The organism is Spirillospora sp. NPDC047279 (genome assembly GCF_040643285.1).
GTDB lineage: Bacteria > Actinomycetota > Actinomycetes > Streptosporangiales > Streptosporangiaceae > Spirillospora.
This window is the reverse complement of the sequence record NZ_JBEYUA010000005.1, coordinates 359,401-417,071: the sequence shown is the minus strand read 5'-3', so window position 1 is coordinate 417,071 and position 57,671 is coordinate 359,401. Positions and strand designations below refer to the sequence as shown.

The window sequence follows — 57,671 nt, the reverse complement described above, 5'->3', positions numbered from 1 at the left end:
TGTTCGAACCTTCGGCCGCGCGAAGCGCGGGTTTGCCGCGACCTCGGGTGGCGGCTCACCTGCCGCCCTTTCACCTGGCCAGACCTCCGGAGTCCTGGGACCTCAGCCAGCGTGACAGCAACACTCAGGTGGGCGGAGGCTTGTGCGCGGTGGGTCAGTTCGGCTCCGCTCAGCCATCCACCACCGGCTTACACTCCGACTCATCCGTCCGCATTTGCGCTCGACGTAGGACGAACAAATACCTGTCACCGCTGATGAATTGATGGCCATATACGGTCACCGGGAAGCTTGTAATCGATCACACACGGCGAGTTAATGGCGGTAAAATGATGGCATGAGTTCACTCGTGGCGGACCTCGGCTCCGCTTCCACCGCTGAATTGGTGGAAGCGGCAGCCGCGATCGTCACCGAACTCGCCCGACGTCCCGCCCCCGACTCCGGGCCCGCCTGCATGGAACTGGCTGAAATGCTGGCAACCGCAACCGACCAGGCTGAGTACGCGCTCGCTGGAATGGTCGCGGTGGTGGACCGGACGGGTGTGGTGAAGGAGTGGGGATTGCCGTCCACGCAGGCGTGGCTGCGCTGCCATCTGGGCATGCGTGAAGGCCGCGCCAAGGAACGCATCACCCTGGCCCGGCAACTGCCCCGCTTGGAGCGGGTGAGCAAGGACATGGCGTCCGGTGACCTGTCACTCGGTTACGCCGCCACCGTCGCTGACGCGGTGCAGCGGTTGAACGACGAGGATTGTGTGACCGCCGAGAACATCCTGCTGAACGCCGCCACCGATGGGTTGTCGGCGGGCAAGGTCGCGAAGTTGGGCCGCACGATCCATGATCGGGTGAACGAGGCCGACGGCACCGAGAAGGCGCCCGAGGACGTCCAGCGCGGCTACGAACGCTCCTGGCTCACGGTGAGCCGGTCGCTGGACAACGGCGCCTATGTGAACGGGTGGCTGAACGCCGAAGACGCCCAGATCCTGGAGGGTGTCCTTGGTCCGTTGGCCAAGCCTGCCGGGACTGATGACCGGCGGGATCTGGGGGAGCGCACTGCCGCTGCCCTCACGAACGTGTTGTCGCGGGGGCACAAGTCCACGCGGGTGATGGTCATCGCCAACCTCGAAACCCTGATGGGCGACAACGCGCCCGGCTGGCTGCGCGACGGTACCCACATCTCCGCCGAACAGGTACGGCGGCTGGCGCTGACGGCGGGAGTGTCGCCGCTGCTGCTCGGCCCCAACAACGTGCCGCTCTACCTCGGCCACACCGTCCGCATCGCCACCCGAGGACAACGCCAAGTCCTGGAAACCCAATACGACACCTGCGCCGTCCGAGGCTGCGAAGTCCCCGGCTTCCTCTGCGAAGTCGACCACGTCGACGGATGGGCTCTCGGCAACAGCCCCACCGATGTCAACAAGCTCGCCCTGTGCTGCGGCTGGCATAACCGGTGGAAGCACACCCACCCGAAACAAATGCAGATCATCAAGAACGAGGCCGGGCGGTATGTCTATCGGACGTTGCCGCCGGACGGGATCGCCCGATCCAGACGGGGTAGGCACGGGAGGCCACCCGGCCAGGCCGAGAACCCCTGGCACGACCACCACCTCGTGGCCTGAATCCACCGACCAACCTGCCTACGGCCCGGCGGCCACTTGACCACCGGGCCTACAGGCACGCCCGCACCCAGCCCACCCACCAAAGCGGCAGTCGAACTGACAGGCACTCGCCCCAGGCTTCTCGGATTCAGGTGGGCCAGGGGTTCGAAGAGTTCGATCGGTATGACCGCCATGCCGAGGCGTTTCCTGAGATCTGGTTCCGGGGCGACCACCAAGGGGACTGCCGGTGCTGATCAGCGATCACGCGATGACGAGGGCCGCCGCGGCGATGAAGACCAACTGCAGAGCGGTGCGCGGGCCGATCCGGTCGCCCTGGGCCACGTTCCGCCGGGCGGCCGAGACGTTCGCCGGAAACATCGCGATCAGCAACGCGATGAGACATGCCGCGGCAAGGCGGGCGGTCGCCGGGATGAGAACACCGATGGCTCCGGCGAGTTCGAGGATTCCGGTGAGCGTGACGAGGAGGCCGGGGCGGGGGAGCGTCGGCGGGACCATGGCGATGAGCTCGGCGCGGAGTCTCGGATAGAAGTGTGCGAACGCGGTGAGCAGGAACATCACGGCCAACCCGACTCGCAGCGCCGGATGCCAGCCGTCCAGTGCGTCGACGCCGGCGAGTCCAGCCAGCCGGGCGGCACCGAAGCCGATCAGAAGGGCGAGGAGTGGTTCCACTGGGGCCTCCATCTGGAACGGAAGCAACTTTCCACTGGAAAGATATGGTGGGCCTGGAATGTTGTCAACGGTAAGATTCCGGCCCATGACCGATCGGCCCTATCACCACGGAGACCTGCGGCGGGTCGCGCTCGCGGCGACCGTCGAAGCCATCGAGCAGGGCGGGCCCGTCGCGCTCAGCCTGCGCGATGTGGCCCGTCGCGCAGGGGTTTCGCACACGGCGTTCAAGTACCACTTCGGCGCCAAGGCGGGCCTGCTCACCGCGCTGGCAGCCGAGGGCTACGACCTGCTGGCCGACGCCGTGACCGCCGAAGGTGGTGACCTCATCGAGGCCGGAGTGGCCTACGTGCGGTTCGCGGTCGGGCACCCGGCGCACTTCGAGGTGATGTTCCATCCCAACCTGTACAACGCGGACGACCCGCAGTTGCTCGCCGCACAGGAACGCGCGGGCCAGGCGCTCACAGCGGCACTCTCGACATCGGCCACCGAGAACACCGAGCTGGCCGCCTGGTCGATCGTCCACGGCTTCGCCAACCTGTGGCTGAGCGGAGCACTGCCGCCCGAACTCGGCGACGACGCCGGAAACGCCGCGCGACCGGTCATCCGGCTGCTGTCATTCATTCAATGATCTGGGGCTGCCGCTCCAGGCCAGACCGCTACCAGGCCGCCGATCGCGGCGCTCAGATGCCTGCCAATCTTCACTGGCCCGCCGCGCACAACACCGCGCGGGCCGTTGCCTCGTCCGGAGATCGGCCGGATCCCCGACGGCGGTGGCCGGCGCGCCACCGGCCGCCCCGGGAGCCGCACCCAGCGGCACCGCAACGCCCGGGTCGGCTACGACTACGTGCACGCCGCCGTCGACGACCACTCCCGGCCGGCCTACGCCGAGATCCACCCCGACGAGAAAGGCGCCACCGCGGCCGGTTTCCTGCGCCGCGCGGCCGGCTACTTCGCCGGCTACTTCGCCGACCACGGCATCACCCGCATCGAACGAGTGATGACCGACAACGCCTTCGCCCTACCGCCACAGCCGTGACTTCGCCGCCGCCCTGACCGGCCTGGGCGCCCGCCACGAACTCATCCGCCCGCACCGGCAAGTGTTCACCAGCAACAACGACCGCACACCGCACTCAGCCGCCAACCACCGACCGGCCGCCTGGCACCAACGTGACGGCCGAATACATCTAGGTGCGGAGGGAGTCGAGTAGGCGGGTCAGGGCGGCGGTGGTGTCGGGGAGGGCTTGGGGGGTGCTCGCCAGCCACAGGGCGGCCTCGTTCATGGCGCCGGACAGCAGGCGGGTCAGCGGGGCGGCGGGCTGCTTCGGGATGAGTTCCTTCTCGATCAGCTCCTCGACGGCCTCGGCCAGGTGGCGTGCGGAGTTGGCCTCGTCCATCGCGCGCCATTCGTTCCATCCCAGGACGGCGGGGCCGTCGATCAGCATGATGCGCTGGACGCCGGGGGCCGTGCTGGCGGTGAGGAACGCCTGGCAGCCGGCGGTGAACTGGTCCCAGGGGTCGTCGTGGGCCGCGGCGGCGGCCGCCACGTCGTCGCCGACCTCCCGTTGCACCTGTTCGAGTGCCGCGCGGAACAGGTCGGCCTTGCTCTCGAAGTGGTGGTAGAGCGCGCCCTTGGTGACACCCGCGGCGCGCACGATCTCCGACAGGCCCACCGCGCCGTACCCCTTGGTGGCGAAGAGGTCCCTGCTCGTGGCGACGAGGGTGCGCCGGGTGTGCTCGCGCTGCTCGGCTCTGGTGGTCATCTCGCTCCATTGACATACCGATGGTAGGTCAACTAGCGTACTCGACATACCATCGGTATGTGAAGGAGGTCGTCATGAAGCTGACCAGCTTCTATCCCGTCCTCGGCTCCACCCGTATCGAGGAGTCGCGCGACTTCTACACGCGGTTGTTCGGGTTCGAGGTGACGTTCGAGACGGACTGGTACGTCAGCCTGCGGCGTCCCGGCGACCCGCCGTACGAGCTCGCCCTGCTCGACCCGGGCCATCCGACGGTGCCCGAGGCCTACCGCAGGCCGGTGCGGGGGCTCCTGCTGAACTTCGAGGTCGAGGACGTCGACGCCGAGTGGGACCGGCTGGTGGTGGGGGAGGGGCTGACGCCCGAGCTGGAGATCCGGACCGAGGAGTTCGGCCAGCGGCACTTCATCGTCGCGGATCCCAACGGCGTGCTGATCGACATGATCAAGGAGATCCCGCCCGCCGGGAGTTACGCGGACGCGTTCGTCGGCGAGGCCGGCTCCTAGGAGAGGTACAGGGCGGCGAGCCTGGGCAGGCGGGCCTTCATCTCGGCGGTGTCGTCGAAGTCGAAGTTCCAGTCTCGTTCGAGGTCGCGGTATCTGATCGTGTAGGAGTCCGGCGGGAGGTCCTCGCCGGCCGCCTTTCTGTAGGCGTCCCAGGCGATGGCCAGGGTCGCCTCGCACTCGAGCTCCTCGGCGGCCTCCTGGACGACGGGAAGGTCCGCCAGCGAGTCGGGGTCGGCGACGGCGCGTTCGTGGACCTCCTGGCCCTGGGTGATCAGCCAGCCGCGGAAGTAGTCGAAGCCGTCGTCCGAGCATCCGCCGTTGATCAGGTAGGCGGCGGCCCAGAGCGGGTTGCGGTAGGAGTCGCTCAGGAGGTCCCACAGGGTCTGCTGAGCGGCGATGATCTCGGGGAGGGGCCTGGTGGTGAGGGTCCTGGTGACCGCTGCCGCCACCGCCTCGGCCCGTTCGTACTCGTGGTCGTACGCCGGGGTCTGCGCCCGCGCCTCGTCGATCAGTGCCCAGAAGGCCGTCGTGTCCATGGTGAACGATCGTGGCAGCCGGGGCTGACATCGCCGGAGGCGGTGGTCAGGCGACCGGGGTCCTGTCCTCGGCGGGAGGCTCGGCCGGGGTGCGGCGGCGGTAGGCGAGGTAGGCGGCGATCAGGGCGAGGACGGCGGCGCCCACGGCGGCGGCGATCAGCGGGGAACGGGCGGCGATCTCGAGCCAGCCCCAGACGAGCGCGTACCCGCCCAGCATGACCATGGACGTCCAGATGATCGAGCCGAGCACGGTGGCGGCCAGGTAGCGGGGGAGCGGCATGCGCGTGCCGCCCGCGGCGATGGGGATGGCGTGCCGGAGGCCCGCGACCCAGTGGGCGGCGAAGACGGCGAGCGCGCCGCGGCGGGCGACGATCTCCTCGACCCTGCGGAGGCGTTCCTCGCCGACGCGGCGGCCGAGGCGGGAGGTGTAGATCTTCGATCCGAGGCCCCGGCCGAGCCAGTAGTACGCCTGGCCGCGGACGAAGATGATCAGGATCGCGACGGCGAGCGCCGCCCACAGCGGCAGGCCAAAGAGGTCCTTGGGCATGGTGCGGGCGGCCTCGCTTCGTCCGATGGTGGTGCGTCCACGAGCTTAGGTGAACCTAACCTCGGGTGACCAGGCGGAAGAACGCGCGGATGTCGCCGACCAGTAGGTCCGGCGCCTCCATGGCGGCGAAGTGGCCGCCGCGGTCGAACTCCGACCAGCGCACCACCTCGTGCTCGCGTTCGGCGATGCGGCGGATGCCGGAGTCGGTGGGGAAGACCGCGACGCCGTGGGGGATCTTCGACGGCGGAACGGGACGTCCCCACTCGGCCGCGCCCTCCTTGTACAGGCGGGCGGACGAGGCCGCGGTGCCGGTCAGCCAGTAGATCGTGACGTCGGTGAGCATCTGGTCGAGATCGACCGCGTCCTCGGGCAGGTCGTGCGCGGGGTCGGTCCATTCCTTGAACTTCTCGGTGATCCAGGCGAGCTGGCCGGCGGGGGAGTCGTGCAGGCCGAACGCGAGCGTCTGCGGGCGGGTGGACTGGATCATCGCGTAGCCGGTGTGGTCACTGTCGTTGTAGACGCCGTAGCGCTCCAGCTCGGCCTCGGTGAGGCCCTCGGTCTCGTCCGGGGCGAACGTGGGGAAGCCGAGGCCGCCGTTGACGTGCACGCCGACGACGCGGTCCGGTGCGACGCGGCCCAGCTCGGGGGAGATGAGCGCGCCGGTGTCGCCGCCCTGCGCGCCGTACCGGTCATAGCCGAGGCGTTCCATCAGGGTCGCCCAGGCCCGGGCGATCCGGCGGAAGGTCCAGCCGGTGTCGCGGGTGGGCCCGGAGAAGCCGAAGCCGGGGAGGGACGGCGCCACGACGTGGAACGCGTCGGCCGGGTCGCCGCCGTGGGCCCGCGGGTCGGTCAGCGGGCCGATGACCTTCATGAACTCGGCGACCGAGCCCGGCCAGCCGTGCGTGATGATCAGCGGGAGGGCGTCCGGCTCGGGGGAGCGCACGTGCAGGAAGTGCACGTTCTGCCCGTCGATCTCGGTGGTGAACTGCGGATGCTCGTTCAGCGCGGCCTCGTGCGCGCGCCAGTCGTAGCCGTCGCGCCAGTACCCGGCCAGCTTCCGGACGTAGGCGACGGGGACGCCGTACGACCAGCCGACGCCGGGCAGCTCGTCCGGCCACCGCGTGCGGCTCAGGCGGTCGTGCAGGTCCTCCAGGTCCTGCTGGGGGACGTCGATGCGGAACGGGCGGATGTCGTTGTGGCTCATGTCCTCAACGTTAGGAAGGGGTTAGGACGGTTTCGGTCCTAGGTGTAGGGCAATCTTGAAGGCATGGTGGAGACCTCGGCGCGGCTGCTCAGGCTGCTCTCACTGCTCCAGACCCACCGCGACTGGTCGGGGACGGACCTGGCCGCGCGCTTGGGCGTCACGACCCGGACCGTCCGGCGCGACGTGGACCGGCTGCGCGAGCTGGGCTACCCGGTGCACGCGACGGCGGGGCGATCCGGCTACCGGCTCGGCGCCGGGACCGACCTGCCGCCGCTGCTGCTGGACGACGACGAGGCCGTCGCGGTCGCGGTCGGCCTGCGCACGGCGGCGGGCGGCACGGTCGAGGGCATCGAGGAGACGTCCGTGCGGGCGCTGGCCAAGCTCGAACGGGTCCTGCCGTCGCGGCTCCGGCACCGCGTGCACGCGCTGCAGTCGATGACCGTTCCCATGACGGGGGCGGAACGCGGCATCGACCCGGCCGTGCTCACCGCGATCGCCGCCGCGTGCCGCGACCACGAGGGCCTGCGGTTCGACTACCGCGCGCACGACGGCACCGAGTCCGTGCGAGCGGCCGAGCCGCACCGCCTCGTGCACTCCGGGCGCCGCTGGTACCTGGTCGGCTGGGACGTGGATCGCGGCGACTGGCGCACGTACCGCGTCGACAGGCTGCGGCTCCGGACGCCGAACGGGCCGCGCTTCGTGCCCCGGGACCCGCCGGACGAGGACGTCGCGGCCTACACCTCGCGCGCGATCTCCACGTCCCCGTACCGCTACCAGGGACGGTTCACCATGCACGCGCCGGCCGGGGAGGTCGCCGCCCTGCTGCCGCCCACGATGGGCACGGTCGAGCCGGTCGACGAACGCACCTGCACGCTGCGCTGCGGCGCCAACCTCCTGAACGAGCTGGCCGTCTGGGTCGCCCTCATGGACATCGCGTTCGACGTCCACGAACCGCCGGAGCTCGTCGACCGCATCCAGGCCCTGGCCGACCGGCTCGCCGAGGCGGCCACCCCCGCGGACGCCGAGCCGGGTTAGGGGCGGCCTCCGGTGCGGAGGGCGGTCAGCTCCGCCTCGACGTCGCGGACGTCGGTGCCCAGGTCGAAGGCGCTGAGCAGGTGCAGGTCGTCGGCGGTCTCGATCTCCAGGAGGCGGGTGTGGAGCAGGAGCCGCTGCCGCTCGTCCACCCGGATCGCGGTGACCTCCGGCCACGGGACGTGCCGGTGCCGCGCGTAACCGCTGATCACCGTCACGCCCTCGGCGTCGGCGCGCAGCCGGACGGGGGCCAGCAGGTCGCGCAGGGCGAGCGCGCCGGCGCCGATCGCGGCGACCCCGGCGAGGAACACCATCTGCCGGTCGTCGAGGGAGAGCAGCGCCAGCACGACGCACACCGCCGCCACGGCGCACTTCAACGCGGTCTGCGGCGGCGGCACCCGCCACCTGCGCTCCTCGGTCACGATCGCCACGCTATCCGAGCCTCGCGACCGGATGCGCGTGGCCGCCATGTTCAAGATCATGCATGTCAGGGGGGTGATGGGCGTTTCGGGCGGGCGCGCGGGCGTGTTCCGTCCCAGTTAAGGGCGGTCCGGCGACATTTATCGGGTGCACGGTTCGGTAGCGTCGTCCACATGCGACTGGGAGTGCTTGACGTCGGCTCGAACACGGTGCACCTGCTGGTGGTGGACGCCCACCAGGGGGCGCGGCCGCTGCCGGCGTTCTCGCACAAGGCCGAGCTGAGCCTGGCGGCCCTGCTGGACGGCGACCGGCTCTCGGCCGAGGGCGAGGAGCGGCTCGCCGGGTTCGTCGACGAGGCGTTGCAGATAGCCGAGGACAAGGGCGTGGAGACGCTCGTCGCGTTCGCCACCTCGGCGGTGCGCGACGCGGCCAACGGCGAGGAGGTGCTCGACCGCATCCGGGAACGTTCTCAGGTCGACATCAAGGTGCTGGCCGGGCCGGACGAGGCCAAGCTGACGTTCCTGGCCGTGCGCCGCTGGTTCGGCTGGTCGTCGGGGCGGCTGCTGGTGGTCGACATCGGCGGCGGCTCGCTGGAGATCGCGGCGGGCATCGACGAGGACCCGGACGTGGCGATCTCGCTGCCGCTGGGCGCCGGGCGGCTCACCCGCGACTGGTTCACCTCCGACCCGCCGTCCCCGGACGAGGTGCGCAAGCTGCGCCGGCACGTACGGGCCGAGATCGCGCGCCGGGTCGGCGAGGTGGTGCGGTACGGGACGCCCGACCACGCGGTGGCCACGTCCAAGACGTTCAAGCAGCTCGCCCGGATCGCCGGCGCCGCGCCGTCGTCCGAGGGGCCGTTCGTGCGCCGCACCCTCCAGAACGAGGCGCTGACCGAATGGACCGACAAGCTCGCCCGGATCAGCACCGAGGAGCGCGCCGGGATCCCCGGCGTCTCCGAACGCCGCGCGTCCCAGCTCGTGGCGGGCGCGATCGTCGCCGACGCCGCCATGGACCTCTTCGGCCTGACCCAGCTCGAGGTGTGCCCGTGGGCGCTGCGCGAGGGCGTCATCCTGCGCCGCCTCGACGTGATCACGAGCTGACGGCTCACCCTTCGGGGTAGACGGCGCCGGGGGCGAGGGAACGGCCGGCGTACAGCTCGGAGACGGTCACGAACGTGTAGCCCTGTCGTTCCAGCCGGTCGAGGATCCGCGGCACCGCGTCCGCCGACGAACGGTGCACGTCGTGCATCCGGATCACCGATCCCGGCCCGGCGTCCGCCACGACCCGGTCGGCGACGGCGGCGGGATCGTCGCCGGCCCGCGCGCCGGCGTCCACGTCCCAGCGGATCTGAGGCATGCCGATCGACCTGGCCACCTGGGAGACTGTGGCGTTGGTGGACCCGTACGGCGGGCGCAGCAGTGTGCACGCCCTGCCGATGACGGCGCGGACGGTCTCGTCGGTGCGCTGGACGTCGGTGGTGACCTGCATCGCCGGCAGGCGGCCGAGGTCCCGGTGGTTCTGGGTCAGGTTGCCGATCTCGTGCCCTTCGGCGGCCTGGCGGCGCAGCAGCGCGGGATGGGCGCCGGCGTTGACGCCGACGACGAAGAACGTGGCGCGGGCCCGGTGCGCGGCGAGGGAGTCCAGGACGCGGCCGGTGTACGGGCCGGGCCCGTCGTCGAAGGTGAGGGCGACGCACTTGGCCTTCGCGCAGTCGGCCGGGACGGGCCGGGGCGTGGGGGCGCCCCGCACGGGGCCGGACGTCGTGGTGTCCGAACGCAGGGCGAGGTCGGGCGGGGCCGCCGCGGCGGCGTCGCGGGCGCGCCGGCCGAAATCGGAGAGGAGCCCGTCGTGGGCGGCGCGCGGCACGGCGGTCGCGACCCGGCCCGCCGAGCCCGGGGCGACCGTGTAGTCGCTGAACTCCACGACCAGGTCGCCCTGCTCGTTGAACGCGATGGAGGTGAACGCGTCCGGCGTGACCCGCGAGGGGTTGGTCTCGGTGCCCAGCCGCTGCCGCACCGCCCGGGCCAGCGCGTCCAGCCCGGCCTTGCCGTCGATCAGGGCGGCGCTGGAACGGACCTTGCCCGTCCTGCCGTCGAACCAGAGGGTCCGCCGAGTCTCGCCGCCCGACGTCCCCAGGTAGTGGTCGGTCAGCAGCCGTACGCCGACGACGTCATGGGAGGCCGCCGTGAGCGACCACCGCACGTTGAGCTCCGGCACGTTCCCGCCGGGCAGGCCGCGCGTCCGCGAGGTGGCGGCCTTGAACGGCCTGATCTGGCCGTTCACCGCTTCGGCCAGCTCCGCCGTGAGGGGTTCGGCGCCGGGAATCCGCGGATACCCCGCGAACACGCGCCGCCGCCCGTCCTCCTCGCTGAGCGTCACCGCGGTCAGCCCTGACACCGAGCCGGAGTCGACCGTCTGCACGCCGGTCACGTCCGTGATCGTGCGCATCGGATCGGCGGGCACCGGCGTGCAGCCCGCGAGCGCCACGAGCGAGGCGAGTCCCAGGCCGAACAGCCGTTCACGTCTTGCCAACAAGCATCCCCCGACGCACGTCTAACGAACGTTGACCTGATGTGCCTGGTTGGTCAGCGTATGCACTAGAAGAGGGAAAAATGTCGTATCCGTTTTCCAGGGCCGAGAGTTTTACCAGGTGCCGGAACGGGCTTGGCGTAACGTTGACCCCGCCGGGCATCTGGCCGGACGGGGTCCTCCTCTGCCATCGTGTTCCCCACGGGGTGGGGTGCCGCGCTGCGGCCCCGGGTGCGAGGGGTGATCGCCATGGCTGACCGGCCGGGCACCGGATCGTTGCGCGACTTGCGTCCCGACGATCCCACACGGGTGGGTCCGTACCAGATCGAGGCCAAGGTGGGCGAAGGCGGCATGGGCGCCGTCTACCTCGGACGCGGCCCGGGCGGGCACCTGGTCGCGGTGAAGGTCGTCCGGCCCGAGCTCGCCGAGGACCGCGCGTTCCTGTCGCGGTTCCACGACGAGATGGCCAACGCCGAACGTGTCGCCTCGTTCTGCACCGCGCAGGTCCTCGACCACGGCGAGGACCTCGGCATGGCCTACATGGTCACCGAGTACATCGACGGTCCCTCGCTGCTCCAGCACATCAACGCCAACGGCCCGCTCACGCCCGGCATGCTGCACGGCGTCTCGGTCGGCGTCGCCGCCGCGCTGGTCGCCATCCACTCCGCCGGCCTCGTCCACCGCGACCTCAAGCCGAGCAACGTCCTGCTCTCCATCTCGGGCCCCCGCGTCATCGACTTCGGCATCGCCCGCGCGCTCGACGCCGCCACGTCCCACACCAAGACCGGCCAGGTCGTCGGCACCCCCGGCTACATCGCGCCCGAGCAGATCCTCACCCAGCAGGTCACGCCCGCCGTCGACGTCTTCGCCTGGGGCTGCCTCGTCGCCTACGCCGCCAACGGCCGCAACCCGTTCGGCACCGGCTCGTTCCAGATCATGGTCGGCCGCGCCCTGCACGCCGAGCCCGAGCTCGGCGCCCTCACCGACCCGCTCGCCTCCCTGGTCCGGGCCGCCCTCGACAAGGAGCCCGAACGCCGTCCCTCAGCCCGCGACCTCCTCCTCTCCCTGGTGGGCGGCAGCGCAGGAGAGGCCGAGCTCACCACCCACCTGGGCCAGTCCTGGACCTCCCCGCCCGCGCAGGAGGCTCCGGCGGGAGGGTCGTCCCCGGCCTCCGGGTGGCCTCTGCCAAGTGCTCCCGAGGCGGGACGCGCCCCGTCCGGCCCGGGTGACGGCGCCCACACCCCAGACCCCGGCGTGGCCGAGCGTCCCGCGTCCACACCAGGAGCCGCGCCGCGCGAGCAGGGACGTGAGCAGGGACGTGAGCAGGGACGTGAGCAGGGCGTCGCGCACGAGCAGGGAGCGGCCCCGCCGCCCGCGACGGAGCACGAACGCGGTGCGCCCGCCGGCGAGCCCGAGCGCGAGCCTGAGTCCGAGCCCGCCAGGGACCGTACGCCTGGTGCTGCCGGCCCGGTGGCCGCAGGCGCGTTCCCGCCCGGTGGCGGCGTTCCCGGGCCGGGAAGCACCCCCGCAGGTACGCCGGCACCTGCTGGGCGCCCCGAGCCCGGCGGCGCGCAGGCCTACGGTGCGCCCCCGGAGGCCGGACGCGGTGCGCCCACGCCTGGAGGCGCGCCCCCTGACCAGCGCGGCACGCCATCCGAGCAGCGCGGCACTCCTGAGCAGCGCGGCACGCCACCTGAGCAGCGCGGCACTCCTGAGCAGCGCGGCGCGGGCCCTGAGCAGCGCGACGCGGCGTTCGCGGCCGGTGCCGGTGCCGGTGCCGGTGCCGCTGCCGGAGCGGGCGGCGCGGCCCCCGCGCCGCCTGACCGCGGTGCGCCCGGCCAGGGGATGGCAGGCCAGGGAATGGCCGGGCAGGGGATGGCCGGGCAGGGGATGGCCATGCCGCCCGCCGGTCCGCCCCCTGGGCCGCCTCCGGCCGCCGGTCCTCCTCCTTTCGCCGGTCCGCCGCCGCCCCCGTGGGCGGGGACGCCGCCGGAGCACGAGACCCACCCGGCGGATGAGACGGTCACCGACCCCTCGTTCAGGCCCCGCGGTGAGCCTGAGGCGCCGACGCATCCCCCGCTGCTGATCCCGCCGCCGCGGCGCGAGGAGCCGCGGCGCAGGAAGGGCGTGGTCGTGGGCGCGGCGGCGCTGACGCTGGTCGCGGTGAGCGCGGGCGGCGCGGTCGCCTGGTCGCAGATGAGCGACGACAAGCCGACCAAGGGGGCCACGGCCGCGGGCGCGAAGGGGCCGGCGCCGTTCCCCACGCAGTCGATGTACGTGCGGATCGACAGCAAGCCGGGCTGGCCCACCCGGTGCTACGGCGACATCGGCCGCTACACGCCCGCCACCAAGGAGAGGGTGACGCTGCTCAGCGGGGCGACGTGCGACATGTTGCCCGAGCGCTCGCCCGACGGCACCAAGGTCGCGTTCACGCGCAGGACCGAGAGCGGCTCCGCCGTATGGATCATGGACGCGGACGGCGGCGACGCGCGCAAGGTCGGCGACGTGTCGGGCGGCCGGGTGACCTGGTCGCGGGACGGGACCAAGCTGGCGGTCCTGCGCAAGGACGAGAACGGCACGCCGCAGGTCTACACGATGGGCCTCAACGGGGAGTCGCCGGAGAAGGCCACCGACGACCCGGCCGCCAAGGACGACCCGATGTGGTCGCCGACCGCCGACACGCTGGTGTTCTGGAGCCAGCGCGGCGGAGACCAGGCGATCTACACGTGCGACCTGTCCAACCCGACGGCCGGCTGGAAGAGGATCACGCCCAAGGGGATCGTGGCGAACGACCCCGAGTGGTCGCCGGACGGCAAGCAGATCGCGTACACCCGCGGGAAGTACCCGAAGGGCCACATCTGGGTGGTGAACGCGGACGGCACCGGCCACCGGCAGGTGACCACGGGCTCGGAGCACGAGATGGACCCGAACTGGTCTCCCGACGGCCAGTGGCTGGCGTACGTGCGCGGCCCATACTCCAAGCCGTCGCTGCGCGCCATCCGCGTCAACGGCAACGACGACCGCTCGGTGTCCGACGGCACCGACATCGCGCACCCCAACTGGTGACTCCGGCGAGAGACGGGGTGGGCGAGACCGTCTCGCCCGCCCCGGTCAGTGGAAGTCGCGGGAACGGACCTTGCCGGGGACGGGCAGGCGGCGCAGGCGGGTCGCGCGGACGCTGGTGACGCCGTCGGCCCGCTCGAGGCGGCCGTTCACCAGGAGGGCCTGCGAGTCGACGGCCAGGCCGCGGTGCCGCTGGAACACCTGCGGCGGGCAGGTCACGTTGATGATCCCGGTCTCGTCCTCCAGCGTCATGAAGACGATGCCGCCCGCCGTCGGCGGCCGCTGCCGGTGCGTGACGAGGCCCGCGACGACGACGTTGCGCTCGCCGCGCACCGTCGCCAGCCGCCCGGACGAGAGCGCGCCGAGATCGTCCAGCGCCTCCCGGACGTGCGCCATCGGATGGGTGTGCGACACCCCGCTCGCCCACAGGTCGGCGAGCGTCTCCTCGACCGGGGTCATCGCGGGCAGCGACGGCGCCGCCGCTCCGGGCGTGACCCCTTCGAGCTGCCCGGGGCCCGTCCCGGCCAGGGCGCCGGCCGCCCACAGCGCCTCCCGCCTGCCGAGCCGTCCGGCCTCCCCGTCGCGGACGGGGAGGCCCGCGAACGCGCCGGCGGTGGCCAGGGACTCCAGCGCCGCCTGCGAGAGGCCAACGCGGCGGGCGAGGTCCTCCATGCTCGTGTACGGGCGGCCCGCGGCGATCTTCTCGGCCACGTCGTCGCCGAGGTTGCGCAGGCCGGTGAGGCCCATCCGGATCGCGGGCTGCGGCGTGCCCGGGGCGTGCGGGTGGTCGCTGTCGACGGGCACCGGCTCTTCCAGGGTGGGGTGGGCGCCGCTGGCGTTGACGTCCACCGGCCGGACCACGACCCCGTGGCGCTTGGCGTCGGCGTACAGCGACTGCGTGCTGTAGAACCCCATCGGCTGGTTGCGGACCAGCGCGGCGGTGAACGCGGCCGGGTGGTGCCGCTTGAGCCACGAGCTCGCGTACACCAGGTGCGCGAAGCTCTGCGCGTGCGACTCGGGGAAGCCGAAGCCGGTGAAGCCCAGGATCTTCTCGTAGATGTCCTCGGCGATGTCGGCCGGGATGCCGCGTTCGGCCATGCCCGACAGCAGCCGGGCGCGCAGCCGTTCGACCCGTTCGGGCGCGCGCTTGGCGCCCATCGCCTGCCGCAGCAGGTCGGACTCGGCCGGGGAGAAGCCCGCGCAGTCGACCGCGAGCTGCATCATCTGCTCCTGGAACAGCGGGACGCCGAGCGTGCGGGCCAGCGCGTTCTGCATGAGCGGGTGCGGGCAGTCGGGCGGCTCGGCGCCCTTGCGGCGGCGCAGGTACGGATGCACCGAGCCGCCCTGGATCGGGCCGGGCCTGATCAGCGCGACCTCGACGACGAGGTCGTAGAACTTGCGCGGCCGCAGCCGGGGCAGCGTCGCCATCTGCGCCCGCGACTCGACCTGGAACACCCCGACCGTGTCGGCGTCGCACAACATGTCGTACACCAGGCCGTCCTCGGACGGGATCGACTGCAGGTCGTAACGCTTGCCGTGGTGCTCGGCGACGAGGTCGAAAGCGTCGTGCAGCGCGGCGAGCATGCCGAGCCCGAGCAGGTCGAACTTCACCAGCCCGGCCGCCGCGCAGTCGTCCTTGTCCCACTGCAGGACGCTGCGCTGCGGCATCGTGGCCCACTCGATCGGGCAGACCTCGCCCACCGGCCGGTCGGCGATCACCATGCCGCCGGAGTGGATGCCCAGATGCCGGGGGAGCCTGGCCATGCGCCCGGCCAGCTCGGTCACCGCCTCGGGGATCTCGGCCTCGGACCCGACCGGGTCGCGCGGGTCGATGCCCTTGGACCAGGCGTCCTGCTGGCCGGGGGAGAAGCCGAGCGCGCGCGCCGCGTCGCGGACCGCCATCCGCGGCCGGTAGCTGATGACGTTGGCGACCTGCGCGGTGCACTTGCGCCCGTACTTGTCGTAGACGTACTGGATGGCCTCCTCGCGGCGGCGGTGCTCGATGTCGAGGTCGATGTCGGGCGGCCCGTCCCGGCCGGGCGACAGGAACCGCTCGAACAGCAGACCGTGCTTGACCGCGTCCACGCCGGTGATGCCGAGCGCGTAGCAGACCGCCGAGTTGGCCGCCGAGCCGCGGCCCTGGCAGAGGATGCCGCGGTCCTCGCACGCCTGGACGATGTCATGGACGATCAGGAAGTAGCCGGGGAAGCCGAGCTGCTCGATGACGTCGAGCTCCTTGGCGATCTGCGCGTACGCGCCGGGCGTGCGCTCGCGCCCGGGCGGCCCGTACCGCTTGAGCGCGCCCTCGGCCACCAGGTGCCGCAGCCAGCTCGCCTCGGTGTGGCCGTCCGGCACCGGCCAGTCGGGCAGGGCCGGCGCGACGACCTTGAAGTCGAACACGCACGACCGCCCCAGCTCCACCGTGCGTTCCAGGACGCCGGGGAAACGCGCGAGCCGCCGCGCCATCTCGGCGCCGCTCCGCACGTGCGCCGTCCCGCCCGCCGGCAGCCAGCCGACCATGTCGTCCAGGCTGCGGCGGGCCCGCACGGACGCGAGCGCCTGCGCCAGCCGGGCGTCGTGCCCCGGCGCGGCGAAGTGCACGTTGTTGGAGGCCACCACGTCCAGGCCGGTCCGGGCCGCGAGCCCGAACAGCAGATCGTTGTGGACGTCGTCGTCGGGCTGGTCGTGATCGATGAGCTCGACGAAGACGTTGCCGCGGCCGAACCTGTCCGCGAGCCGCCGCAGCTCACGTTCGGCGGCCTCCGGCCCGCCCGCCTCCAGCGCCGCGCGCACCGCGCCCTTGCGGCATCCGGTGAGGACCGCCCAGTGGCCGTCGTGCGCGCCCGCCAGCTTGTCGACGTCGTACACCGGACGGCCCTTCCGCCCGCCGTCGAGCTGCGCCGCGGTGATCACCGAGCAGAGCCGGGCGTAGCCCTCCTTGTCGCGGGCGAGCACGAGGAGGTGTTCGCCGGCCGGGTCCGGCTCGCCGGTCTGCGGCCCCGGCAGCCCGAGGCTGAGCTCCGCGCCGAAGATCGTGCCGACGTCCAGCTCGCGGGCGGCCTGGGCGAACTGCACCACCCCGTACATCCCGTCGTGGTCGGTGATCGCCATCGCCTCGACGCCGCGCCGCGCCGCCTCCTCCGCCAGCCTGCCCGGCTCGCTGGCGCCGTCCAGGAAGCTGAACGAGGAGTGGCAGTGCAGCTCGGCCCACGGCACCTCCGGCGCGGCCCGCCGCCGGGCGGCCGGCGGGTCCGGCGGGTCCGGCGGGCGGGGGAGGTCACGCTCGTCGCCTCCCGGCCCGGGCCGCGGCGTGTCCCCGTTCGTGCTCCACGACAGCTGCTTCTCGAAGTCCCGCCAGGAGATCGGCGGGTTATGCCACCCCACGGGCCGCCTCCTCAGTCATACGTCGCCTCCACCAGCCAGCGGCCGCCCTCCACCGCGAGCAGGCGGGCCAGCCCGTCGTCGGTCACGACCTGGAACCGGGCGCGCCGCCGGGACCGCGCGGAGTCCCACCAGCGTTCGTCGACCGGCCACGGCCCCGTCCACGACGTCACCACGGCCGCCCGGCCGCCGACCGTCACCATCGCGGGCGCCGCCGACACCGCGCAGCGCGCCGACACCACGACCGGCGCGCCCGACGCGTCCACGACCTCGGCCGGCGCCATCGACGGCGGCACCGACGCGGGCGCCGGCGCCGGGACGCTCCCCGGCCACGGCCCGTCCGGTACGCCGCCGGGGACCAGATCGCCCACCGGCACCTTCGTCACCCGCTCGCCCGGCCCGCGCCCGCCGGTCAGCACCGGCCGCGTGATGCCGCGGTGCCCGAGCAGCGCCTGGATCCGGTCGGCGGCGCGCGCGATCCGGTCGGTCACCGAGGTCTGGCCCCACAACGACTGCTGCCGGCCCTCGTCGGGGACGAGCTGGTCGGGCGTCAGCTCCAGCCACGCCACCCCGCCCCACACGGCGTCGTCGCCGTCGCCGAGCTCGATGCCGTCGGCGTCCACGCCGCCCTTGGGCCGGTCCGACCGCCACGCCGACAGCTGCCAGCGCACCCGTTCGGCGATGGCCAGCGTGGACAACGCGCCGTCGTGCCGCCACAACCGTTCGAGGACGTGCCCGTCGGCGAAGCCGGCCGTCACCGTCAGCCGGACGCAGGTCAGCCCGCCCGCGCCCAGCCCCTCGTGCAGCTCGCCGGCCAGCCGCTTGGCCGCGAACACCACCTGCTCGTCCTGCGCCGCGGGCGGGTCGAACTCCTCGCGCACCGACAGGTCGACGGCCATGTGCGCGGGCGCCAGCGGCCGCGGTTCGTCGCCGCGCGCCAGCCGCTGCGCCAGCGCGCCGTCCGTCCCGAACCGCCCGGCCACGTGCCCGGACGGCAGGCTCGCGAACGCGCCCAGCGTCCGCACGCCCAGCCGCTTGAGCAGGTCGGCCAGCTCCGGCCGGTCGAGCACGGTCAGCGGGTAGGGCGCCAGGAACGCCGCCGCCCCGCCCTCCGGCACCACCGTGCCGCCGTCCTCGGTACGGGCGGCGAGCTCCGCCGCGAACAGCCCGTCGGCGATCCCGGCGCCGCAGTCGAAACCCGCTTCGACCACCGCGTCCTGCACCATCAGCCGCAGCGACTCCTCGCCGCCGTAGAAGCGGGCGGGCCCGCGGGCCGCGATCGCGCACATGCCCGGCCGCACCACCTCCACCTTCGGCGTGAGTGCCGCCACCGCCTCCACGACCGTCTCGAACAACCGTCCTTCGGCGTCGGTGTCGCGTTCCGCGACGACCAGCTCGGGGCACCGCCGCTGCGCGTCCCGCACCCGCTGCCCGCGCCGCACCCCCTCGGCCCGTGCCGCCGCCGTGCACGCCGAGATCTGCCCCTGGACGACCACCGCCCCCGCCGTGGACGCCTCCACCCCGACCGCCGTCACCGGCCAGTCAGGGCACCACACCACCAGGACCCGGCTCACGCCCGCACCTCCGGGAACGGGAGGCCCGGCCGCGGAACGAGGTGCCCGCTCACGCGATCGCCTCGCCTTCCGGCTCGGGAACGACCTCCAGCGCGGGCCGGCGCCCCCCGCCCGCCTCGTGCGGGCCGCCCGGCTCGTGCGGACCGACCTCATGCGGACCGACCTCATGCGGGCCGACCTCATGCGGACCGACTACGTGCGGGCCGACTTCGTACGGTGCGGCCTCGTAGGGGGTCACCTCACCGTCCGGGCCCGGCAGCCACAGCGTGGCCCGCCGGCCGGTGCCCGGGGTGCCGCGGCCCTCCGCCACGACCTCCGCGCGGCGGCCCCGCAGGCGGCCGTGGCCGTCACCGAGACCGACCCACTCGGCCCGCTCGACGCGCAGGCGGAGGGCGGTGCCCGGCCAGTCGTGACCGGTCACCGTGAGGACGGAACCGTGCTTGCGGGCCAGCGCGGACAGGCGCCGCACGGCGGCCGTGCCCGGCCGCTCCGGCGGCCTGAGCAGGACGAGGTCGACCGCCTCGACCAGTGCGGCCACCACGTCGGGCCAGCGGTCGCCAGGCTCGTCCACCAGGAGCAGCCGTTCGGGCGCGGCCCCCATGCCCACGGCGGCGGCGACGCCGAACTCCGGCAGACCCACCACCGCGCACCACCCGCCCGTCTCGTTCTCACCGCCGTGCCGCGAGACGCCCGCGACGAGCGCCACGCCCAGCGACGCCGACCCCGTCACGCCCACGATCGATCCCGGCCGCAGGCCCGGCACGACCGGGCGCAGCGCCGGGAGCACGGGCACGAGACCGAGGCCGGACGCCGTCTCGAGGCCGAGGCTCTCGAGCGCCGCGGAGTTCGCCAGCGTGGCCCTCGCCAACGCCGCGTCCGACACCGGTGCCTCCCTGAGCCGACCCCTCCCCAATGTCGAACACAGGTTCGAAAATGTCAAGTTGTCGCAGGTCACAGCATGACCAAAAGAGGGCCCAAGCCCTTGCGCCACAAGGGAATCCGGCGCGGCGGGAGCCTGCGGGACGAGCGTGGACGATCTTGGTGCGGGCAGCGCCTATGCTGCGGCCATGGCGAACGACGTACAGGCCGTCGCATGGAACGGCGACGGGCTCCGGCTCATCGACCAGACCCTGCTGCCCGGCCGGCTGGACCACCTGGACGTCCGCGACGTCGACGCGCTCGTGGACGCCATCCAGCGGCTGGCCGTGCGCGGCGCCCCGGCGATCGGCGTCGCGGGCGCCTTCGGCGTGGCCATCGCCATGCGGCAGGCCGAACGCGAGGGCTGGGACCGGCCGGCGCTCCTCGCGGCCGTCGACCGTGTCCGCGAGGCGCGTCCGACCGCGGTCAACCTCGCCGCGGGAGTGGACCGGGTGACCCCGTTCATGGCCAAGGGCCCGGACGCCGTGATCGCCGAGGCCCAGGCGCTGCTGGACGAGGACGTGCGCGGCAACCGCGCGATCGGGGCCCACGGCGCCGACTGGCTCCTGGGCAGGGCCGACCGCCCCCTCCGCGTCCTGACCCACTGCAACACCGGCGCGCTCGCCACCGCCGGCTGGGGAACGGCGCTCGGCATCGTCCGCGAACTGCACGCACGCGACCGGCTCGACGTCGTCCACGCCGACGAGACCCGGCCCCTGCTGCAGGGCGCGCGGCTCACCGCCTGGGAGCTCGGCCACCTGAACGTCCCCTACTACGTCCAGGCCGACGGCGCGGCGGCCGGCACGATCCTGCGCGGCCTCGTCGACGTCGCGATCATCGGTGCCGACCGGGTCGCCGCCAACGGCGACACCGCCAACAAGATCGGCTCGGTCGGGGTGGCGCTGGCCTGCGCGGACGCCGGCATCCCGTTCGTCGTCGCGGCGCCGTGGAGCACGATCGACCTCGGTACGGCCTCCGGCGACGGCATCCCCATCGAGGAACGTTCCGGCGACGAGGTCCTGCACTGGGGCGGCGTCCGCACCGCCCCGGCCGGCGCCCGCGCGTTCAACCCCGCCTTCGACGTCACGCCCGCCCGTTTGGTGACCGCGCTCGTGACCGAAACCGGTGTGATGCACATCTCGGCCGGTGAGACCCCAGGTCGGCGCTGACTCCCCCTGTCAGGTCCGCCCGGCCTGTGCCAGTCTGCGCCCATGGGACTGACGGTGGCGGTGACGGGACCGACCGGTGAGATCGGCACGGCGGCGGTGCGCGCGCTGGAGGCCGACGAACGCGTCGAACGTGTGCTGGGCATGGCGCGCAGACCGTTCGACCCGTCCTCGCGCGGCTGGAAGAAGACCGGCTACCGCCAGGGCGACATCCTCGACCGCGCCGCCGTCGACGCCCTGGTGGCCGAGGCCGACGTCGTCGTGCACCTCGCGTTCATCATCCTCGGCTCGCACGAGGAGAGCGAACGCGTCAACCTCGCCGGCACCCGCAACGTCTTCGAGGCCACCCAGCGGGCCGGACGCCCGGCCCGCCTCGTCTACACGTCCTCCGTCGCCGCCTACGGCTACCACGCCGACAACCCCTCACCGCTGACCGAGGACGTGCCGCCGCGCGGCTCGTCCTCGCACTACTACTCGGCCCAGAAGGCCGCCTGCGAGGAACTCCTCAGCGGCCTGACCGTCCCGGCCTACGTCCTGCGGCCCTGCATCGTCGCCGGCCCCGAGGCCACGGTCCTGCTGCGCTCCATGCCCTGGGAGCAGCTCGCCGCCTACGTCCCCGGCCCGCTCCGCCGCCTGCTGGGCGCCCTCCCCGGGCTGCACCCCGTCCTTCCCGACCCGGGCGTGCGCTTCCAGCTCGTCCACCACGACGACGTCGCGAGCGCGCTGGCGGCCGCCGTCGCCGCCGACGGCCCGCCCGGCATCTACAACCTGGCCGGCGACGGCGAGCTCACCATCGCCGACTTCGCCCGCGCCATCGGCGCCTACACCGTCCCGGTCCCCCCTGAGCTGGTCGACCTCACCGCCGAACTGGTCGGCGTCCTCCCGCTCATGCCCTCCCAGGCCGAGTGGATCCACGCCGTCCGCCACCCGATGCTCATGGACACCACCCGAGCCCGCCGCGACCTCGGCTGGACCCCCCGGCACACCGCCCACGAGACCCTCACCGCCATGGCCGGGGAGAGGCGCTAGGCGGACGCGCCCGGCCGATCACGACCGGACGCGAACGTCCGGGCAGGCCCGGCGCGGGCCTGCCCGGACGTCGGGCGGATCCGGGATCAGACGAGGTCGTACCGGTCGAGGTTCATCACCTTGTCCCATGCGGCGACGAAGTTATGGACGAACTCCTCCTGCGCGTCGTCGCTCGCGTAGACCTCCGCGACCGCGCGGAGCTCGGAGTTGGAGCCGAAGACGAGGTCGGCGCGGCTGGCGGTCCACCTGACCTTGCCCGAGGCGTCGCGGCCCTCGAAGGTCTCGGCGTCCTCGGACGTCGGCTTCCACACCGTGCCCATGTCGAGCAGGTTCTCGAAGAAGTCGTTGGTCAGCGCCCCGGGGGTGTCGGTGAGGACGCCCAGCGAGGTCTGGCCGTGGTTCGCGCCCAGGACGCGCAGTCCGCCGAGGAGGACCGTCATCTCGGGCGCGCTGAGGGTGAGCAGGTTCGCCCGGTCGATCATGAGGAACTCGCCCGGCAGCAGGTTGCCCTTCATGAGGTAGTTGCGGAACGCGTCGTGCGTCGGCTCCATCACCTCGAACGACTCCACGTCCGTCTCCTCCTGCGACGCGTCGGTGCGTCCCGGTGTGAAGGGCACGGTGATGTCATGGCCCGCGTTCTTCGCGGCCCGCTCGACGCCGGCGCACCCGCCGAGCACGATCAGGTCGGCGAGCGAGATCCGCTTGCCGCCGGTCTGCTCGGCGTTGAACGCCTGCTGGACCTGCTCCAGCGTGCGCAGGACCGGAGCCAGCTCGTGGGGGTTGTTGACCTCCCAGCTCCGCTGCGGCTCCAGCCGGATGCGCGCGCCGTTGGCGCCGCCGCGCTTGTCGGTGCCCCGGAACGAGGCGGCCGACGCCCAGGCGGTGGAGACCAGCTGGGAGACCGACAGGCCCGAGTCGAGGAGCCGCGCCTTGAGGGCGGCCACGTCCGCGGCGTCGACGAGCTCGTGGTCCACCGCCGGGACGGGGTCCTGCCAGATCAGCGTCTCGGTCGGGACCTCGGGGCCGAGGTAGCGCTGGATCGGCCCCATGTCGCGGTGGACCAGCTTGAACCAGGCGCGGGCGAACGCGTCGGCGAACGCCTCGGGGTCGTCCTTGAAGCGCCGCGAGATCGGCTCGTAGATCGGGTCGTAGCGCAGCGACAGGTCGGTCGTCAGCATCCCCGGCTGACGGTTCAGGGTGCCGTCCTCGGGGTCGGGCACGGTGCCGGCCCCGGCGCCGTCCTTCGGCCGCCACTGGTTGCCCCCGGAGGGGCTCTCGGTCAGCTCCCACTCGTAGCCGAAGAGGAGCTCGAAGAAGCTGTTGTCCCACTGGGTCGGGGTCGGGGTCCAGGTGACCTCGAGGCCGCTGGTGTGGGAGTCCCGGCCCTTGCCGGTGCCGTGCGTGCTCTTCCAGCCGAGGCCCTGGTCCTCCAGCGGGGCGCCTTCGGGCTCGGGGCCGATGGCGTCCGCCGGTGCCGCGCCGTGCGTCTTGCCGAACGTGTGGCCACCGGCGATCAGGGCGACGGTCTCCTCGTCGTTCATCGCCATGCGGCTGAACGTCTCGCGGATGTCACGCGCGGCGGCGAGCGGGTCCGGGTTGCCGTTGGGTCCTTCGGGGTTGACGTAGATGAGGCCCATCTGCACCGCGGCCAGGGGCTTTTCCAGGTCGCGGTCGCCGCTGTAGCGCTCGTCGTCGAGCCAGGCGGTCTCCGGGCCCCAGAAGACGTCCTCGTCGGCCTCCCACGCGTCCTCCCGGCCCCCGCCGAAACCGAAGGTCCTGAGACCCATCGACTCCAGGGCCACGTTGCCGGCCAGGATCATCAGGTCGGCCCACGAGAGCTTCCGGCCGTACTTCTTCTTGACCGGCCACAACACGCGCCGGGCCTTGTCGAGGCTGGCGTTGTCTGGCCAGCTGTTGAGGGGCGCGAACCGCTGCTGGCCCGCACCGGCGCCACCGCGTCCGTCGCTGACCCGGTAGGTGCCCGCGCTGTGCCACGCCATCCGGATGATCAGCGGCCCGTAGTGCCCGAAGTCGGCCGGCCACCAGTCCTGCGAGTCCGTGAGCACGTGCGCGATGTCCCGCTTGACGGCGGGAAGGTCGAGGCTCCTGAACGCCTCGGCGTAGTCGAAGGACGGGCCCAGGGGGTTGGCCTTGGGGTGATGCTTGGCGAGAAGCCTGAGGTTGAGCTGCTCCGGCCACCAGCCGCGGTTGCCGCCACCCTGCGTGGGATGGGAGGCACGCGTGTGCGTGACGGGACAGCCGCCCCCGCCCTCCGGGGTCGGGGCGACGGTCTCATGGTTCTCGGACATGTGTTTCCTCCACGGAACAGAGGCGAATCAGGAACAGGAAGGGCACAGGCCCCAGTAGGTGATCTCGGCCTCGTCGATCGAGAAGCCGCCGTCGTCGGACGCGGTCAGGCAGGGTGCCTCGCCCACCGTGCAGTCGACGTCGGCGACGTCTCCGCACGACCGGCACACCACGTGGTGGTGGTTGTCCCCGGTCCGCGACTCGTAACGCGCGACCGAACCGGCCGGCTGGATGCGACGCACCAGGCCCGCGGCCGTCAGCGCGTGCAGCGAGTCGTACACGGCCTGATGGGACACCTTCGGCAGCTCTCTGCGCACGGCACCGATGATCGAGTCGGTGTCGGCGTGCGGATGCGCGTGCACCGCGCTGAGCACCGCCACCCGAGGACGGGTCACGCGCAGAGCGGATCCGCGCAACATCCGCTGGAAATCCAGAGGTGCGACCACGTCCCCCAGCCTGGGGCGATATCTTGAATCAGTCAAGTATATGAATCAATCCAGTGTGTCACATCAGTCCATCACGCCGCGCCTGCCCCGCGGCCGGGCCGGTAAACCCGCCCTCCTCGTTTCGCCGCCCGCGCGCTGGGAGCGGGTCGGGACCGGAGAGCATTGTCGGGCGGGTCCGACATGATGTGGTCCATGAACCCTGCGGTGCTGGAGGCGGTTCTCGAACGGGTCACGTACGCCAACGAGGACACCGGCTACACCGTCGCGCGCGTGGCGACGGAGCGGACGGGCGGCGACCTGCTGACGGTGGTGGGGGCGCTCCTCGGCGCGCAGGTCGGCGAGAGCCTCAAGCTGACCGGGCGGTGGCGGTCGCATCCCAAGTACGGCAAGCAGTTCGAGGTCGACTCGTACACGACCGTGCTCCCGGCGACCGTGCAGGGCGTCCGGCGCTATCTGGGCAGCGGCATGATCAAGGGCATCGGCCCGGTGATGGCCGACCGCATGGTCGAGCACTTCGGCGTCGACATCCTGCGGGTGATCGAGGAGGAGCCGGAACGCCTGATCGAGGTGCGGGGGCTGGGGCGCAAGCGCACGCGGCGCATCGCGGACGCGTGGGAGGAGCAGAAGGCCATCAAGGAGGTGATGGTCTTCCTCCAGGGCGTCGGCGTCTCGACGTCGCTGGCGGTGCGCATCTACAAGAAGTACGGGGACGCCTCGATCGGCACCGTGCGGCGGGAGCCCTACCGGCTGGCGGCGGACGTGTGGGGGATCGGGTTCAAGACGGCCGACACGATCGCGCAGGCGGTCGGCATCCCGCACGACAGCCCCGAACGTATCAAGGCGGGCCTGCAGTACACGCTGTCCGAGGCGGCCGACGACGGGCACTGCTTCCTGCCCGAGCCCAACCTCGTGACGGCGGCGGAGAAGATCCTCGACGTGCCGCGCACGCTGATCGTCCCGGCGCTGGACGAGCTCGCGGCCGAGGAGGGCGTGGTGCGCGAGCGGGTGACGGTCGGGGAGGGCGACGAGGCGACGGTGCCGGCGGTCTACCTGGTGCCGTTCCACCGGGCCGAACGGTCGCTGGCGCGCGGCCTCCGCGACCTGCTGGACGCGCGGGACGACCGGCTCGGCGCGTTCGCCGGGGTCGACTGGGATCGGGCGCTCGGCTGGCTCAGGGAGCGCACCGGCACGGAGCTGGCGCCCGAGCAGGAGGAGGCGGTCAGGCTGGCGCTGACCTCCAAGGTCGCGGTCCTGACCGGCGGCCCGGGGTGCGGCAAGAGCTTCACCGTGCGCTCGATCGTGGAGCTGGCGGCGGCCAAGAAGGCCGAGATCGTGCTGGTGGCGCCGACCGGGCGGGCGGCGAAGCGGCTGGCGGAGCTGACCGGGCACGAGGCCGCGACCGTGCACCGGCTGCTCCAGCTGCAACCCGGCGGGGACGCCAGGTACGACCTCGACAGCCCGCTGGACGCCGACCTGGTGGTGGTCGACGAGAGCTCGATGGTCGACCTGATCCTGGCCAACAAGCTGGTGAAGGCGATCCCGCGCGGTGCCCACCTGCTGCTCGTCGGCGACGTCGACCAGCTGCCGTCGGTGGGCGCGGGGGAGGTGCTCGCCGACCTGCTGAACGCGGAGGCGATCCCGCGGGTCCGGCTCACGAAGATCTTCCGGCAGGCGCAGGAGTCCGGCATCGTGGTCAACGCCCATCGGGTCAACCAGGGCGACCATCCGCACACCCAGGGTTATCCGGACTTCTTCCTGTTCCCGTGCGACGAGCCCGATCAGGCGGCCGAGCTGACCGTGGAGGTGATCGCCGACCGCATCCCGCGGCGGTTCGGGCTCGATCCGCGGCGTGACGTCCAGGTCCTCACGCCGATGCACCGCGGCGCGGCCGGCGCGGGCGCGCTCAACACCATGCTCCAGGAGGCGCTCACCCCGGAGGCCGGGCGTCCCGAGAAGCGCTACGGCGGGCGGGTCTTCCGGGTCGGCGACAAGGTCACGCAGCTGCGCAACAACTACGACAAGGGGGAGGCGGGCGTCTTCAACGGCACGGTGGGCGTCGTGACGGCGCTGTCGGTGGAGGAGCACACGCTGACCGTGCGGACGGACGAGGACGAGGAGATCGAGTACGCCTTCGACGAGCTGGACGAGCTCGCCCACGCGTACGCGATCACGATCCACCGCTCGCAGGGCAGCGAGTACCCGGCCGTCGTCATCCCGCTGACGACCGGCTCGTGGATGATGTTGCGCCGCAACCTGCTCTACACCGGCATCACCCGCGCCAAGAAGCTCGTCGTCCTGGTCGGGTCGCGGCGCGCGCTCGCGGCGGCCGTGCGGACCCCCGGCGCGGGACGCCGGCACACGGCGCTGTCCTACCGGCTGTCCGAGGACGGCCGCGCCGCGTCGCCGTCCCCGGCGACGCCGTCGCGCGCGTGACGTTCGATCGCGGCGCGGGAGGGCTCGGGGCGGTGATGGCCGTCGCCGCGGTGATCGCCGTGCTGGGCGCCGTCCCGGCCCTCGCGCTCCTGGCGCCCCGTCACTCCCTGACGGTCAGGGCGGCCAGGCGCACGCCGCCGAACGCGTCGGCGGTGACGCCCTCCAGGCGTTCCGACCAGACCAGGTGATCGTGCACGGTCCACAGCGGCATCGCGGGCATGTCGCGCAGCAGCGTGGTCTCGGCCAGCCGGGCCGGGGTCACCGCCTCGTCCGGCGTCGCGGCACGTTCGGCCTGCTCGATCAGGTCGAGCGCGCCGTCGTCGCCGTAGCCGGTGCCGATCCCGGCCAGCGGGGCGATCGCGGCGATCGGGGCCGGGTAGGCGGGGGCGGAGTGCACCACGAACGGCCCGTCGACCTCGCGGGCCTCCAGCGCCCGCGCCAGCTCGGCGGCGGGCACCGGCTTGGGGCGCGCGTCGACCTGGAGCCGCTTGCGCAGCTGGTCGGCCACGGCCTTCACCCAGGCGTCGTCGCCGGCCCCCGCCGCGTACCAGAGGGACAGCGGCCCGGTGAGGCCGCCCGCGTCCTCGAACAGTGCGGTGGACGCCGCCGGGTCGTGCACGCAGGGCCGGCACTGGCCCTCGTCACGGCGGCCCGGGATCACCCCGGGCGGCACCAGCGCGCCGGCCGGGCTCGTCTGGTAGCCGAGCGCGCCCTCCGACACCGCGTTGCGGTCGATCGCCATCGACAGGGCCTGGCGCACGGAGGGGCCGCCGAGGCGTTTCTCCCACTGCGGGAACGCCAGGTAGGTCGTGTCGCGGCCGGGCACGATCCGGTGCCGGCCGCGGAAGTCGGCCTCCATCGACTCGTGCCGGTCCGGCGGGACGGCGGTGGCCAGATCGAGGTCCCCGGACTGCACGGCCGAATACTGGGCGGCGGCGTCCGGCATGGCCCGGACCACGACGCTGCGCGCCCCCTCCCGGTCGAGCACGGTCCCGCTCCGGTCGTGCGTGCGCACCCGGAACGGCCCGTTGCCGATCGGCTTCCGCCCGTACGACGTCCAGTCGCGCGAGCGCAGCACCGTGTCCGGCATCGGCAGGAACGCGGGGTCGCCGAGCAGCGCCGGGAAGCCGTTCAGCGGCCGGTCGAGGGTGACCTTGAACGTGCGCTCGTCGACGACCTCGAGGCCGGCGATCCCTTCCCGCTTCGGCTTCGCGCCCTTGACGCGCGCGACGTCGGTCAGCAGCCGCGCGCCCGACCATCCCTCGCGCACCACGGCGGTCCAGGCGCCGGCGTACGAGGCGGCGGTGACCGGCGAGCCGTCGTGGAACCGGCCGCCCGCCCTGATCCGGACGGTCCACACCCTGCGGTCGCCGCTGGTGACCGACTCGGCGCCCGCGTTCACCGGCGCGCCCGTGCGCGGGTCGTAGGCGACCAGCCCGATCCACACGGCACCGGCGATCATCCGCCCGGTGGCGTCCCGGACGTCGCCGGGCACGAGCGTGGCCGGCGGCGCGGCGCCGACGGAGACCCGCGGATCGGCCGGATCGCTGAGCGCCCTCATCGCCACGACCGGGCTCACGAGCATCACCACGGCCCCGGCGAGCAGAGCGGCGGTACGGGTGCTGCTCTTCACGCCGGTGAGCGTACGGCACCATCGGCGCGCGGGGCCACGCGCGCCGATGACGCCGCGCGCGGCACAAAGCGGCCACGGCCGGGAGAGGCCGTGACCGGGCGCCGTCCCCCCTGGTGCGGGCGTTCGGTCAGCAGCTCACATCCCGGGGCGGTATTCCTTGTGAGAGTTAGCCCCTTGATCATCTTGATCGTTCCGGTGAGACTTGCCTCGGCGACATCCGCGACCTGGAGGCACGAATGTTCCCTGAACGTCGAAGGAGACGTGCCCTCTCCGGCAGCGTCGCCGCCGCGGCGGCCGCGGTCCTGCTGGCCGCCGGGACGGCGTGGGCGTGCCCGCCCGACCCCGGCGCGTCCCAGACGAGGACGACCGGCGCGGCGACCGCGCGGACGGCGGGGGAGGGGCGCGACCTCGGCTCGCACGCCGGCCACGGCCCGGCCGAGGTGGGCAAGACCTCCGCGAACGTGTCCGACGCCGTCAAGGGCGTGGAACGCGTCGGCAACGTGCCGGACGCCAAGGAGGCCACCTCCCTGGTGTTCATGGACTACGGCAAGGGCCGGCACAAGCGCGAGATCATGTTCGTGAGCGGCCGGTTCGGGCTCAAGGCCTACGACCTGTCCGCCGACCCGCGCGTGCCCAAGCTCGTCGGCTCGTTCGACCTGCCCGGCTTCTGGCAGGGCGAGGACACCGAGGCCGACCACAAGCGCAAGATCATCTACCTGTCCCGCGACCCGCGCGCGTTCGGCGGCACCACCAACACCGGCGAGTCCGGCGTCTACGTCGTCGACGTGTCCAAGCCGGAGAGCCTCAAGCAGATCGCCTACCAGGTGCTGCCGGCCGGCCACACCACCTCGTGCGTCAACGACTGCCAGTACCTGTGGACGGGCGGCCCGGCCAAGGCCGACTGGCAGCCCGCCGACTGGGGCGGCCGGCCCGTCTGGGTGACGGACGTGCGCGACCCGCGCAAGCCGAAGGTCTTCCCGGACCCGATCGACACCGGCCGCAACGACGGCAAGACCGACTACACCCACGACATCCAGGTCGACTCGTCCGGCATCGCCTGGGCGTCGGGGCGCGGCGGCGTGCGCGGTTACCACACCTCCGGCGTGCGGTACGACCCGGTGGCCAAGAAGGTCCGCAAGGCGACGCCGTGGAACCCGGTGCCGTACGCGGGCGGCGGCATCGACGAGGCCACGATCAACTCCTCGTTCATGCACAACAGCTTCCGCGGCGTCGGCCGCACCGCGAACCAGGGCCCCGACCCGCGCAAGTGGGGCCACGGCCAGACGCTCATCATCACCGAGGAGACCTTCAACGACGGGTGCGCCAACGACGGCCTGCTGGTCATCGCCTCGCTCAAGGGCTCGTACGGCGGCCAGGGCTGGCGCTCGACGCCGGAGAACCCGTTCCGCCTCCAGACGCTCGGCACCTGGAGCGTCGCGGGCAAGGAGGGCAGCCGTCCCGACACCGACGACTGCTCGGCGCACTACTTCGACATCAAGAACGGCATCCTCGCCCAGGCGTTCTACACGCAGGGCACCCGCTTCCTCGACGTGCGCGACCCGACCGACATCAAGCAGATCGCCTACTACCGCCCGGACGACGCGCGGACCTGGGCGGCCTACTACCACGGTGACTACATCTACGTCGCCGACCACGCCCGCGGCATCGACGTCCTGAAGGCCTCCTTCTGACGCGGAGCCCGGCACGCCATGGGCAAGGCGGGCCCGCATCCCGGAATGATGGGTGCGGGCCTGCGAAAGGCGGCCCAGGCCGTCACCGATGCCAATGGAGGCAGATCGTGACCTCGCTCCCGGGCCGCACGGCCCGCTCCCTCGCCGCAACCGCCGCTCTCGCACTCCTCACCGGGGCGTTCGCCGTCCCCGCCCAGGCCGCACCGGCCGCTTCGAACGCCGTGGCGGCCCGGACCGCCGCCGCCCAGGCCGGCGTCCGGCTGCACTCCAACGCCGAGCTCGCCCGCGCGCTCCAGCGCATCGCGCGCTCCAGCGACGGCCGCGTCCGGGTCCGCAGTGTCGGCACCAGCAACGAGGGCCGGCCGCTGTGGTTCGCCACGCTGGGCACCGGGCCGAAACGGCTGATGTACGTGACGCAGCAGCACGGCGACGAGCCCCTCGGCACCGAGTCGGCGCTCCAGGCCCTCGCCACGCTCGGCGTCTCCAACGGCAAGGAGGCCCGCCGGCTGCGCTCGAAGATCACTCTCGGGATCCTGGTGCGCGCCAACCCCGACGGGCACGAACGGCAGTGGCGCTACAACTACGACCCCGACGCCGACCCCGAGTACGGCGAGCCGGGCAAGGGCTACGACATCAACCGCTACCACAACCCGGGCATGGCGCCCGCCGACAACCCGGTGCCCGAGGCCGCCGCGATCCGGCGCGCCCACGACCGCTTCCGGCCCTCGATCATGGTCGACTACCACATGCAGGGCCGGTACGCCTTCCCGCCGCCCGACGGCCGCGAGATCACCACGTCCATCCTGTGGCCGACCAACGTCACCGTCCCGGCCGCCGCGCTGGCGAGTTCCAAGCAGGTCGGCGTCCGCGTGTACAACGCGTTCACCCGGGCGGGCGCCGTCGTCTCCCAGTACCCGGGCGGCGACTACGAGGGCATCGCGCGCAACGCCTACGGCATCCTGGGCGGCGCGTCGCTGCTGGTCGAGCTGAGCAACCTGCCGCCCGAGCGGCAGCGGTTCCAGGTGTGGACCGCGTACGTGTCGATGGTCGACCTCGCGCACGCCGCCGGCTACGGGCTCCTGGACGGCATCGACCCGGCGGACGCCGACGAGATCCCGCTTCGCGGCCCCGAGATCCCCGGCACGGCCGACGCGCGTTCCGCCCACGCCCACGAGTCCTGATCTCGCTTCACCGGCGCCCGTCCCGTACGCGGGGCGGGCGCCGTCACGCGTCGTCCGCCGGACGGTTCAGCTGGAGGCCTGCTCGGGGACGGTGCGCCTGCGGGCGCGGAAGGCCGCGACGTTGGTGCGGTTGGCGCACGTCTCCGAGCAGAAGCGGCGGCGCCCCGCCTTGGAGGTGTCGGCGTAGACGTTCTCGCACCCGTCGGCGGCGCACACCCCGGTGCGCCCCAGGCCGTACTGGCAGACCAGCTCCGAGAGCTTCATGAGGGTGGCGGCCCGGAAACGTTCGACCAGCCGCGAGGACGGCGGCGCGTAGTGCATGTGCAGGCCGTGCGGCTCGTGGTTGGCGATGTGGGGATGCATCGGGATCGCGAGCATCAGGGCGTTGAGCAGGCCGGTGGCCTCGTCGAGCTCGGTGGCCTCGAAGAACGGCCGCAGCGTGCGGCCCCACTCGCGGAACACCTCCGCGTCGGCGGGCTCGAACTGCTCCCAGAAGAACTCGTTGACGCGCAGGAGCTCGCGCAGGGCGTCCTCGCCGCCGTCGCCCTCGCGCGTGGTGACCGCGTTCACCAAAGCGACCGCCGCCGCCACGGCCTTGCTCTTGTATCCGGTGATCTGCGTTGCCATTGCCCCGACTATCGCACACGACGTCATCAGTAAGTGTTATTGTACCTAAGAGTCTTACTCAACTTTAACCCTTACACGGGACACAGGGACGGGATCACGGTGGACGACGACTGCCCACGTTGCGGATGGCCGAGGGACGAGACCTACGAAGTGCTGTCCAGGCACCTGACGTCCGACGGCGTCGTCAGTTACACCCGCTGCGCCTGCGGTGACGTGCAGGTGCGCTTCCAGCCCTACGACACCGGCAAGATGATGGCCGCCGGGGACTTGTCGCGGTCGCCTAGTTGACGGATCATCCGCACAACCGATGATTCGGGGGCACGGCACCGCCTGGGAGGCGACACATGGCCGATTCCGCCCGTCCCCCCGATCCCTCCGACCCCACCGCCACCGTCGAAGCCCGTCCGCTCGGAGTCAGCCGGCCCGACCTGGCCCTCGCCGACCTTCCCACCCCGGAGGAGGTCTTCGGCGTCCGGCGGATCGGCCCGCGCGAGCTGTTCCGCTACGCGCTCGGCCCGAGCCTGATCGCGCTCGGCATCTCCATCGGCAGCGGTGAATGGCTGCTGGGCCCGCAGGCCGTCGGACAGTACGGCTTCGAGGGCGTCGGCTGGGTCATCGTCGTGTCCGCCGTCCTGCAGACGCTCTACAACATCGAGAGCGCGCGGTACGTCGTGGCGACCGGAGAGGCGCCCGTCGTCGGCTGGGGGCGGGTGCCGCCCGGCTGGAAGTTGTGGGTGCCGCTCTCCGTCTTCGTCGTCCTGTTCGCGTTCATCGCGGGCGGCTGGGCGGCCGCGGCGGGCCAGGGCATGTACGCGCTCGTGCACGGCGAGGTCCCGGCCAAGGGCGCCGAGGAGCCCCGGCTCTGGGCGATCGCTCTGCTGGTGCTGGTCTTCCTCATCACCGCCGCGGCCCGGCGCATCTCGCGGTCGCTGGAGCTGGCCAACTGGCTGATGGTCGGCACGATCCTCGCCGGCCTCCTGCTCATCGACCTGTTCATCGTCCCGTTCAGCGGCTGGTGGGAGGGCATCAAGGGGTTCGTCACCCCGGCCGCGCCGCCCGAGGGCATCACCGCCACCCAGCTCGGCGGGCTCGCGGGCTTCACGGCACTCGCCTCCGGCCTCAACTGGTACGTGATGGGCCACTACCGCGACAAGGGCTACGGGATGGGGCACCGGGCCGGATACATCTCCGGGCTCCGGGGTGAGCGCATCAAGCTGCTCGACAGCGGCGTGACCTTCCCCGACGACGAGAAGAACGCGGCGCTGTGGAAGCGCTGGTACCGGCTGCTGCGCACCGACATGTGGGGGATCTTCTTCGCCGGCGCCATGCTCGGCATGCTGCTGCCCACCATCCTGATGGCGCGGGCCGTCGAACTGTCCGGCGAGAAGCCGACGACGGCGAACGTGCCGACGTTCGTGGCGTCGGCGCTCGGAGACGAGTACGGCCAGTGGCTGTTCTACCTCGCGCTGCTGCTCGGCGTGCTGATCCTCTTCTCGACGCAGCTCGGCATCTTCGAGGCCATGGTCCGGGTGACCACGGACGCCGCGCACGCCACCAGCCCGCGGCTGCGGGCGCTCCTGGAGGGCGACCCGCGCCGCTTCTACTACCCGTTCATGCTGGTGCTGCTGGTGATCATCTCGATCATCCTGCATCTGGCGCTGCCGGTGAACCTGGTCCAGTGGTCGGCCAACATGGTCAACCTGGGCGCGCTGATCTACCCGTTCATGCTCATCTACCTCAACAGCAAGCTGCCGAAGGCGGCCCGGCCGAGGCTGTGGCACCACGTGGTGCTGGTGCTCAACTTCCTGTTCTTCGGGTTCTTCTTCGTCAACTTCGTCGCGGACTTCCTCGGCGACCCGCTGATCACGTTCTAGCGCTCAGTGCCGCCAGCGGGTGGCCGCGGTGATCTCCTCCGGGGAGGCGCCCTCGAACAGCGCGATCTCGCCGCGCCGGACGGTGACGATCGTGTCGGCGAGCGCCTCCCCGAAGGCCGCGCCGAGCACCGCGTCGTCCTCGAACGCCGTGACGGCGTCCTCGAGCGACGCGGGCAGCGCGGTGACGCCCCGCGCGCCGCGTTCGGCGGCGGTCAGCGTCGCGGGGTCCACGTCCACCGGGGCGGGCAGCGACGCCTCCGCCGCGATGCCGGCGCGGCCCGCCGCGAGCAGGCCCGCGAGGGCGAGGTACGGGTTGGCGGACAGGTCGAAGCACTTGACCTCGAGGTTGGCCGCCGACGCGCGCTCGCCCAGCGCGCCGGTGACGAAGCGCAGCGCGGCCTCGCGGTTCTCCCGCCCCCAGCAGGCGAACACCCCCGCCCAGTGGGACGGGACGAGCCGCAGGTAGCTGGCGACCGACGGCGCGCCCACGGCCAGCAGCGCGGGCAGATGGCCGAGGACGCCCGCGGCGAACGCCTCGCCCGCGGCGGCCATGCCGCACGGGCCGTCGCCGCCCGCCATCGTGTTGACCGGGCCCTCCGCCGGGTCGTCGCGCCACAGGCTCAGATGGACGTGGCCGCCGTTGCCGACCGAGTCGGGGAGCACCTTGGGGGAGAACGAGGCGGCCAGGCCGTGCTCGAACGACACCGCGCGGATCGTCTCCCGCACCAGCACGGCGGTGTCGGCCGCGCCGACCGGGTCCTCGGCCGCCACCGACAACTCCAGCTGGCCCGCGGCGTACTCGGGATGCAGCTGATCGACCGAGACCCCGGTCGCGGCGAGCGCCCTGAGCAGGTCGCGCAGGTAGCCCGACAACTCGGCGATGCGCGTCATGCCGTACGCGGGGCCGTTGCACGCCGGGGTGAAGTCGTCGTCACCCTCGCTGTCGCCGTCCGACACCGCCCACTCGATCTCGAACGCGGCACGGACCGAGTACCCGAGCTCCGCCAGGCGTGCGGTCTCGCGCCGCAGCGCCCCGCGCGCGTCCACCGGATGTTCGCCGCCCTCCTGCGTGAACCGGTCGGCGGGCGCCCACGCCCAGCCGGGCAGCGCGGCGAGCGGGACCAGCCGGCCGAGGTCGGGGTGCAGCCGCAGATCACCGGTGGGCCCGCCCACGTACCGGCCGGAGACGATCGAGTCGTCCAGCAGGAAGACGTCGAAGACCGGCGACATGCCCACGCCCCACGACGCGGCATGCTCCAGGCGCTCGACGGGAACGGTCTTGGTGCGGGTGATGCCGCCGACGTCCACCCAGGTCAGGGCCACCGCGGTGACGTCATGGCCGGCGAGCTCGGCGGCCTTCTCGGCGGCCCGTGCGCCGAGCCTGCCGCGCTCGTCCCGGTCGAGCGTCCGATCTCCGGCTGAGGTGCTTTCCACGGTGGGGCTCCCGGTCAGAGGATGGCGTGCGGGGTCGTCGGTACGGGGAAAGCGTACGGAGACGACCGGCCGTATTCACGGAAGGAGAGGTGCGGGTGCTGCAAAAGCTGGAATCGCTGCGGCTGGTCGACCACCACTGCCACGGGGTGCTCGCCCGCGACCTGTCCGGCAGGGCGGAGTTCGAGGCGATGCTCACCGAGTCGGCCACGGCGGGGGCGGAGCTGGGCGGCAGCCTGTTCGACTCGCAGATCGGGTTCGCGGTGCGGCGGTGGTGCGCGCCCGTGCTCGACCTGCCCGCGCACGCGCCCGCCGACGACTACCTCGCGCGCCGCGCCGAGCTGGGCGCCGCCGAGGTGAACGCGCGGTTCCTGGCGGCCGCCGGGCTCGACGCGCTGTGCGTCGACACCGGCTACACGCCCGAGGCGCTGACGGAGCCCGCCGAGCTGGGCAAGCTCGCCGGGGACAGGCCGGCCTTCGAGATCGTGCGCCTGGAACGGCTGGCCGAGGACGTGGCCGCCGGCGGCGTGAGCGCCGTGGGCTTCGCGGCGGAGGTGCGGTCCCGGCTGGACGCGCGCGGCCGGGAGCCGCAGGTGGTGGGCTGCAAGTCGATCGCCGCCTACCGGGCGGGCCTGGAGATGGCGGGGGAGCGGCCGTCCGACGGCGAGGTGGCGGTGGCGGCCGGACGGCTGCTGCGCGAGGCCGAGCGCGCGATGGCCGGACGGAGCGGGCCGCCGCGCGTGGAGGAGGAGGTGCTGCACCGCTTCCTGGTGTGGTGCGCCGTCGACCGCGGCCTGCCCGTGCAGTTCCACGTGGGGTACGGGGACGCCGACGCCGATCTGCGCCGGGGCGATCCGCTGCTGCTGACCGGGCTGCTGCGGGCGCTGGCGCCGACGGGCGTGCCGGTGATGTTGCTGCACAACTACCCGTTCCACCGCAACGCGGGCTACCTCGCCCAGGTCTTCCCCAACGTGTTCGTGGACGTCGGGCTCGCCACCCACAACCTGGGGCACCGGGCTCCCGCGCTGATCGCCGAACTGCTGGAGCTGGCCCCGTTCGGCAAGGTGCTCTACTCCTCCGACGCGTTCGGGCTGGCCGAGCTCTACCACCTGGGCGCACTGCTGTTCCGCCGCGGCCTGGCCGGTCACCTGGCCTCCGGTGTCGAGGAGGGCGCGTGGACCGGGGAGGACGCGGAGAGGGTGGCCGGGCTGGTCACCGCGGGCAACGCCCGCCGTGCGTACCGGCTCGGCGGCGCGTAGGATGCGCAGCAAGATTGTTTATGTTTCAACTAGAGGGGGCGCCATGTCCGTGACCGTCCGGGACAATCCCGAAGCGAACCGGTTCGAGGTCTTCGACGGCGACGACCTGGCCGGGTTCGCCGAATACCGCCTGCACGACCAGGTCATCGACTTCACCCACACCGAGGTCGACGACGCGTTCGCCGGGCGCGGGCTGGCCGGGCGGCTGGTCGGAGCGGCGCTGGACGAGGTGCGGGGGCGCGGGCTCGCCGTGCGGCCGTACTGCCCGTACGTCAACAAGTTCATCGCCAAGCACGAGGAGTACCTCGACCTCGTCGCCGCGGGAGATCGCGCCGAGTTCAAGCTCCCCGCGGCCGGGGAGGGCGCGCAGTGAGCGACCTCGACGCAGCGCCGCGGCTGGCCGAGTGCGGCGGCCGCGCCGGCGTGGCGGCCGAGCCGGTGCGCGAGCTGCTCCAGGGCCGCTCGGTGCCGCTCGGCGAGAGCACCGAGGTGCGCCGGCTGCTGCCGACGCTGGGCCGCCGCATGGTCGGCGCCTGGTGCTTCGTCGACCACTACGGCCCCGACGACATCGTCGACCGGCCCGGCATGCAGGTGCCGCCGCACCCGCACATCGGGCTGCAGACGGTGAGCTGGCTGCTCGGCGGCGAGGTGCTGCACCGCGACAGCCTCGGCAGCCTGCAGACGCTCACGCCCGGCACGCTCGGCGTGATGACGGCCGGGCACGGCATCGCGCACTCCGAGGAGTCGCCCGCCGCCCATTCCCCGCTCCTGCACGGCGCGCAACTGTGGGTCGCGCTCCCAGACGGGGCGCGGGCGACCGCGCCGGCCTGGGAGTTCCACGGCGACCTGCCCGTCCTGGAGGACGGCGGGACGCGCACGACGGTCTTCATGGGCGAGATGGCGGGCGCCCGTTCGGCGGGCACCACGTTCTCGCCGCTGGTCGGCGCCGACGTGACCCTGGCGGCGGGCGGCGGCACACGGCTGCCGCTGGAGCCCGACTTCGAGTACGCGGCGCTCACGACCCTGGGCGCGGTCAACGTCGACGGAGTCGACCTGGCCCCCGGCTCGCTGCTCTACCTGGGCTGCGGCCGGTCGGAGCTCCAGGTGAGCGCCGCCTCACCGGGCCACCTGCTGCTCCTGGGCGGCGAGCCCTTCGACGAGCAGATCGTCATGTGGTGGAACTTCGTCGCGCGCAGCGGCGAGGAGATCGGCGCCGCACGCGCCGACTGGACGAACGCCGACGCCCGCTTCGGCGAAGTCCACGGCTACGCCGGCGACCGGCTCCCCGCCCCGCCCTTCCCGTCCACCCGCCTCAAACCCCGTGGCCGCGTCCGCTGACCGTCTCAGGCGGCAGGCGGTCCCGGGCGCCCGGGGCGAACGCGCGGGGCACCGTCTCCACGTCGGCCGGGATCCGCGGCATAGGCTGGCGTGGCGGGGGGACTTGATCTTCATGGATGTGCGGGTGGCAGAGATGGGCCGGAGAACCGGGGGCGATCGTGTCGGCTGAGCGGCTGGTCGTCGTCGGGGGAGACGCGGCGGGGATGAGCGCCGCCTCGCAGGCACGGCGTCGGCGCCCGGCGTCCGAGCTGGAGATCGTCGCGTTCGAGCGCGGCCATCACACGTCCTACTCGGCCTGCGGCATCCCTTACTTCATCGGCGGTGACGTCGAGGAGATCGACGACCTCGTCGTGCGGACCCCGGCGGAGTTCCGCGAGCAGCAGGACATCGACGTGCGGATCCGGCACGAGGTGGTCGAGATCGACCTCGACCGGCGCGCCGTGCGCGTCCGTGACCTGGAGGCCGGCGGCGAGCGCTGGGAGGGCTTCGACAAGCTCGTCGTCGCGACCGGCGCGACCCCGCGCCGGCCGCCGATCGACGGCGCCGACGCCGGCGGGGTGCACGGCGTGCAGGTCCTGGACGACGGCCTCGCCATCCGCCGCGCGCTCGACGAGCACAAGCCGCGCCGTGCCGTGGTCGTCGGCGGCGGCTACATCGGGCTGGAGATGGCCGAGGCGCTCGTCAAGGAGGGGCTCGAGGTCAGCCTCGTCGACGGCGCCGCGCAGCCGATGCGGACCCTCGATCCGGACATGGGCGCGCTGATCGCCGACGCGCTGCGCGGTCTCGGCGTCACGCTCCACCTGGAGGAGACCGTCGAGGCGTTCGAGACGTCGGACGGCCGTATCCGGGCGGTCGTCACGCCGGGGCGCACGCTCGACGCCGACCTGGTCGTCCTCGGCATGGGCGTGCGGCCCAACAGCGGGCTCGCCGAGGCCGCGGGCATCGCCGTCGGGCCGACCGGCGGCATCGTCACCGACCGCCGGATGCGCACCAGGGCCGAGGGGGTGTGGGCGGCGGGCGACTGCGTCCAGACCCGGCACCTGGTGTCGGGGGAGCCGATCGCGATCGCGCTCGGCACGCACGCCAACAAGCAGGGCCGCGTCGCGGGCGTCAACGCCGGCGGCGGCTACGCGACGTTCCCCGGCGTCGTCGGCACCGCCGTGGCGAAGATCTGCCACTTCGAGGTCGCCCGCACCGGCCTGAACGAGGCCGAGGCGGCGTCCGCCGGGTTCGAGACGCTCAGCGTCACCGTCGAGTCGACCACCCGCGCGGGCTACTACCCGGGCGCCACGTCCATGAAGACCAAGCTCGTCGTCGAGAAGCGGTCCGGGCGGCTGCTCGGCGCCCAGATCGTGGGCGAGGAGAACGCGGCCAAGCGCATCGACGGGCTGGCCATCGCGTTGTGGAACGGGATGACCGCCGAGCAGATGACCGGTCTCGACCTCGGTTACGCGCCGCCGTTCTCGCCCGTCTGGGACCCGGTGCTCATCGCCGCCCGCAAGGCCGCCGAACGGGTCGAGCAGGCCGGCTGACCGATCACCTTTGAGGTCTGGCGGGACCGGCGTCGATCTCTTATATTCGTACCCGAATATACGAGCGCGAATGGAACCGCGATGCCGGCACGACGCACGAACACGAGCCCGCTGGCGCTGGCCGTGCTCTCCACGCTCATGGACCGGCCGATGCATCCGTACGAGATCGCGCAGCTGCTCAAGCACCGCGGCAAGGACCAGAGCATCAAGATCCGCTACGGCTCGCTCTACACCGTCGTCCAGAACCTGGAGGACCGGGGCCTGGTCGAGGCCGAGGGCACGGCGCGCGAGGGTCGTCGCCCCGAGCGCACCGTCTACCGGATCACCGACGCGGGCCGAGCCGAGCTCGTCGGGCGCCTGCGCGAGCTGGTCCGCGAGCCGGTCAAGGAGTACCCGCTCTTCGAGGCCGCGCTGACGCTGGTCGTCGCGCTGCCGCCGGAGGAGGTCGCCGATCTGCTCGTTCAGCGGCTGCGGGCCCTCGACAAGGAGACGACCACGGCCCGCGCCATGTTGTCGGACCTGGTGGACGGCCAGGGCATGCCCAGGCTCTTCCTGCTGGAGGCCGAGTACGCGCTCGCCATGAAGGAGGCCGAGGCCGGCTGGGTCCGCACGCTGGCCGCCGGGCTCGCCGACGGCTCGTTCGACGGCGTCGACGACTGGCGCGCCCGGCACCGCACCCGCGAGGTCCCGGACGGCACGCGCGGCACCGAACGGTCCAAGGCCGGCCGGGCGCTGTTCGGCGGCGAGACCGGAAGCGAGGCCGCCGACTGAGCGTCTGGCCGGAGTCGCGGGCGGTCCCGCGCCGGCCTCAGGGGTCGAGCGCGTCGAGGTCGGCCGGGAGCAGGCCGCAGGCGGGATCGAGGGCCGCCGCCGCGCGCAGGGCGCCGCCGAGCACGGCGGCGGCCAGCTCGACGAGGTGGGCGCGGTCGACGTCGCCGTGCGTGAGGCGGTCGACGACGATCTCGTTGAGGTAGGCCGTCCAGCCCCGCGTCGCGGTCCGCAGCACCGGCGGGACGGGCTCCTCGACGCCGAGGGCGCGCAGGACGCGCAGCGCGCCGTCCCAGCGGTACTCCTCGATGATCGCGCGGACCTCCTCGTCGGAGCCGAGCCCGGCGCTCATGACCGTCAGGTAGCCGGACGCGTTGTCGTCGATCAGCCGGATGTGGCGGTCGAGCACGTCGCGCAGCCGCTCCTGCGGGGTGGCGTCGCCGGGCGGGCTCTCGCGGATCTCCCGGAGGCGTTCGGCGGCGGCGCGGACGGTCGCGAGGTAGAGGCCGCGCTTGTTGCCGAAGTGATGCGCGATCAGCCCGTACGCGACGCCGGCGCGGCGGGCGATCTCGGTCGTGGTGACCTCGTCGTACGCACGTTCGGCGAACAGGTCGGCGGCGGCGCGGAGGAGCAGCTCGCGGCGGTCGGCGGATTGACGGGCTGGCGGCACGTGGCCTAGCGTCGCATGTTGATTGATAATCAGTCAATATGGGAGCGACGCCATGGACCTTCGGAACGCGCGGATCCTGCTCACGGGCGCGTCGAGCGGCATCGGGCGGATGCTGGCGCTCGCCCTCACCGAGCGCGGCGCCGAGGTCGCCGTCGCCGCCCGCCGCGTACCCGAGCTGAGCACGCTCGGCGCCGCGCACGTCCTCCCGGCGGACCTGTCCCGCCCCGGCGCGGGCGCCGAGCTGGCGGGCCGGGCGCTGGACGCCCTCGGCGGCGTCGACGTCCTCATCAACAACGCCGGTGTCAGCCTGGTCGGGGCCCAGCGGGCGCACGGCGACGCCGACGACGCCCGCGTCACGTTCGAGACGAACCTCTGGGCGCCGCTCGCGCTCACCGCCGCGCTCGTGCCCGAGATGCTGCGGTCGGGCCGCGGCGTCGTCGTCAACGTCACCTCGACCATGCAGGCCGTCCCGCTGCCGATGCTCGGCTACTACGGCGCGGCCAAGGCGGCGCTCGCCCAGGCCACCCGGTCGTTGCGCCACGAACTGCGCCACACGCCCGTTCGCGTGCTCGAGGTCGTGCCCGGGGCGACCGACACGGCGTTGCGCGACGTCGACCTGCTGCCGTGGCGCGGCCGGCCGCCGCGCACCCTGCCGCCCGTCCCGCCGGAAGCGGTGGCGGCCGCGACCGTGCGCGCGCTGGAGCGGGACCGGCGCCGGGTCGTGCACCCGCGCTACTCGCTGCTCCCGCTGGAGATCCCGTCGGTCGGACGGCTGGTCGCGGCCGTCGGCGCCCGGCGCATCGACACCGCCCGCGGCTGAACGAGCGCTGCCGTACGGGCACCCCGCGCGGCCGAACGGCGCCGCGCGGGCGATTGGCACCGCGCGCGGGCCGAAAACGCCTATCCGTTCCGTACCGGTCCCATCGCGGATCGTGTTCGCCCCGGTACGATGTGGGGCCTTGTCCATCTGTCGGGGCGGCCGGGTGAATCGTGCACTGGAGCGGCGAACCGGAGGCCTGCCCGCGGAGGTGACCTCCTTCGTCGGTCGTGCCGGAGAGCTCACCATGCTGCGGGAGGCGCTCCCGGGGACGCGCCTGCTCACGATCACGGGCGCGGGCGGCGTCGGCAAGACCAGGCTCGCGATCCGGGCGGCGGCCGAGGCCCGCGGCGCGTTCGGCGACGACGTGTGCTTCGTCGACCTGTCCCGGCTCGCCGACGTCGAACTGCTGGCGCACACGCTGTGCGGCGCGCTGCAACTGCCCGACCAGCCCGACGAGGACCAGGTCGAGGCGCTGCTCGGCCATCTGGCCGAGCGCCGCGCGCTGCTCGTCCTGGACGGGTGCCAGCACCTGGCGGGCGGGTGCGCCATGCTCGTCGGCCTGCTGCTGCGCACGGCGCCCGGCCTGAACGTCCTGGCGACCAGCCGCGCGGTGCTCGGCGTGGCCGGCGAGCGGGAGGTGCGGCTCGGCCCGCTGCCCGCGGGCGACACCGCCGCGTTGTTCGCCGAGCGGGCGGCCGCGGCCGCGCCGGGCTTCGAGGTCGACGGCGGCAACCGTGCGGCGGTCGGGGAGTTGTGCCGGCGGCTGGAGGGAGTGCCGCTCGCGGTCGAGCTGGCCGCCGGCCAGATGCGGGAGACGCCGCCCGAGCTGTTGCTGGACGACCTGACGGGCCTGGACGGCACGTTCACCGCGGCCGTCGAGTGGCGGCACCGGCTGTGCACGCCGGACGAGCGGCGATTGTGGGCGCGGTTGTCGGTCTTCGCCGGCGACTTCGACGTCAAGGCGGCCGAATACGTGGGAGGCCCGGCGGACGGCGACGGGCCGCGCGTCCTGCAGACGTTGTCGTGCCTGGTCGAGAAGTCCATCGTCGTGCGCGAGCCGGGCGGCGAGCGTTACCGCATGCCGGAGACGATCTCCCGGTACGGCGTCGACCGGCTGCGCGAGAGCGGCGACGAGCGGGCGGTCCGCCGCCTGCACCGCGACTGGTACTCCCGGCTGACCGACCGGTTCGCCGCCCAGATGGTCAGCGAGTCGCAGTACCACTGGGCCGACCGGCTCCGCGCCGAGCACGCCAACCTGCGACGTGCCATCGACCACTCCTACCGCACGCCCGGCCAGGAGGACCACGGGCTGCGGATGGCGGCCGAGATCTGGGTCTACTGGATCACCAACGGCATGTCCGGCGAGGGCCGGCACTGGATCGCCCGCGGTCTCGCCGCGACCCGGCCGGAGCCGAGCCGCATCCGCGCCGAGGCGCACTGGGCCCTCGCCCAGCTCACCATGGTCCGCGGCACCGACCTGGACGCCGCCCGGCACCACCTGGCCGACCTGCGCGACCTGGCCGAGATGCTCGACGCCGACGAGGTGCGCGCCTGGGCCGCCAACCTCGGCGGCCAGATCGCGCTCTTCGAGGGCGACGCCGTCACCGCCGCCGGAAGTCTCACGACGGCCGTCGCCATCCTGCGCAACCATCCGGCCGGGGGCGTCCTGCTCCAGAGTTATCCCGTGCTCGCGTCCGCGCACCTGTCCCTCGGCGAGGTCGACACCGCGATCGACGTCTGCGAGGAGGGCCGGGCGCTCGGCATCCGGCTTGGCGAACGCTGGATCAGCGCCTACTGCGTCTTCCTGCGCGGGCTGGCCCGCTGGCTGCGCGGCGACGTCGCCGCGGCCACCGCCGCCTCGCGCGAGTGCCTGCGGCTCCAGCAGGGCGCCCACGACAAGGTCGGCTGGGCCTTCATGGTCGACTCGCTCGCCTGGTACGCGATGTCGGACGGCGACGCGACGCGGGCGGTCCGCCTCCTGGGCACCGCGGGCACCGTCTGGGACGCGGTGAGCCGCCCGCACCTGGGCGTCCGCGGGTTCCTCGTCCTGCGCGAACGTTGCGAGGCCCAGGCCCGCGCCGCCCTGGGTGAGCGGAGCTTCGAGACGGCGTACGCGGAGGGCGCGGCCCGGTCCATCCACCAGGTGATCGCGGAGGAGACCACGACCCTTCGTCCATAATCCGTCGCGCTCCTCCGTCCCGGCGGCATTTGTCGTCCTCGCCCTCTACGGTGAGGCGCCATGAACGTCGATGAGGACGCGCTCGTCCTGCCCGGTTCCTGGCTCCGCAGCCTCCACCCGCGCCGGGGCGGGGCCGAGCCGCCCGAGACCAGGATCGACCCCGAGGCCGGGGAACTGCTGCGCGGCGACACGATCGCGGCGGGGGAGCACCTTCAGAAGGTGCTGGCCGACCCGGACGGTGATGAGCTGACCGCGTGCGCGCGGGCATGGCTGAGCGGTGAGGCCGACCCGCTCGGTGCCGCCGTGGTCGCCGTCGCGCTCGCCCACTACGAGCTCGGCTGGGGCGAGCGGCGGTACCTGCGGTTCGCGGACGCGTGGGCCGCCGACCACGGCCTGGAGTTCGCGGCGGCGGCGTTCGTGGAACTGGCCGGTCTCGTCGTCGACGACGGGCGCGGGATCACCACCTCGAACCGCCGCTGGACGCCCAGGTCGTTCGGGGCCCCGTTCTTCGTCAAGAAGGCGGGCCACGGCGACGGCCTCGGCCGGTGGTGGGGGGCGCGTGAGGGCGTGCGCCGTCTCCGTACGCTGCTGGCCGCGGCCGACGACGCCACCTACGCGGCGGTGACCGCGCGGCTCGCCGGCCTTCGTGACACGCCGGAGCGGATGGTCGTCGTCTCCTACCTCATTCCGACGCGGCAGGACTGGCTGGACGAGGTGCTCGCGCTCCCGCCGTCCGGGGCGGCGCTCGAATCGCTGGAGTGGATGGTGTGGTGCTCGCTCGGCGAGCCCGCACAGATCAAGCCTGGTGCCGTGCTCACCTGGTACGACAGCACCCTCGACGTCCTGGCGACGATCGCCGAGAACGCGGGCACGGCGCTGGCCCCGCTGCTCCCTCCCGTGCTGGCGGAGGAATGGGCGACGGTGAAGTACCGCAAGCTGGTGTACGGCGTTCTCGCCGTGCTCCCCGACGACGAGGCGTTCCGGCACCTCGCCGACCGGATCGACGACAAGCACGCGCGGGCCGAGCTGACGGAGGCGATGCGGCGGTTCCCGGTGCGGGCCCTCCGGGTGCTGGCCCCCGCCGCGGACGGGACGTCCAAGAACGCCGGTCTGGCACGTGAGCTGCTGCGGGCCCACGTCCTGTCCGAACGCGAGCTCGTGACCCGCGTGCTGCCCGACCTCGCCGACGACGTCCGCGCCGTCGTGACCGGCCTGCTGTCCTCGCCGGACCGGGCCGAGGACGCGGACCCCGGCGACCTGCCGGAGCTCCTGGTCACGCCGCCCTGGACGCGCAAGCGCACCAAGACCACGCCCGTGGTGCTCACCGGCCTCGCGGTCCCGGACGAGCCGGCGCTGGTGTGGGCACCGGGCGAACGGGAGGCCTGGGCGACGGCCGACACCTCGACGTGGGGTTTCCGCGACGGCACCGACTGGAAGCGGCAGCTCGAGACGTTCAAGGACGGCAGGTTCAGCCCGGGGCGGCAGCCCGGCATCTTCCTGCGCGGCCCCGACGAGCTCGTCCGGCCGCTCTTCGCCGGATGGAGGCCGGTCTCGGTGTGGGGAGCCGACACCTGGATGAAGGGGATCGTCGCCAAGTACGGGCTGGAGGCACTCCCGCACGCGCTGCACGTCGCCCGCGCCAACCCCGCGACGTTCGGCGGCGTTCTGCTGCCCTTCCTGAGCGCCGAAGTGGCCACGTCGATGGCCGATTGGCTGGGACGTCTCGCCTCGGCCCGTTCCACGGCGCTGGCCTGGCTCACGCGCCACCGCGCGCACGTCGCCCCGCTGCTCGTGCCCGCCGCCCTCGGGCCCGCCGGGCCGGAGCGCGCCAACGCCGAACGTGTCCTCCGGACGCTCGACCACGACGCGGTCCGCGAGGCGGCCCGGGCGCACGGGGACGAGGCCGTGAAGGCCGTCGAGGCGCTGCTCGCCGTCGATCCGCTCGACCTCCTCCCGGCCCGCGTCCCCAAGCCCGGCGAATGGGCGGATCCGGCGCTGCTGCCTCAGGTCCTGCTCCGGAACGGCCGCGCGCTGCCGGACGCCGCGACCGGTCACCTCGTCACGGTCCTGGCGCTGTCGAAGCCCGGTGAGGTGTACGCGGGCGTCGCGACGATCCGCGAGGCCTGCACGCCCGAGAGCCTGGCCGCGTTCTCCTGGGCGCTCTTCCAGCGCTGGCTGGTCGCCGGTGCGCCCGCCAAGGACGGCTGGGCCATGTTCCAGCTCGGCCTGGCGGGCGACGACGAGACCGTGCGGCGGCTGACGCCGCTGATCCGTGCCTGGCCGGGGGAGGGTGGTCACAAGCGGGCGGTCGCCGGGCTCGACGTGCTCGCCGAGGTCGGCTCCGACGTCGCGCTGATGCACCTCAACGGCATCGCCCAGAAGGTCAAGTTCAAGGGTCTCAGGACCAGGGCGCAGGAGAAGATCGAGGAGATCGCGGCCACCCGCGGGCTGACGCCCGAGCAGCTCGCCGACCGGCTCGTGCCCGGCTTCGGGCTGGACGCCGACGGGGGCATGACGCTCGACTACGGTCCCCGGCGCTTCACGGTCGGGTTCGACGAGCAGCTCAGGCCGTACGTGACCGACGAGGACGGCAGGCTCCGCAAGGCGCTGCCCAAGCCCGGGGCCAAGGACGATCCCGAGCTCGCACCCGCCGCGTACCAGGCGTTCGCCGCGCTCAAGAAGGACGTGCGCACCGTCGCGGCCGACCAGGTCCGGCGGCTGGAGGCGGCCATGGTCGCGCGGCGCGGCTGGACCGTGGCCGAGTTCGGCGACTTCTTCGCCCGGCATCCGCTCGTCTGGCACATCGCCCGCCGGCTGGTCTGGATCACCGAGCCCGGGAGCGGCGGCGGGACCGGACGGGCGTTCCGCGTCGCCGAGGACCGCACGCTCGCCGACGTGTCCGACGAGACCTTCACGCCGGACGCCGAGACCACCGTGCGCATCGCCCACCCGCTCGACCTGGGCGGCGACCTGGCCGCGTGGTCGGAGCTGTTCGCCGACTACGAGATCGTCCAGCCGTTCCCGCAGCTCGCAAGGCCCGTCCACGACCGGTCCGCGCACTCCCTGAAGGACTTCGAGGACGCCGTCGTCCCGTCCGGGCGGGTCGTGTCCCTCGAACGCCGCGGCTGGGTTCGCGCCGAGCCCCAGGACGCGGGCGTCCAGCCATGGATCAGCAAGAAGATCGGTGCCCGGCTGCACGCCGTCATCGACCTCGACCCGGGCATCGTCATCGGCGAGATCGACGCGCTCGGTGACCAGACGCTCGCCGTTCTCACCCTCACCGAGCGCCCGGGCGGCTACCTCCCGGCCAAGGAAGGCCTGTCCGACGTGCGCGACCTCGACCCGATCATCGCCTCCGAACTCATCGCCGACCTCCTGGAGCTGACCCGGTCGTTGTGAGCCTGTTCACACAACCAAACGCTTGCTACGCTCCGGCCTATGATCTCCACGATTGTCTGGGGCACCGGCAACGTCGGCCGTCTGGCCATCCGTGCCGTGGACGCCCATCCCGGGCTGGAACTCACGGCCGTGCTCGTGCAGAACCCCGACAAGGTCGGCCGCGACGCCGGCGACCTGGCCGGGCTGGGCCGTGACCTCGGGGTCGCGGCGACCGACGACGTCGGCGCGGTGCTGGCCGCCCGGCCCGGGGCGGTGGTGTACGCGGCGTCCGGGGAGATCCGGCCGGACGACGCGCTCGCCGACATCAACCGGGCGATCCGGGCCGGCGCCGTCGTCGTCACCCCCTCGCTCTACGCGCTCTACGACCAGCTGAACGCGCCGCCCGAGATGCGGGACGCGGTGCTCGACGCGGCGCGGGAGGGCGGCGGGTCGCTGTTCGTCTCCGGCGTCGACCCGGGCTGGGGCAACGACGTGCTCCCGCTGCTGGTCAGCGGGCTCGGCAGCACGATCGACGTGATCCGGTGCCAGGAGATCTTCGACTACTCCACGTACGACCAGGAGGAGTCGGTGCGGTACCTGGTCGGCATGGGCCAGCCGATGGACTACGAGCCGCCGATGGTCGCGCCCACGATTCCGACCATGGTGTGGGGCGGGCAGATCCGGCTGATGGCGCGGGCGCTCGGCGCCGAACTCGACGAGATCCGCGAGACGCTCGACCGGCGCGCGCTCGACACGACGGTCAGCACCAAGACGATGGGGGAGTTCGAGGCGGGCACGCAGGGCGCGCTGCGCTTCGAGGTCCAGGGGATCATCGGCGGCGAGCCGCGCATCGTCATCGAGCACGTGACGCGCATCCACCCGTCGTGCGCGCCCGACTGGCCCACGCCGCCGGACGGGGACGGCGCGCACCGGGTCGTCATCGAGGGCGTCCCGCGCATCGAGGTCACGGTCGAGGCGACCGACGAGGGCGGCAACCGGGCGGCGGGCGGCAACGCCACCGCGGTGGGCCGCCTGGTGAGCGCCATCGACTGGCTGGTGGAGGCCGAACCCGGCCTCTACGACGCGCTCGACGTCCCCATGCGGCCCGCGGCCGGCAAGCTCGGAAGGAAGAACGCATGAACATCGACATCCCCGAAGGCAAGGACGCGATCGAGTACGTCTGGGGCGAGATGGTCCCCGGCATCGGGCCCGCGGCCGCCAACTTCTCGCTCTCGGTCTACGCGCACACGACGCTGGGCCTGCGCGAGTTCGAGGCGGCACGGCTGCGGATCGCGCAGATCAACGGGTGCGTGTTCTGCCTCGACTGGCGGACCGAGCGGGACGGCGAGAAGGTCGAGGAGGAGTTCGCCGACGCGGTGACGAACTGGCGGACGACCGACCGGTTCGACGAGCGCACGCGGCTGGCCGCGGAGTACGCGGAACGGTACGCGGAGGATCACCACGGCCTGGACGAGGAGTTCTGGGACCGGATGGGGGCGCACTACAGCCAGCTGGAGATCGTGGAGCTCAGCATGAGCATCGGGTCCTGGCTGGCGTTCGGCCGGCTCAACCACGTGCTCGGTCTCGACACGATGTGCATGTTGCCCGGGCGCTGACGCGCTTCCCGTGGCGGAGTTTCTCTCTCGGAAGGGCCGGCCACACGCGCCCGTGGCCGGCTGCCACATCTCAGGTCGCCGCTACACGTCGGTAGCGATGATCTTTTCGATGTTCCGTTCGGCGAGCGCCGTGATGGTGACGAACGGGTTCACGCTGGTGTTGCCCGGGATCAGTGCGCCGTCGATGACGTACAGCCCGTTGTAGCCGTGCAGGCGGCCGTAGTTGTCGGTCGCCTTGTTGAGCACCGCACCGCCGAGCGGATGGTACGTCAGGTGGTCGCCCCAGATCTTGTTCGTACCGAAGAGGTCGGTCCGGTAGATCGTCCCCTCCTTTGAGTTGATCTTGTCGAAGATGCTCTTCGCCATGGTGATCGAGGGCTGCTTCCAGGCCGTCTGCCAGTTCAGGTCGACCTTGCCGGTCGAGCCGTTGTAGGTGAACTGCGCCCGGTTCGGGTTCTTGGTGATGGACAGGTAGAACGAGGCGAACGTCTCGATGCCGGTGGGCAGCGGCGCCACCTCGGCGAACGCGCCGCCGGCGTTCCAGTTGTCGATGCCGCAGCACGGGATGCTCGACTGCACGCTGCCGGTCGGGTCCCACAGGTGGTTGGCCCGGCCGCACATCACGTTGCCGTTGTCGCCCCAGCCCTTGCCGATCTCGGCGTTGAGGCCGGGCAGGGCGCCGGTCGCCTTCAGCTTGGTCAGCAGCTTGCCGGTGCCGACGCTGCCCGCGGCGAAGAAGACCTTGCCCGCCTGGACCGTCTTGGTCGCGGTGACGTTGCCGCTCGTGTCGAGCTGCTCGATGACGACCGCGTAGCCGCCGCTCGCCGGGCTGACCGAGGTGACCCGGTGCAGCGGCGAGATGGTGACCCTGCCGGTCGCCCTGATCTGGGCGAGGTAGGTCTGTTGCAGGGACTTCTTGCCGGCGTTGTTGCCGTAGAGGATCTCGCCGGCGAGCGCCGACTTGGGGACCGTTCCGTTGTCCTCCGCCCTCATGTAGTTCCAGTCGTAGACGTCCGGGACGAACACGAAGGGGAAGTTGGACCGCTGGGCGTGCTTACGGCCGACGCGGGCGTACTGGTAGTACGAGGTCGTCTCGAACCAGTTGGGGTCGATGACGCTGACCCCGAGCCCGGAGTTGGCGCGCGGGTAGTAGGTGTTGTACATCTCGTCGGCGTTGACCGACGGGAGGATGGCGCCGAAGTTCTCCCGTCTCGGCGTGACGGCCATGCCGCCGTTGACGAGCGAGCCGCCGCCCACGCCGCGGCCCTGGTAGACGGTGATGCCGCCGAACTCCTCGGCGTCCAGGATGCCGGTGTACTTGGGGATGTTGCGGTCGATGGGGAAGCCGAGGAAGTTGCTCAGGGGCTGCTTGGTCTTGGTCCGCAGCCAGTAGGACCGGTAGTCGGGGTTAGTCGTGTTGCAGAAGATCTTGCCGTCGGAGCCCGGGGTGTCCCAGGCCATGCCCATCTCGACCATGTGCACGTTGACGCCCGCCTGGGCGAGCCGCAGTGCCGCGACCGAGCCGCCGTAGCCGGTGCCGATCACCAGGACCGGGACGCTGGCGCCGTCGGAGATCGGACCGGCCGCGGCGTGGGCCGGCGTGGGCCGCAAGCCGAAGGCCGCGGCACCGAGGATAGAACCAGTTCCAGCGATGAATCCGCGGCGTGAAACGCCACTAGATCCCTTACCACGTGTGGTGGCGTCACTCATGTGATGTACCTCACTCTCGCCAGACTGAAACAAGTTCTACATGTTTCGGATGAGTTAAGACACCCCATACCAATTGGTAACTTGAGTTCGACCACGCCCCTGAAGTGCCAGGTCACCCAGGCTTCTCCGGCGACACTCCGCGACGATCCGCTCACGTTCGTGAACGTGTGAACGGGCCGCTCCAGAACGCTCACTGTGAGCAACGCGACATTCGGTTCGGCGGAGTTCCGCACGCTTCGTCCCCGATCGAACGATCCCTCGCGCATCCTGGACGTTTCCGGCCGATCGTGAAGGGAGAACGATGACGCGCACCGCCCTCACCCTTCTCGTCCGGCCGCGGACCGCCGCCCACCACGCCTTTTGACCCGTATCGCAGGAGATTGTCGGATGACTCCTCTAAGTTGAGGCGTCGTGATCGACAACGAGGACCGGCTGGTCCTGCCGGACTCCTGGCACAAGCACCTGCACCCCCGGCGCGGCGGCCTGCCGGGCCCCGCGGTGAAGGTCTCCCGCAAGGCGCCCGACGCCGTCCGGGCGTACAACCTTGGGGCGTCCGCGCACCTGGAGAGCACGTTCGCGCACCCGGGGAGCGCGCCGGAGCTCGTCGAAAGAGCCCGCGAGTACCTGGCGGGCCGCACCGACCCCACGGGCGCCGCCGTCGTGACGGCCACGCTCGCCGCGCGGCCGGCGCGGCCCGGCGACCTCGCCCGCGACGCTCATCTGGACGCCTGGGTGGCGGAGCACGGCGTCGGTTTCGCCTCCCGTGCTGTCGCCGAGCTCAGCACGATCTTCGTCGCCTGGAACGGCTGGGACCGCTCGGGCGGCCACCGCGACCTCGAGGTGCGGTTCCGGCGATCCGGCGACCATCTCCACCAGTGGTGGATGGAGGCCGCGTTCCTGCGCCGGCTGCGAACGATCCTGGCCGAGGGCATCGGCCCGGCGCTCGCCCCGCTGCTGATCGCGGGGGTCGGCAGGAGCGCGGCCGACGACCTCAGGCTCCAGGCCGAGGCGCTGGCCGCACTGCCGTCGGACGAGGCGTTCGCCGCGCTGGTCGAACGGCTCGACACCAAGCACGTCCAGCCCGCGGTGCTCGAGGCCGCGCGGCGGTTCCCGGTGCGGGCGCTGCGGCTGCTGGCGCCGGAGGCAGGTGGGACGTCCAAGGCCGCGGGGGCCGCCGGCGAGCTGCTCGCCGGGCACGTCCAGGCGCATCGAAGGCTCGCCGAGCAGGTGCTGCCGGCGCTTCCCGAGGGCGCGCGCGAGGTCGTCGAGCGAATTCTGAAGGAGTCCGAGCGGGCCCCGGACGCGCCCGTCTCGGCACTGCCGTCCCTTCTCCGCGAGCCGCCGTGGACGCGCGAGCGCGCGGCGGCCGCGCCCGCCGTGGTCGCGGGTCTCACCCCTTCGCCGGAACGTGCGGTCTCGTGGGCGCCGGGAGAACGCGAGGCGTGGGCCGCGTCCGCCCGCCCGGCGACGGCCGAGGACGCGGACTGGGACGCGGAGGTCCTGGCCTTCCGCGAGGGGACGATGCAGGAGCGCCCGGCACGCCGGCTCCTCCTTCACGGCCCCGAAGAGCTCGTGCGCCCGCTCCTGGCGGACTGGCGGCCCCGCCATTTCTGGTACACCGACGACTGGCTGCCCGCCCTCGTCGCGCGCTTCGAACTCGACGCGCTCCCGCACGCGCTGGAGGCCGCCGACGCCAACCCGGCCGGCAACGCCCACGTCCTGGTGCCCTTCCTCGACGCGGAGGCGGCGCGGCTCGCGGCGAACTGGCTGGCCCGCCTCAAGTCGGCACGCCCGGCCGCCCGCGCGTGGTTCGCCCGGCACGGCGCGGCCGGGGTGCTGCCGCTGGTCCCGGCGGCGCTCGGCCGGGCCGGACGGGCACGGCGCGAGGCAGAGAGCGCGCTCCTGCTCGTCGCCGCCGAGAGTGGCGCGGATCCGATCGTCCAGGCGGCCCGTGACGCCCACGGTCCCGAGGCGGCCGCCGCCGTCGCGGCGCTGCTGGCCACCGATCCGCTCGACCTGCTGCCGCCCAGGATTCCCGAGGCGGGCGCGTGGGCGGACCCGGCGGTGCTGCCCCAGCTGTTCCTGAAGGACGGACGCGGGGCGCTGCCGGACGAGGCCACCGCGCACGTCGTGACGATGCTCGCCCTGTCCAAGCCGGGTGAGGTCTACGCCGGGGTCGACGCCGTCCGGGCGTTCGTCACGCCGGAGTCGCTGGCCCGGTTCTCCTGGGGGGTCTTCCGGCGCTGGCAGGCGGCGGGCGCGCCCGCGAAGGAGGGCTGGGCCTTCACCCAGCTCGGCCGGCTCGGCGACGACGAGACCGTGCGCGCGCTGACGCCGATCATCCGCGCGTGGCCGGGGGAGGGCGGCCACCAGAAGGCCGTCGCCGGGCTCGAGGTGCTCGCCGAGATCGGCACCGAGGTCGCCCTGATGCACCTGCACGGCATCGCGCAGCGGGTGAAGTTCAAGGGCCTCAGGACCAGGGCGCAGGAGAAGATCGACGAGGTCGCGAGCGGGCTCGGCCTGACCCCGGAGCGGCTCGCCGACCGGCTCGTCCCCGACTTCGGGCTGGACGCCCAGGGGAGCATGACGCTCGACTACGGCCCCCGTCGTTTCTCGGTCGGGTTCGACGAGCAGCTCAGGCCGTACGTCACCGACGAGGACGGCACCCCGCGCAAGGCCCTGCCCAAGCCCGGGGCCAAGGACGATCCCGAGCTGGCGCCCGCCGCGTACAAGGCGTTCGGCACGCTCAAGAAGGACGTGCGCACCGTCGCGGCAGACCAGGTCAGGCGGCTGGAGGAGAGCATGGTCACGCGCCGCCGGTGGGCCGCGGCGGAGTTCCGCGACCTGCTGGCCGCCCACCCCCTCCTTCGCCACATCATGCGGCGGCTGGTCTGGCTGAGCGTGGACGGCGGCGAGACCACCGCGTTCCGGCTCGCCGAGGACGGCACGTTCGCCGACGTCGAGGACGACCTGTTCACCCCGCCCGCGACCGCCGCGATCGGCGTCGCGCACCCGCTCGAGCTCGGCGACGCCCTGCCCGCCTGGGCCGGGGTGTTCGCCGACTACGAGATCCTCCAGCCGTTCCCGCAGCTCGGCCGCCCCGTCCACGCGCTCACCGCCGAGGAGAGGGCGAGCGGGCGGCTGACCCGCTTCGAAGGCTTCGCGGTGCCGTTCGGCCGGGTCCTGGCGCTGACCAAGCGGGGCTGGGAACGCGGCATACCGCTGGACGCGGGCGTCGAACGCTGGATCTCCCGCGCCGTCCCCGGCGGCCGGTACGTCGTGATCGACCTCGATCCCGGCTTCTCGGTGGGCCTGGTCGACCACTTTCCCGAGCAAGGGCTCGAGCACGTCTGGATCAGTGACCGGCCGGCCGACTTCCTCCCTCGCGTGGGCACCCCGTACACCTTCGGCGAGCTGGACGCGGTGACCGCGTCCGAGATCCTCGCCGACCTCACCACACTTTCCGAAGGATGACGGCCATGGACATCCCGGCCGGCTGGCGGCGCAGGGTGCACCACCGGCGCGGCGGCGCCCCGGCGCCGAAGATCAAGATCGCGAAGGCCGTCGCCACGGCCTGGCTGCGGACCGCGGAGGAGCGGGGCCGGCAGGGCCTCGCCGAGACCGTTGTCACGGCTCCCGGCATGTCGCCCGAGGCGGCGGCCGCGGCGCTCGCCCTCGCCGCGCACGAACGCCGGCGCACCTACGACCCCAAACGCTGGGACGGTTTCGTGGACGGCTGGACGGCCGTGCACGGGCCGGTCTTCGCGGCCTGCGCGTTCGTCGCGGCGTGCGACGCCGACCCGTCGAGGGTCGACAACGAGCCGCAGCTGCCCCAGGCCGCGCTGCGCCTCCGCAGGATGCTGGCCGCGGCCGACGACGCCACCTACGCGGAGGCCGTGGAACGGCTGGCGGAGTGGCGCCGCGGGCCCGCCACACGGCTCGTGACCGCCTACCTCGTCCCCACCAGGACCGACTGGGTGGACGAGTGTTGCGCCGCGCCGCCGCCCGGGTACGCGCAGCGCCTGATGTTGTTGTGCTCCCTTGGCACGGAGGAGCAGCTGGAGCGTCTCGGTTCCTGGGCCCGCCTGGTCTACAGCGACTACTCCGTGGAGATCCTCGGCACCATGGCCGAGGGCGTCGGCACCGCGATCGCGCCGTTGCTGGCCGAGGCGCTCGACCAGTCGCATCTCAGCTCCGACTGGCGCAAGGCGTTGTTCACGGTGCTGACCGCGCTGCCCTCGGACGAGGCGTTCGAACTGCTCCTGGCCCGCGTGGACGAACCGCATTTCCGCGCGCGGGTGATGGAGACGATGGAACGTTTCCCGGAGCGGGCGCTGCGGGTGCTCGCGGCGGCGGACGGCGGCGAGGCCGAAGAACTGCTCGCCGGGCACGCGCGGCTCCACCGCGACCTGGTCACCGGCCTTCCGGCGGACCTGCGCGACAGCGCCGAACGTGCGCTCGGCGACTCCGACCTGATCCCCGAGGCGCCACTGGACGCCGTGCCCGCCGTCCTGCGCGAACCGTGGTGGACCAGGCCGCGGCGGGAGGAGACGCACACCGTCGTCGAGGGCCTCACCCCGCCCGCCGAGACCGTGATCGCCTGGGAGGCCGGCGAACGCGAGGAGCTGGAAGGGCGGCAGATCGGCATCCCGAGCGACTGGCTGGGCCGCTCCGGCGGGCGCGGCGGCGTTTCCTACGGCCCCAGGAGCCTTCCGGAGACGCCGGCCGAGGTCTGGGAGCGGCGCCTCGCCGATTATCGGGCCGGCGGCCTGCTCCGCGACGAGGAGCACGCGCTCTTCGTGCTGGGGCCGGACGAGCTGGTCCGGCCGCTGGTCGGGGACTGGAATCCGTTCCGCGACCACAACGCGGACAACTGGGCGTCGCGGGTCGTCGCGCGGTTCGAGGTGGACGCGCTGCCGTTCGCGCTGCGTTTCGCCCGGGCCAGGCCCACCTCGTTCGGACAGCTGCTGCTGCCGTACCGCGGCGCCGAGGTCGCGGTGCTCATGGCCGACTGGCTCGTCCGCCTCAAGGCGAACAAGGACACGGCCCTCGCTTGGTTCGAGCGGCACGGCGCGGACGCCGCTCCGCTGCTGATACCCGCCGCGCTCGGCAAGCCCGGGGCGGAACGCCGCGGCGCCCGCTACGCGCTGCACCACGTGGCCGCCGGTGCCGGGACCGCCGAGGTAGTCGAGGCGGCCGGGCGGTACGGCGGCGAGGCCGTGCGCGAGGTCGAGGCCCTGCTCGCCCTCGACCCGCGCGACCTGCTGCCCCCGCGCAAGCTCCCCGCGCTCGCCGCCTGGGCGGCGCCCGCCGCGCTGCCGCAGATCCTGATGCGGGACGACCCCGGGCACACGCTGCCCGCCCAGGCGACCGCCCACCTCCTGACGATGGTGGCGCTGTCGGAGCCCTGGGCGGACGTCGAGCCCGGGATCGAGGCCGCGCGGGAGATCTGCGACCCGGCGTCGCTGGCGTCGTTCGCGTGGACGGCGTTCGAACGGTGGCGCGAGCACGGCGAGCCGGCGTCCGACGCGTGGGCGCTGACGGCCCTGGGCTTCCTGGGCGACGACCGTACCGCCCGGGAGCTGACGCCGATCATCCGGGCCTGGCCGGGGGAGAACGGCCATCACAAGGCGGTCAAGGGGCTCGACGTGCTGGCCCTCATCGGCACCGAGGCCGCGCTGACGCAGCTGCACGGCATCGCGCAGAAGGTCAGGTTCAAGGGCCTCAAGGACCGCGCGCAGGAACGTATGGAGTGGGTCGCCGACGACCTCGGGCTCACCGGCGACCAGCTCGGCGACCGGCTCGTTCCGGGCTTCGGCCTGGAGCCCGACGGCACCATGGTGCTCGACTACGGGCCGCGCCGCTTCACGGTCGGGTTCGACGAGCAGCTCAAGCCGTACGTGACCGGCGAGGACGGCAAGCTCCGCAAGGCGCTGCCCAAGCCGGGCGCGAAGGACGACCCTGAGCTGGCCCCCGCCGCGTACGCGGCGTTCGCCCAGCTGAAGAAGGACGTGCGCACGGTCGCCTCGATCCAGGTCCAGCGCATGGAGCTGGCGATGGCCACCGGCCGCCGCTGGTCGGCGGCCGACTTCCGGACCCACCTCGTCGGCCACCCGCTCGTCTGGCACATCGTCCGGCGGCTGGTGTGGCTGGCCGAGGACGGCGGCAAGGCGACCGCGTTCCGCGTCGCCGAGGACCGCACGTTCGCCGACGCGGCCGACGACGTCTTCACGCTCGCCGGCACCGCCGAGGTCACCGTCGCCCACCCGCTCCACCTCGGCGACGCGGTGCCGGCCTGGGCGGGCACGTTCGCCGACTACGAGATCATCCAGCCGTTCGCGCAGCTGGGCCGGCCGGTGCACGCGCTGACCGACGAGGAACGGGCGGGGGCGCGGCTGACCCGGTTCGAGGGCGTCAGCGTGCCGTTCGGCAGGGTCCTGGGCCTGGTCAAGCGCGGCTGGCGGCGCGGCGAGCCGCAGGACAACGGCACCGAACGCTGGATCTACCGCGAGGTGCCCGGCGGCCTGTACGTCCTCATCAACCTCGACCCCGGCATCCAGGTCGGCGTCGTCGACATGGATCCCGAGCAGCGGCTCGAGTACGTCTGGATCGGCGATCACCTCCACGACTACTGGTCGAGCCGCGACGACGGCGAGCACTCGTTCGCGGAGCTCGATCCGGTCACGGCGTCCGAGGTGCTCGGCGACCTGACCGACCTCACCGAGCCGGCCGACCGGCCCACCCCCTGACGGAGACGATCATGAACACCGAGACCACGCCGCTCCCGCCGTGGGCGGCTCCGCACCGGCTGCCGCCGATCCGGCTGCGCGACGGCGAC

Annotated in this window: 42 protein-coding genes and 1 pseudogene (1 of these 43 running past the window's edge); 26 read left to right on the top strand and 17 right to left on the bottom strand. The window is 72.9% G+C overall.

Annotated elements, in window-relative coordinates; genetic code table 11:
- Positions 1 to 334: 334 nt before the first annotated feature.
- Entirely contained in the window at positions 335 to 1,612 is a 1,278-nt protein-coding gene (locus ABZ810_RS15485) for a DUF222 domain-containing protein (protein ID WP_358403407.1), read from the top strand.
- A 240-nt stretch (positions 1,613 to 1,852) separates the two neighbouring features.
- On the opposite strand, the gene ABZ810_RS15480 is transcribed toward ABZ810_RS15485, so the two are convergent.
- Positions 1,853 to 2,281 carry a DoxX family membrane protein gene (locus tag ABZ810_RS15480; RefSeq protein ID WP_358403406.1) on the bottom strand — a complete coding sequence of 143 codons (429 nt, stop codon included), beginning with the start codon at positions 2,279 to 2,281 and terminating at the stop codon, positions 1,853 to 1,855.
- A gap of 85 nt (positions 2,282 to 2,366) precedes the next feature.
- Between ABZ810_RS15480 and ABZ810_RS15475 the strand changes: the two genes are divergently transcribed.
- On the top strand, positions 2,367 to 2,909 hold the full coding sequence (locus ABZ810_RS15475; protein WP_358403404.1) for a TetR/AcrR family transcriptional regulator: 543 nt from the start codon (positions 2,367 to 2,369) through the stop codon (positions 2,907 to 2,909).
- A gap of 117 nt (positions 2,910 to 3,026) precedes the next feature.
- Positions 3,027 to 3,372, top strand: a pseudogene (locus ABZ810_RS15470) (DDE-type integrase/transposase/recombinase); the annotation flags it as partial.
- A 93-nt stretch (positions 3,373 to 3,465) separates the two neighbouring features.
- Here the strand turns inward: ABZ810_RS15470 and ABZ810_RS15465 are convergent.
- Positions 3,466 to 4,041: a TetR/AcrR family transcriptional regulator gene (locus tag ABZ810_RS15465; RefSeq protein ID WP_358403403.1), complete on the bottom strand. Its 576-nt coding sequence runs from the start codon at positions 4,039 to 4,041 to the stop codon at positions 3,466 to 3,468.
- Positions 4,042 to 4,115: 74 nt separating this feature from the next.
- On the opposite strand from ABZ810_RS15465, the gene ABZ810_RS15460 reads away from it, so the two are divergent.
- Entirely contained in the window at positions 4,116 to 4,541 is a 426-nt protein-coding gene (locus tag ABZ810_RS15460; RefSeq protein ID WP_358403652.1) for a VOC family protein, read from the top strand.
- Here the strand turns inward: ABZ810_RS15460 and ABZ810_RS15455 are convergent.
- The 3 genes from ABZ810_RS15455 to ABZ810_RS15445 are packed head-to-tail and all read right to left on the bottom strand — an operon-like array spanning position 4,538 to position 6,828.
- The gene (locus tag ABZ810_RS15455) at positions 4,538 to 5,077 is read right to left on the bottom strand and encodes a DUF4240 domain-containing protein (protein WP_358403401.1); all 540 of its coding nucleotides are present in this window, start codon (positions 5,075 to 5,077) and stop codon (positions 4,538 to 4,540) included. The genes ABZ810_RS15460 and ABZ810_RS15455 overlap by 4 nt on opposite strands.
- Before the next feature lie 46 nt (positions 5,078 to 5,123).
- Entirely contained in the window at positions 5,124 to 5,624 is a 501-nt protein-coding gene (locus ABZ810_RS15450; RefSeq protein ID WP_358403399.1) for a DedA family protein, read from the bottom strand.
- A gap of 55 nt (positions 5,625 to 5,679) precedes the next feature.
- A complete protein-coding gene (locus ABZ810_RS15445) occupies positions 5,680 to 6,828 on the bottom strand; it encodes an epoxide hydrolase family protein (RefSeq protein ID WP_358403397.1) in 1,149 nt (382 codons plus the stop codon).
- A 63-nt stretch (positions 6,829 to 6,891) separates the two neighbouring features.
- Here ABZ810_RS15445 and ABZ810_RS15440 point away from each other — a divergent pair, with 63 nt between their 5' ends.
- Positions 6,892 to 7,863, top strand: coding sequence for a WYL domain-containing protein (locus ABZ810_RS15440; protein WP_358403396.1), 972 nt, complete (start codon positions 6,892 to 6,894; stop codon positions 7,861 to 7,863).
- On the opposite strand, the gene ABZ810_RS15435 is transcribed toward ABZ810_RS15440, so the two are convergent.
- On the bottom strand, positions 7,860 to 8,282 hold the full coding sequence (locus ABZ810_RS15435; protein ID WP_358403395.1) for a PH domain-containing protein: 423 nt from the start codon (positions 8,280 to 8,282) through the stop codon (positions 7,860 to 7,862). The genes ABZ810_RS15440 and ABZ810_RS15435 overlap by 4 nt on opposite strands.
- Before the next feature lie 171 nt (positions 8,283 to 8,453).
- On the opposite strand from ABZ810_RS15435, the gene ABZ810_RS15430 reads away from it, so the two are divergent.
- Complete coding sequence (locus ABZ810_RS15430) at positions 8,454 to 9,380, top strand: Ppx/GppA phosphatase family protein (RefSeq protein WP_358403394.1); 927 nt, start codon at positions 8,454 to 8,456, stop codon at positions 9,378 to 9,380.
- Positions 9,381 to 9,384: 4 nt separating this feature from the next.
- On the opposite strand, the gene ABZ810_RS15425 is transcribed toward ABZ810_RS15430, so the two are convergent.
- Positions 9,385 to 10,812, bottom strand: a complete 1,428-nt coding sequence (locus tag ABZ810_RS15425) for a polysaccharide deacetylase family protein (protein ID WP_358403393.1) — start codon at positions 10,810 to 10,812, stop codon at positions 9,385 to 9,387.
- Positions 10,813 to 11,058: 246 nt separating this feature from the next.
- Between ABZ810_RS15425 and ABZ810_RS15420 the strand changes: the two genes are divergently transcribed.
- The gene (locus ABZ810_RS15420) at positions 11,059 to 13,875 is read left to right on the top strand and encodes a protein kinase (RefSeq protein ID WP_358403392.1); all 2,817 of its coding nucleotides are present in this window, start codon (positions 11,059 to 11,061) and stop codon (positions 13,873 to 13,875) included.
- A 45-nt stretch (positions 13,876 to 13,920) separates the two neighbouring features.
- Here the strand turns inward: ABZ810_RS15420 and ABZ810_RS15415 are convergent, their stop codons facing one another.
- The 3 genes from ABZ810_RS15415 to ABZ810_RS15405 are packed head-to-tail and all read right to left on the bottom strand — an operon-like array spanning position 13,921 to position 19,710.
- Entirely contained in the window at positions 13,921 to 17,256 is a 3,336-nt protein-coding gene (locus tag ABZ810_RS15415; protein WP_358403391.1) for an error-prone DNA polymerase, read from the bottom strand.
- A gap of 11 nt (positions 17,257 to 17,267) precedes the next feature.
- Positions 17,268 to 18,827, bottom strand: coding sequence for a DNA polymerase Y family protein (locus ABZ810_RS15410; protein ID WP_358403389.1), 1,560 nt, complete (start codon positions 18,825 to 18,827; stop codon positions 17,268 to 17,270).
- 49 nt (positions 18,828 to 18,876) lie between these two features.
- Positions 18,877 to 19,710, bottom strand: coding sequence for a hypothetical protein (locus ABZ810_RS15405; RefSeq protein ID WP_358403387.1), 834 nt, complete (start codon positions 19,708 to 19,710; stop codon positions 18,877 to 18,879).
- Positions 19,711 to 19,894: 184 nt separating this feature from the next.
- Here ABZ810_RS15405 and mtnA point away from each other — a divergent pair, with 184 nt between their 5' ends.
- Both mtnA and ABZ810_RS15395 read left to right on the top strand, forming a co-directional pair.
- A complete protein-coding gene (gene mtnA, locus ABZ810_RS15400; protein WP_358403386.1) occupies positions 19,895 to 20,914 on the top strand; it encodes an S-methyl-5-thioribose-1-phosphate isomerase in 1,020 nt (339 codons plus the stop codon).
- 42 nt (positions 20,915 to 20,956) lie between these two features.
- Positions 20,957 to 21,940, top strand: coding sequence for an NAD-dependent epimerase/dehydratase family protein (locus ABZ810_RS15395; protein ID WP_358403385.1), 984 nt, complete (start codon positions 20,957 to 20,959; stop codon positions 21,938 to 21,940).
- 86 nt (positions 21,941 to 22,026) lie between these two features.
- Here the strand turns inward: ABZ810_RS15395 and katG are convergent, their stop codons facing one another.
- Positions 22,027 to 24,249, bottom strand: a complete 2,223-nt coding sequence (gene katG, locus ABZ810_RS15390) for a catalase/peroxidase HPI (protein ID WP_358403383.1) — start codon at positions 24,247 to 24,249, stop codon at positions 22,027 to 22,029.
- 27 nt (positions 24,250 to 24,276) lie between these two features.
- Entirely contained in the window at positions 24,277 to 24,666 is a 390-nt protein-coding gene (locus ABZ810_RS15385; protein ID WP_358403651.1) for a Fur family transcriptional regulator, read from the bottom strand.
- Positions 24,667 to 24,885: 219 nt separating this feature from the next.
- Here ABZ810_RS15385 and ABZ810_RS15380 point away from each other — a divergent pair, with 219 nt between their 5' ends.
- Positions 24,886 to 27,126, top strand: a complete 2,241-nt coding sequence (locus tag ABZ810_RS15380) for an ATP-dependent RecD-like DNA helicase (RefSeq protein WP_358403382.1) — start codon at positions 24,886 to 24,888, stop codon at positions 27,124 to 27,126.
- 100 nt (positions 27,127 to 27,226) lie between these two features.
- Here ABZ810_RS15380 and ABZ810_RS15375 read toward each other — a convergent pair whose 3' ends face one another.
- Positions 27,227 to 28,759, bottom strand: a complete 1,533-nt coding sequence (locus ABZ810_RS15375) for an ABC transporter substrate-binding protein (RefSeq protein ID WP_358403380.1) — start codon at positions 28,757 to 28,759, stop codon at positions 27,227 to 27,229.
- A gap of 236 nt (positions 28,760 to 28,995) precedes the next feature.
- Here ABZ810_RS15375 and ABZ810_RS15370 point away from each other — a divergent pair, with 236 nt between their 5' ends.
- The gene (locus ABZ810_RS15370; protein ID WP_358403378.1) at positions 28,996 to 30,450 is read left to right on the top strand and encodes a hypothetical protein; all 1,455 of its coding nucleotides are present in this window, start codon (positions 28,996 to 28,998) and stop codon (positions 30,448 to 30,450) included.
- 107 nt (positions 30,451 to 30,557) lie between these two features.
- Positions 30,558 to 31,631: a M14 family zinc carboxypeptidase gene (locus ABZ810_RS15365; RefSeq protein WP_358403377.1), complete on the top strand. Its 1,074-nt coding sequence runs from the start codon at positions 30,558 to 30,560 to the stop codon at positions 31,629 to 31,631.
- A gap of 66 nt (positions 31,632 to 31,697) precedes the next feature.
- Here the strand turns inward: ABZ810_RS15365 and ABZ810_RS15360 are convergent, their stop codons facing one another.
- Positions 31,698 to 32,258: a CGNR zinc finger domain-containing protein gene (locus ABZ810_RS15360; RefSeq protein WP_358403376.1), complete on the bottom strand. Its 561-nt coding sequence runs from the start codon at positions 32,256 to 32,258 to the stop codon at positions 31,698 to 31,700.
- A gap of 344 nt (positions 32,259 to 32,602) precedes the next feature.
- On the opposite strand from ABZ810_RS15360, the gene ABZ810_RS15355 reads away from it, so the two are divergent.
- Positions 32,603 to 34,132, top strand: a complete 1,530-nt coding sequence (locus ABZ810_RS15355; protein WP_358403375.1) for an Nramp family divalent metal transporter — start codon at positions 32,603 to 32,605, stop codon at positions 34,130 to 34,132.
- A 3-nt stretch (positions 34,133 to 34,135) separates the two neighbouring features.
- On the opposite strand, the gene ABZ810_RS15350 is transcribed toward ABZ810_RS15355, so the two are convergent.
- The gene (locus ABZ810_RS15350; RefSeq protein ID WP_358403374.1) at positions 34,136 to 35,566 is read right to left on the bottom strand and encodes a glutamine synthetase family protein; all 1,431 of its coding nucleotides are present in this window, start codon (positions 35,564 to 35,566) and stop codon (positions 34,136 to 34,138) included.
- An 89-nt stretch (positions 35,567 to 35,655) separates the two neighbouring features.
- Between ABZ810_RS15350 and ABZ810_RS15345 the strand changes: the two genes are divergently transcribed.
- The 5 genes from ABZ810_RS15345 to ABZ810_RS15325 all read left to right on the top strand — a co-directional run bounded on the left by ABZ810_RS15345 (position 35,656) and on the right by ABZ810_RS15325 (position 40,463).
- Positions 35,656 to 36,822, top strand: coding sequence for an amidohydrolase family protein (locus ABZ810_RS15345; RefSeq protein WP_358403372.1), 1,167 nt, complete (start codon positions 35,656 to 35,658; stop codon positions 36,820 to 36,822).
- 43 nt (positions 36,823 to 36,865) lie between these two features.
- Positions 36,866 to 37,195 carry a GNAT family N-acetyltransferase gene (locus ABZ810_RS15340; protein ID WP_358403370.1) on the top strand — a complete coding sequence of 110 codons (330 nt, stop codon included), beginning with the start codon at positions 36,866 to 36,868 and terminating at the stop codon, positions 37,193 to 37,195.
- Entirely contained in the window at positions 37,192 to 38,160 is a 969-nt protein-coding gene (locus ABZ810_RS15335) for a pirin family protein (RefSeq protein WP_358403369.1), read from the top strand. The genes ABZ810_RS15340 and ABZ810_RS15335 overlap by 4 nt, the downstream gene beginning before the upstream one ends.
- Before the next feature lie 158 nt (positions 38,161 to 38,318).
- Positions 38,319 to 39,692, top strand: coding sequence for an FAD-dependent oxidoreductase (locus ABZ810_RS15330; RefSeq protein ID WP_358403368.1), 1,374 nt, complete (start codon positions 38,319 to 38,321; stop codon positions 39,690 to 39,692).
- Positions 39,693 to 39,773: 81 nt separating this feature from the next.
- Complete coding sequence (locus ABZ810_RS15325) at positions 39,774 to 40,463, top strand: PadR family transcriptional regulator (RefSeq protein WP_358403367.1); 690 nt, start codon at positions 39,774 to 39,776, stop codon at positions 40,461 to 40,463.
- A 37-nt stretch (positions 40,464 to 40,500) separates the two neighbouring features.
- Here the strand turns inward: ABZ810_RS15325 and ABZ810_RS15320 are convergent, their stop codons facing one another.
- The gene (locus tag ABZ810_RS15320; protein ID WP_358403365.1) at positions 40,501 to 41,130 is read right to left on the bottom strand and encodes a helix-turn-helix domain-containing protein; all 630 of its coding nucleotides are present in this window, start codon (positions 41,128 to 41,130) and stop codon (positions 40,501 to 40,503) included.
- A 52-nt stretch (positions 41,131 to 41,182) separates the two neighbouring features.
- On the opposite strand from ABZ810_RS15320, the gene ABZ810_RS15315 reads away from it, so the two are divergent.
- From ABZ810_RS15315 to ABZ810_RS15295, 5 genes are all read left to right on the top strand, one after another.
- Positions 41,183 to 41,950 (top strand): SDR family NAD(P)-dependent oxidoreductase, encoded by a 768-nt coding sequence (locus tag ABZ810_RS15315; RefSeq protein ID WP_358403364.1) that lies wholly within the window; start codon positions 41,183 to 41,185, stop codon positions 41,948 to 41,950.
- A gap of 208 nt (positions 41,951 to 42,158) precedes the next feature.
- Entirely contained in the window at positions 42,159 to 44,129 is a 1,971-nt protein-coding gene (locus ABZ810_RS15310) for an AAA family ATPase (RefSeq protein WP_358403363.1), read from the top strand.
- Positions 44,130 to 44,189: 60 nt separating this feature from the next.
- Positions 44,190 to 47,528, top strand: a complete 3,339-nt coding sequence (locus ABZ810_RS15305; RefSeq protein WP_358403361.1) for a DUF4132 domain-containing protein — start codon at positions 44,190 to 44,192, stop codon at positions 47,526 to 47,528.
- Positions 47,529 to 47,567: 39 nt separating this feature from the next.
- On the top strand, positions 47,568 to 48,647 hold the full coding sequence (locus tag ABZ810_RS15300) for a dihydrodipicolinate reductase (RefSeq protein WP_358403359.1): 1,080 nt from the start codon (positions 47,568 to 47,570) through the stop codon (positions 48,645 to 48,647).
- Positions 48,644 to 49,123 carry a carboxymuconolactone decarboxylase family protein gene (locus ABZ810_RS15295; RefSeq protein WP_358403358.1) on the top strand — a complete coding sequence of 160 codons (480 nt, stop codon included), beginning with the start codon at positions 48,644 to 48,646 and terminating at the stop codon, positions 49,121 to 49,123. The genes ABZ810_RS15300 and ABZ810_RS15295 overlap by 4 nt, the downstream gene beginning before the upstream one ends.
- Positions 49,124 to 49,204: 81 nt before the next feature.
- Here the strand turns inward: ABZ810_RS15295 and ABZ810_RS15290 are convergent, their stop codons facing one another.
- Positions 49,205 to 50,734 carry a GMC oxidoreductase gene (locus ABZ810_RS15290; RefSeq protein ID WP_358403356.1) on the bottom strand — a complete coding sequence of 510 codons (1,530 nt, stop codon included), beginning with the start codon at positions 50,732 to 50,734 and terminating at the stop codon, positions 49,205 to 49,207.
- A 510-nt stretch (positions 50,735 to 51,244) separates the two neighbouring features.
- Between ABZ810_RS15290 and ABZ810_RS15285 the strand changes: the two genes are divergently transcribed.
- The 3 genes in view from ABZ810_RS15285 to ABZ810_RS15275 are tightly spaced (at most 11 nt apart) and all read left to right on the top strand, a layout consistent with a single transcriptional unit that may run on beyond the window.
- Positions 51,245 to 54,307: a DUF4132 domain-containing protein gene (locus ABZ810_RS15285; RefSeq protein ID WP_358403355.1), complete on the top strand. Its 3,063-nt coding sequence runs from the start codon at positions 51,245 to 51,247 to the stop codon at positions 54,305 to 54,307.
- A gap of 5 nt (positions 54,308 to 54,312) precedes the next feature.
- Positions 54,313 to 57,582, top strand: a complete 3,270-nt coding sequence (locus tag ABZ810_RS15280) for a DUF4132 domain-containing protein (RefSeq protein WP_358403354.1) — start codon at positions 54,313 to 54,315, stop codon at positions 57,580 to 57,582.
- Between the two features lie 11 nt (positions 57,583 to 57,593).
- On the top strand, positions 57,594 to 57,671 hold the start of the coding sequence (locus ABZ810_RS15275) for a DUF4132 domain-containing protein (RefSeq protein WP_358403353.1). The gene runs 1,296 nt beyond the window's last position; only the first 78 of its 1,374 coding nucleotides appear in the window; the start codon lies at positions 57,594 to 57,596; its stop codon lies beyond the right edge, outside the window.

Bases quoted from the DNA above. Each gene is read 5' to 3' on its own strand.
- ABZ810_RS15485 (WP_358403407.1), top strand. From the start codon at position 335: ATGAGTTCACTCGTGGCGGACCTCGGCTCCGCTTCCACCGCTGAATTG.
- ABZ810_RS15475 (WP_358403404.1), top strand. From the start codon at position 2,367: ATGACCGATCGGCCCTATCACCACGGAGACCTGCGGCGGGTCGCGCTC.
- ABZ810_RS15465 (WP_358403403.1), bottom strand. From the start codon at position 4,041: ATGACCACCAGAGCCGAGCAGCGCGAGCACACCCGGCGCACCCTCGTC.
- ABZ810_RS15460 (WP_358403652.1), top strand. From the start codon at position 4,116: ATGAAGCTGACCAGCTTCTATCCCGTCCTCGGCTCCACCCGTATCGAG.
- ABZ810_RS15455 (WP_358403401.1), bottom strand. From the start codon at position 5,077: ATGGACACGACGGCCTTCTGGGCACTGATCGACGAGGCGCGGGCGCAG.
- ABZ810_RS15450 (WP_358403399.1), bottom strand. From the start codon at position 5,624: ATGCCCAAGGACCTCTTTGGCCTGCCGCTGTGGGCGGCGCTCGCCGTC.
- ABZ810_RS15445 (WP_358403397.1), bottom strand. From the start codon at position 6,828: ATGAGCCACAACGACATCCGCCCGTTCCGCATCGACGTCCCCCAGCAG.
- ABZ810_RS15440 (WP_358403396.1), top strand. From the start codon at position 6,892: ATGGTGGAGACCTCGGCGCGGCTGCTCAGGCTGCTCTCACTGCTCCAG.
- ABZ810_RS15430 (WP_358403394.1), top strand. From the start codon at position 8,454: ATGCGACTGGGAGTGCTTGACGTCGGCTCGAACACGGTGCACCTGCTG.
- ABZ810_RS15420 (WP_358403392.1), top strand. From the start codon at position 11,059: ATGGCTGACCGGCCGGGCACCGGATCGTTGCGCGACTTGCGTCCCGAC.
- mtnA (WP_358403386.1), top strand. From the start codon at position 19,895: ATGGCGAACGACGTACAGGCCGTCGCATGGAACGGCGACGGGCTCCGG.
- ABZ810_RS15395 (WP_358403385.1), top strand. From the start codon at position 20,957: ATGGGACTGACGGTGGCGGTGACGGGACCGACCGGTGAGATCGGCACG.
- katG (WP_358403383.1), bottom strand. From the start codon at position 24,249: ATGTCCGAGAACCATGAGACCGTCGCCCCGACCCCGGAGGGCGGGGGC.
- ABZ810_RS15385 (WP_358403651.1), bottom strand. From the start codon at position 24,666: ATGTTGCGCGGATCCGCTCTGCGCGTGACCCGTCCTCGGGTGGCGGTG.
- ABZ810_RS15380 (WP_358403382.1), top strand. From the start codon at position 24,886: ATGAACCCTGCGGTGCTGGAGGCGGTTCTCGAACGGGTCACGTACGCC.
- ABZ810_RS15370 (WP_358403378.1), top strand. From the start codon at position 28,996: ATGTTCCCTGAACGTCGAAGGAGACGTGCCCTCTCCGGCAGCGTCGCC.
- ABZ810_RS15360 (WP_358403376.1), bottom strand. From the start codon at position 32,258: ATGGCAACGCAGATCACCGGATACAAGAGCAAGGCCGTGGCGGCGGCG.
- ABZ810_RS15355 (WP_358403375.1), top strand. From the start codon at position 32,603: ATGGCCGATTCCGCCCGTCCCCCCGATCCCTCCGACCCCACCGCCACC.
- ABZ810_RS15340 (WP_358403370.1), top strand. From the start codon at position 36,866: ATGTCCGTGACCGTCCGGGACAATCCCGAAGCGAACCGGTTCGAGGTC.
- ABZ810_RS15325 (WP_358403367.1), top strand. From the start codon at position 39,774: ATGCCGGCACGACGCACGAACACGAGCCCGCTGGCGCTGGCCGTGCTC.
- ABZ810_RS15315 (WP_358403364.1), top strand. From the start codon at position 41,183: ATGGACCTTCGGAACGCGCGGATCCTGCTCACGGGCGCGTCGAGCGGC.
- ABZ810_RS15305 (WP_358403361.1), top strand. From the start codon at position 44,190: ATGAACGTCGATGAGGACGCGCTCGTCCTGCCCGGTTCCTGGCTCCGC.
- ABZ810_RS15300 (WP_358403359.1), top strand. From the start codon at position 47,568: ATGATCTCCACGATTGTCTGGGGCACCGGCAACGTCGGCCGTCTGGCC.
- ABZ810_RS15295 (WP_358403358.1), top strand. From the start codon at position 48,644: ATGAACATCGACATCCCCGAAGGCAAGGACGCGATCGAGTACGTCTGG.
- ABZ810_RS15280 (WP_358403354.1), top strand. From the start codon at position 54,313: ATGGACATCCCGGCCGGCTGGCGGCGCAGGGTGCACCACCGGCGCGGC.